At 55.8% G+C, this 57671-nt stretch carries 25 protein-coding genes (1 of these 25 running past the window's edge); 8 read left to right on the top strand and 17 right to left on the bottom strand.

All coding sequences use genetic code 11. The annotated features are described in order from the left end of the window. The 16 genes from RE6C_RS27025 to RE6C_RS26950 form a co-directional block, all read right to left on the bottom strand. On the bottom strand, positions 1-661 hold the 5' portion of the coding sequence (locus tag RE6C_RS27025) for a tetratricopeptide repeat protein (protein ID WP_236618558.1). 320 nt of this gene lie to the left of the window's left edge; the window shows 661 of its 981 coding nt (coding positions 1-661); its start codon is at positions 659-661; the stop codon falls past the left edge of the window. A gap of 61 nt (positions 662-722) precedes the next feature. Then, positions 723-3977, bottom strand: a complete 3255-nt coding sequence (locus RE6C_RS27020) for an efflux RND transporter permease subunit (RefSeq protein ID WP_008661818.1) — start codon at positions 3975-3977, stop codon at positions 723-725. Beyond that, on the bottom strand, positions 3974-5632 hold the full coding sequence (locus RE6C_RS27015; RefSeq protein WP_039963597.1) for an efflux RND transporter periplasmic adaptor subunit: 1659 nt from the start codon (positions 5630-5632) through the stop codon (positions 3974-3976). Before RE6C_RS27015 ends, RE6C_RS27020 begins: the two co-directional genes overlap by 4 nt. Positions 5633-5904: 272 nt before the next feature. Beyond that, positions 5905-7215: a glycosyl hydrolase family 28-related protein gene (locus RE6C_RS27010; protein WP_008661814.1), complete on the bottom strand. Its 1311-nt coding sequence runs from the start codon at positions 7213-7215 to the stop codon at positions 5905-5907. 38 nt (positions 7216-7253) lie between these two features. Next, on the bottom strand, positions 7254-7994 hold the full coding sequence (locus RE6C_RS27005; protein WP_039963587.1) for a YebC/PmpR family DNA-binding transcriptional regulator: 741 nt from the start codon (positions 7992-7994) through the stop codon (positions 7254-7256). A gap of 84 nt (positions 7995-8078) precedes the next feature. Then, a complete protein-coding gene (locus RE6C_RS27000; protein ID WP_008661812.1) occupies positions 8079-9377 on the bottom strand; it encodes a hypothetical protein in 1299 nt (432 codons plus the stop codon). Positions 9378-9390: 13 nt separating this feature from the next. Next, on the bottom strand, positions 9391-9804 hold the full coding sequence (rbfA, locus tag RE6C_RS26995; protein ID WP_008661811.1) for a 30S ribosome-binding factor RbfA: 414 nt from the start codon (positions 9802-9804) through the stop codon (positions 9391-9393). A gap of 152 nt (positions 9805-9956) precedes the next feature. Further along, the gene (infB, locus tag RE6C_RS26990; RefSeq protein WP_008661810.1) at positions 9957-13073 is read right to left on the bottom strand and encodes a translation initiation factor IF-2; all 3117 of its coding nucleotides are present in this window, start codon (positions 13071-13073) and stop codon (positions 9957-9959) included. A 261-nt stretch (positions 13074-13334) separates the two neighbouring features. Beyond that, the gene (gene nusA / locus RE6C_RS26985) at positions 13335-14822 is read right to left on the bottom strand and encodes a transcription termination factor NusA (RefSeq protein ID WP_008661808.1); all 1488 of its coding nucleotides are present in this window, start codon (positions 14820-14822) and stop codon (positions 13335-13337) included. Between the two features lie 127 nt (positions 14823-14949). After that, a complete protein-coding gene (locus tag RE6C_RS26980; RefSeq protein WP_008661807.1) occupies positions 14950-16440 on the bottom strand; it encodes a hypothetical protein in 1491 nt (496 codons plus the stop codon). Then, entirely contained in the window at positions 16437-18050 is a 1614-nt protein-coding gene (locus RE6C_RS26975; protein ID WP_008661806.1) for a type IV pilus biogenesis protein PilM, read from the bottom strand. The genes RE6C_RS26980 and RE6C_RS26975 overlap by 4 nt, the downstream gene beginning before the upstream one ends. Positions 18051-18065: 15 nt before the next feature. Next, on the bottom strand, positions 18066-19871 hold the full coding sequence (locus RE6C_RS26970) for a type II secretion system minor pseudopilin (RefSeq protein ID WP_039963585.1): 1806 nt from the start codon (positions 19869-19871) through the stop codon (positions 18066-18068). After that, entirely contained in the window at positions 19855-20898 is a 1044-nt protein-coding gene (locus tag RE6C_RS26965) for a prepilin-type N-terminal cleavage/methylation domain-containing protein (RefSeq protein WP_039963583.1), read from the bottom strand. Before RE6C_RS26965 ends, RE6C_RS26970 begins: the two co-directional genes overlap by 17 nt. 40 nt (positions 20899-20938) lie before the next feature. Further along, positions 20939-21442 carry a type II secretion system protein gene (locus RE6C_RS26960; protein ID WP_037198762.1) on the bottom strand — a complete coding sequence of 168 codons (504 nt, stop codon included), beginning with the start codon at positions 21440-21442 and terminating at the stop codon, positions 20939-20941. An 11-nt stretch (positions 21443-21453) separates the two neighbouring features. Beyond that, positions 21454-22185: a prepilin-type N-terminal cleavage/methylation domain-containing protein gene (locus RE6C_RS26955; RefSeq protein ID WP_008661803.1), complete on the bottom strand. Its 732-nt coding sequence runs from the start codon at positions 22183-22185 to the stop codon at positions 21454-21456. A 5-nt stretch (positions 22186-22190) separates the two neighbouring features. Then, positions 22191-22667 carry a type II secretion system protein GspG gene (locus RE6C_RS26950; RefSeq protein WP_037198759.1) on the bottom strand — a complete coding sequence of 159 codons (477 nt, stop codon included), beginning with the start codon at positions 22665-22667 and terminating at the stop codon, positions 22191-22193. Between the two features lie 722 nt (positions 22668-23389). On the opposite strand from RE6C_RS26950, the gene RE6C_RS26940 reads away from it, so the two are divergent. The 4 genes from RE6C_RS26940 to RE6C_RS26925 all read left to right on the top strand — a co-directional run bounded on the left by RE6C_RS26940 (position 23390) and on the right by RE6C_RS26925 (position 51220). Further along, a complete protein-coding gene (locus RE6C_RS26940) occupies positions 23390-46444 on the top strand; it encodes a tandem-95 repeat protein (protein ID WP_008661800.1) in 23055 nt (7684 codons plus the stop codon). Between the two features lie 69 nt (positions 46445-46513). Next, entirely contained in the window at positions 46514-47281 is a 768-nt protein-coding gene (locus RE6C_RS26935) for a PIG-L family deacetylase (protein ID WP_039963594.1), read from the top strand. A gap of 152 nt (positions 47282-47433) precedes the next feature. After that, positions 47434-49473: a methionine--tRNA ligase gene (metG, locus tag RE6C_RS26930; protein WP_008661798.1), complete on the top strand. Its 2040-nt coding sequence runs from the start codon at positions 47434-47436 to the stop codon at positions 49471-49473. 187 nt (positions 49474-49660) lie between these two features. Next, the gene (locus tag RE6C_RS26925; protein ID WP_173401838.1) at positions 49661-51220 is read left to right on the top strand and encodes a glycosyltransferase family protein; all 1560 of its coding nucleotides are present in this window, start codon (positions 49661-49663) and stop codon (positions 51218-51220) included. A 5-nt stretch (positions 51221-51225) separates the two neighbouring features. On the opposite strand, the gene RE6C_RS26920 is transcribed toward RE6C_RS26925, so the two are convergent. Continuing rightward, positions 51226-52398 carry a hypothetical protein gene (locus RE6C_RS26920; protein WP_008661796.1) on the bottom strand — a complete coding sequence of 391 codons (1173 nt, stop codon included), beginning with the start codon at positions 52396-52398 and terminating at the stop codon, positions 51226-51228. A 352-nt stretch (positions 52399-52750) separates the two neighbouring features. Between RE6C_RS26920 and RE6C_RS26915 the strand changes: the two genes are divergently transcribed. The 4 genes from RE6C_RS26915 to trpA all read left to right on the top strand — a co-directional run. Beyond that, positions 52751-54730: a hypothetical protein gene (locus RE6C_RS26915; protein WP_008661795.1), complete on the top strand. Its 1980-nt coding sequence runs from the start codon at positions 52751-52753 to the stop codon at positions 54728-54730. Between the two features lie 342 nt (positions 54731-55072). Then, a complete protein-coding gene (locus RE6C_RS26910) occupies positions 55073-56386 on the top strand; it encodes an outer membrane protein assembly factor BamB family protein (protein ID WP_008661793.1) in 1314 nt (437 codons plus the stop codon). 117 nt (positions 56387-56503) lie between these two features. Continuing rightward, complete coding sequence (locus RE6C_RS26905; protein WP_008661790.1) at positions 56504-56992, top strand: hypothetical protein; 489 nt, start codon at positions 56504-56506, stop codon at positions 56990-56992. Between the two features lie 63 nt (positions 56993-57055). After that, positions 57056-57671 (top strand): tryptophan synthase subunit alpha (gene trpA, locus RE6C_RS26900; RefSeq protein ID WP_008661789.1); only part of this gene is annotated, 616 nt, incomplete at its 3' end.

Below are 57671 nucleotides of genomic sequence, written 5' to 3'. Positions count from 1 at the left end.
ACTCAGCGACTTGGAGCATCTCCTTGGCATAGGTTGCTGCCGCGTCGATGTCCCCGGCTTCGAAGGCAACCTTGGCCAAACTTTGCAGTAGAAACTCTTGCTCCATTGGCCCCGAGAGTCGATAAGCGGATTGGAACTCGCCAAACGATTTGATTGCAAGGTCCTTCCGTTCGGGCCCCTCGGAAAGCGAGATCATTCCCAAGGAATACAATTGGCCCACAGCGGAAGACCACTCGGGATCATTTGGAGCCAATCGTTTGCCTCTCTGCAACAACGTTGTTGACAAATCACGATCGTGAAGCAAAGAGTAACGTGCAGCATGGCGAAGAACCGCTGGACTTTCAGGCAAATCATCCGTTGCCTTGATCCAAGCCTTCTTCGCTGCATCATAAGCATCCGGTTGCAAGATTCGGTCGATTGTGACAAAGGGCGTCCCCATGATCTCGGCCTCCGGTGCATTCTCAATCAACCACCGCACGTGTCGCTGATGCGTTTCCTCTGCACCAGGCTGCTCACGCCGGCAGAGAAAGTAATACCCTAATAGCTTGGTTCGAGAATCAATGTCCGCCGGTTGGTCAGCCACCTTCTTTTCGAGCTCAGCGACCTCTTCCGGTGTCAATCGCCGACCCTGCATTGCCAATTTTTGAACATCCGACGCCATCCCCACCACTCCCATCTCACTCACAAGAAATCTGTTTGCGGCTTACCTGATCTGCTGCATCCTACTGAGGCGGGGAAAGCTTCGCGACAACTAGATACATCACCGGGGCCAGAATCAATACGACGAGGGTGCTGAGTGCAAGCCCGAAGGTGAGGCTGGTCGCCATCGGTGAGACCACTTGGGCTTCCTTGGATCGCTCCAGCAGGATCGGCATCATTCCGGCGCATGTGGTCACCGACGTCAGCAAAACGGCTCGAAAGCGACGTCGTCCGCCGTCGATGATCGCTTCGTGAAGCGGCAAGCCATCGGCCACACGACGATTGATAAAGTCAACCAGCACAATCGAGTCGTTCACAACCACTCCAGCGAGTGCCACAATTCCAAAGATGCTGAATAACGTCAGATCGATGTTCATCACGATGTGACCCAAGATGGCTCCGATGAAACCAAACGGAATGATCGAAAGGATTAGAATCGCTTGCCAACTCGAATTGAACTGGATTGTCAGCAACAGGAACATCGCACCCAAAACGAACACAAACCCCACCACCAAACTATTGACCGTCTCATCGGTCTGCTCCTGTTGTCCGCCCCACTGCAACTGAACTCCAGGAAACTCCTTTCGGAATTCTGAAACGAAGTTCGCTTTGAGATCGGACACGACGTTGAACGCATTGCCGCGAGTTTCGTCGACATCGGCCACCACTGAAATACTACGCATTTGGTTGACCCGACTGATCTCGGAGTATCCCCGTTGCACATCGACTTTGACAATTTCGCTGAGTGGCCTCTCCATACGATCCGTGCCTCGAACGCGAATGTCGTTGAAGCTGACCAATGTGTTGCGATCCTCACGAGGGTAGCGAACTCGCAGGGGCACTTCGTGGCGTCCCCGCTGCAATCGCATGACCTCTTCACCGTAGTACGATGCTCGGACGGTCCCCGCTACATCGGCCAGTGAAACGCCCATCGCTTTCGCATCGTCGCGAACCTTGATGCGGTATTCCCATTTGCCTTGGCGTGTGTCCGTTGCAATATCAGAGACATAGGGGTACTCACCCAGCTTTGCCTTGCATCGCTCGATCGCGGCGTCCAGCATCGCCAGGTTCTCACCGGTCGCCATCAACCTCAGCTCGATGGGCAGAGATGCAGGTCCACGGGGCGTCGCGCCAAAAGCAACGGCTTCGGCTCCAGGAAATCGCCCCGATTCCTCTCGCCACATTTGCACGATTTCATCACTCGATACCGTTCGTTCACCAATGTCATTGAGTTGGATGAACAAACCGCCAACGTGTCCGGCAATGCTGCTGCCTACCTCGTCGCCCGATGAACCGACGGTTCTTTGAACCGCTTGCACAAACCCACCAGGGTCAGCCGTCATCTTTTCGTCGATCGACCGCTGATTGACTTTCCAGATCGCTTCTTCCAAACGCTTTGTCGCCGCATTGGTGACATTCACCGGCGTTCCGTCAGGGTAAGTCACCTGCACAGTGATGAAACCAAAGTCAATCTTCGGCAGCAATAGAAACGGAACCATTCCCGACCGAACGACTCCCACCGACAAAATCAACAGACCAGCAAGCGTCGACAGGACAATAGCAGGGTTCCTAAGCGACCACCCCAAGATCGGTGTGTAGATCCGATCAATGCATTTGGTCAAAAGCTTCGACATCCCCGCGTTTGCTTTTTGAAGCAACCACGCCAATGGACGCAAAGGCATCAACAAGTACGTCACCACATCCAAGAATCGACTGCGTTTGTGTGACAGGTGCGACGGCAGGATGGTCAAACTTTCGAACATCGAGATGATCAACATCGCCCCGACACACATCGGTAAAACGACGGTCAATCGTTTGATTCGGCCTTCCATGTACATGATCGGCGCGAACGCAATCACCGTCGTTAGAATCGCGGTGATCACGGACGGCATCACCTCATACGCCCCGTCGATGGCAGCTTGGTGATAGCTCTTTCCCATTTCGCGATGCGCATAGATGTTCTCGCCAACCACGATCGCGTCGTCGACAACAATCCCCAGCGCGATCAAAAACGCGAACATGGAAGTCATGTTGAGTGTATGTCCGCCGAAGTGCATGTAGATGCATGCGCCCAACAACGAAATGGGAATGCCGAGCATCACCCACCACGCCAATCGCATTTCCAGGAACAAAGCCAGGACGATAAACACAAGAACCAAGCCCATCCAAGCGTTCTTGCTCAGCAGATTGAGTCGATTTTTGACGCTGGTCGAGCGATCGCGCATCGCAATCAATGAGTAGCCGTTTGGCAGTGCATCACTGCCATCCGCAACGAACTGCCGAACTTCTTCCGCAACCTGAATCAGGTCATCGGCACTGGTCGTTTCAATTGAAACCAATACAGCAGGATGACCATTGACTTCGTTGATGCTTCCTTCGACCGAGAACTCATCACGAACGCGACCGAGATCTCCAACAGTCAACACAGCGCCACCTGGCTGGCTCACCAGCGGAATTTCTTCGATCCCGGCCCCAACCGAACTCTTGTCACTCCCGCGAAGCAGCACCTCCTGCGATCGGCCGCGAAGGGTTCCGCCGGGAAGTTCCACGTTGTTTGCACGTACGATCTGAGCAACGCTCTGCAATGACAAGTTATATTTGCGAAGCGTGTCTTCAGGGATCTCGATGTCAATTTGATAGTCGGGTGTTCCGACCAAATCCGCAACGGACACCGCCGGCAACGCGAGAATCTCTTCGCGAATTTGTTCCGCGACGCGGCGAAGAGCAATCGCCGCTTCCGCTTTGGCTTCCGCGTGATCGAACGGAGGCCCGCGTGTCACATCGCTAGAACTCGATTCATCCTCGCCGGCGACATCCGAGAACTCAGGCACCTTTGGCCCCATCACCGCCACTCGAATCGCGGTCACAAACTTCGTGTTCATCCGGATGTCAGGCTTTTCGGCCAGCTCGGGAAAGCTGGGAATTTGTCCGATCAACGTGGTGACTTCCGTTAGCACACGCTGGGCATCGGCTTGATTCGCATCCGGATCCAGTTCCAGGGTGACCGTCCCCATGCCTTCGCGTGCCAAAGACGTCATCTCATCGACGCCATCGACGGTGCGAACCGCTTCTTCAATCTTTTCCAGAATGCCTTCTTCAATTTCGTCAGGGCTGGCACCGGGATATTCGACCGATATCGACAGCACATACAGCTCAAAGTCAGGCCAAAAATCTCGACGCAACTGCGACAGGCTGAACGCCCCCAACAACAGCACACCAACCATCACAACGTTCATCGCCTGCCAGTTTTTGACAGACCAAGCAATCAGAGCTTTCATCCGTCAGCCCGCAAGCTTGAGTTCGTTTGATTGGAATTCGACGTCGCATCGCCAATCGCCGGCGAAGCAGATTGCCCTGTTTTGTCTGGTCCCGCTTCTGCATTGGATGGCGTTTGCGCGCCCACAGGCATTCCTTCGATCGGATCGCTGATGGGCGAGACGATGATTCGAGTCGATGCCAAAGTGCACAGATGATCAAGTTCAGGTTGAACTTGAACGACGACGTCATCACCAGCCCGACTGACAATCGTGATGGGTACGATACGTAGCTTTCCATCAACGTTTAGCCAAAGCCGGTTGCCGGGTCGAACTGCCGACTCAGCCACACGAAAGAGGAGCTGATTAGGTTGAGTTTCGATCGAAACGTCAACAAACATCCCGCGGGTCAATTGCCGACTCGAACTTCCTTCCAAGGATGACTCAGGGGACTCCACCCGGAAGAGACATGGATAAGTCCGGGTATTAACATCGATGCCGACTCCATCGAGGCGTTCGAAGACCGCTGACCATTGATGGGATTCCGTTCCAAAAACACTGGAGATCGTCGCCGACACCGCCGAATTGATACGGTCGGCATCAGAGACCGCCGTTCCCGCCTGATCAGGATCGCTCGCAGCCAAGGTCGACAAAACGGATCGACTATTCCAAATCCAGAACATCTGATCCGCGGTAAGACTCGCCCGAACCTCGACGGCTGACGTATCTTCGATCGTAATAAACGGAGTCCCCGTTGGCAGGAACGATTGCTCCTCGACTTCGGATGACACAACGCGCCCGTCGATTGGCGATTGGATCTCGCAGCGGGACAGATCCAACCTGGCCCGCTCTAATAACACTTGCGTCAGCGATCGTTTCTCCGTTACCAACTGCAACTGAGCAGTCAGTTCACGCCGACGGTTTTCGAGTTCCACCAAGGCTGAGTCTGCAGCCAACTCAGCACGGCGAGCGGTGTCTACTTCGGAAGCGGATGCGGCCCGCTGGGCAACGAGCGAGTTGATTCGTTCGCGTTCTTGGCGAGCGATCTCGAGTTGCTTCTGGGCCAAAGACTGCAACTCCACAGTGTTCTCAATGCCAACCTGGACGGAGTTTTCTTCAGCAGCTTCTTGTTGAGCCAAAGCTTGCAAACGCTTCACTTCCAACTCGTACTCAGTCGAATCGAGTCGGATCAGCACCTGACCTTTTTTGACCTTTCGACCGGCACGAACGTTCTCAGACAACTCGACCACTCGGCCGGCAACTTCAGCAGCCAATCGCAGCTCACGCAATGGAACGACCACTCCATTGACATCGATCACCACGGGTCCACTATGAAAACGAAGGTCGTCGGTGCTGACAATCGTGACGGGAGACTTGGGCGGCTTGCTGCGCAGCGGCCGCTGACGTTCACCTAAGAATGTGTAGCCGTAGATTGCCGCAGCAAATAAACCCACTGAAACAATCAGGTTAATGGTGAAGTGGAGCGGCGACGATTCATTTGTAACCCCACTCGCCAAACGAGAAAGATCGGAAGTCATCCCAGACTCGCTGCCGTTTAAAGGCATCTTTTCGCTTGCCTCTAACTCAGAAGCAGGAGCCGAACTCGGCTCAAGGTCAGTCGATTGACGCGATCCAGATGCAGCTGACTGAAGAGATGGGACGTCGGGTATTTGAGTCATACGATCTGCGGGAAAGACGGGTGGATCATGGTCGCTAATCAGCTGGAAGCCGGATCGATCGATCGGAAATAGCTTTGACGTCCTGGAAATCTGGAACGCTCTTCTGTCAAAGACAACCGCGCAGCAAACACCGCAGTCACATACGTCCATTAAAACCCGCAGACGCATTTCATGTTCCGCGAAAAAATCAGTTTAGGCGAGATTTGCGACGAAACCCGCTTCATTCATTCATCGCGGGCCGCCAGCATCAACTGATCTCAACGTCCGTCCGATCAATCCTGAACGCTGGTTTTGCCAGGGCCATCCAACATCAGATATTTTGCAACCCGTGCTTTAATGGATTGCTCCAAAGATCGAACTCGATCCTGGTCAACATCGCGTCGGTACTCGTTGTCACGCTCGACATTGCCGACGTCGGGCCGAATCGCTTTGAATTCGCGACCGTGTTGGCTCGAGACAACGTTTTCGACGACGGTGTTCCCATCCGTCGAAACCTTCAGCGCGATGAAGCGATCACCGCGCTGAGAGCGAGTGTCATAGATCAGGTTTCGTAAGAGTTGGTTGTGATCCGCGATCGATGGCGTCGGCGAGGAACTGGCGACCGCGTCCACGACATAAATGGACTGCTCTCCCGCGTCCACGATCACGTTCGATTCCAAACGATTGGCGGACGATTGGATCAGCACACCCTGCTTGGTCGAACCGAGGACAACGTTGTCCCGGATGACATTGTTTTCCGAGGATGACAAAACAAAGATCCCACGACCGTGGTTCTCGATGAAATTGTGCTCCACCAGGTTGTTCATCGCATCATTCGGCAGGCGAACCGCCGCGTACCCGGATTCCAACAAACTCTCCGCAGTGATCTCATTCCAAGCCACATAACAATCGCGATGACGACTTAGATTGATGCTTCCGTTTTCGATCGACTCGAATCGGTTGTGGACGATCCGAATGCGATCGCAGTTGTCGCTGGCGTAGCCCGATTTACCAAGATTGTCTCGGAACAAGTTGCCTTCCAACGAGATGTCCGAACAACCTTCGAGCCGGACGATTCCGCCCGCAAACTCAACATGATAAAAGTGCAGGTTACTGACATCATACATCGCCACGGTGCGGTATCGATTGCGTAGCGTCAGTCCTGCGACGAAGGCGTTGTTTTCGTCGATCCGCCGCGCATTCAGCAGATATGAGCGTAGCCTGCGGCCTTCCAAGATCGTTTTGCCGAATCCATCACCAATGAGGTTGACGCCCGAACGCAACTGGATTGGCCGAGAGAACCGGTACGTTCCGGAGGGAATATAAACCGTGTCGATGCCGGGTGAATTCGCGACGTGCGAGATCGCCTTCCCCAACGCAACGGACTGGTCTGAATCGGAGCCCGCACTCAAACCGAAATTGGTGGCGTTGATGGAACGAGACTTCTCAAGAACGTGATCACCGACGATCCACGTGCTGGATGATCGCTCACTCGGTCCGAGGGCTTCTACTTTCGGAACCGGTGGATCATCCGATCGAGCATCCTCGACCGGAAGCAAACCAAGCGTCAACACCATGCCGAAGAAGAGAATGCGATCTCGCATGGTGGACGCCTACAAAGAAAGCGATGAACACAGACGTTCTATTCCGAAACCGACTCGGACGGGAAGTTTGCGTTCGTGCTGACGGTTTGAATGTCGTCGTGGTCATCCAAGGCTTCGAGCAACGCCAACACCTTGCCCGAAACACTTTCGTCCAGATCCACGTTGGTGGAAGCGATCTGGGTCACTTCGCTGACCTCGGTTTCCATTTTCGCTTCGTCAAAGGCGACTTCCAAATCGCTGAACGCTTCGGGACTGCAAGTCACTTGGACTTTGCCGTCCTCATCGACCTCGACGTCATCCGCTCCGTTCTCGAGAGCGAGTTCGGTGACCTTTTCTTCGTCCGCACCTTCACCGAAGACAAAGATGCCTTTGCGTTCGAACAAGTAAGAGACACAACCGGTTTTCCCCAGTTCTCCACCGAATTTGCCAAACATGGTTCGCAACTCGGGTGCGGTTCGGTTTCGGTTGTCGGTCATGGCCAAGCACATCACCGCGACTCCGCCGGGCCCGTAGCCCTCGTAGAGGACCTCTTCAACGGCGTCGCCTTCCAGCTCGCCAGTGCCACGCTTGATCGCACGCTCGATGTTGTCCTTGGGCATCGAAACCGCTTTGGCGTCATCAATCGCTTTTCGCAATCGGATGTTCAGCGAAGGATCACCTCCGCCCATCTTTGCAGAAACGATGATCGCCTTGCTGAGCTTGCTCCACATCTTGCCCCGCTGAGCGTCAACACGCCCTTTGCGGTGCTGGATGTTCGCCCATTTACTGTGACCTGCCATGAGTGTTGTCCTTCCGGTTTGGATCAATCGTTGTTCACTGGAGTGCGATCGCGTCCATCGGATTCGGACCGATCCTCACTGAGATCAGCGGGGTTTCCGCTTGGTCAATTTACGGTTGGTGGCTTTCTTTCCAGCAGTGGAACTTGTCGACTCGGACGAAGCAGACTTGCCGGAGGTCGTTGACTTCCTTTTAGCCGACTTCTTCGGAGCTGAATCTTTCGCACTGCTGCTTGGCTTGGCATTGCTGCCGGACTTCTTCGCAGGAGCCTTCTTGGTTGTCGAAGTCTTGGACGATTTCTTTCCGGCGGACTTGGTCGTTTCAGACGACTTGGACGCCGTCTTCGAAGCCGACGTCTTACTGGACTTCTTCGCGGTGCCAGATGTCGAGCTTTTGGCAGAACTGGAGGACTTGTCCGTTGTCGCCTTTTTCTTGGTCGACTTGGCACTGGCAGCAGCCTTGGCTTCTGCCTTCTTCGCTTCGGCAGCCAAACGGGCCTGCGATTCAGCGGCTTGTTCAGCAGCCGACTTTTGCTGCACCGAAGACTTGGTCACGCGGCTGCCTTTCTTGGCGCTTCGCTTGACCAAGACGGCCGACTTCGCTTCCGCTTCTTCAGCAGCTTCCGCTTCGGCTTCTTGTTTGGCGGCTTCGCGTTCTTCTTTCTTACGAGCCTTCACTCGTTTGATCGCTTCTTCTTTGCTGGTCAACCATTCGTCGAGCTCTTTCGAACTGCCTTTGGCAACCGATTCGAGGAAAGTCCGAGCGGTCTTGTCCTTCGGATCCATCAACAATGCCACGGCTGGTTGATGCATCAAAGCTGCGAACTCAACGCCTTTGCTCTTCGGCACGGCTCGTTCAAGTCCTGGAACGCGACCATCGGACGCTTCCGCTTGGCTAGCGATACCGGTGACCAACATCACCACCATGGCGGAGTAATCGATTGGGATCGAGTGACCACCGAGTCCATGCTGAATGATGTAGCTGAGAACGAAGGGAGTCATCGATGACATGCCTTCAAACTTCGCCACGGCTTTGCCGAGGTTTTCTTTTTTAAGGTGATCCAAATCAAAGCTGTAAAACTCTTCAAAGATCGCTTGAAGAATGGACTTCAAACGTTGAGCGGCTTTATTCGGATCTGGAAGACTCGACAGAACGGCGGCCAACTCAGTCACCGTGGTGACGCGGACTTCGTTCCAATCGAAATAGTCTTGCTCCAACTTCGCGAGGCCTTCGTCGGCCAAATCAGCGGGGCAATCTTCGAGCAGGCAGGCATACAGCGCGTGTTCGAGGAGAGGACGCGACGGGGTGGCGGGGGCCACGTCGTAGTGTTTTTTCAAAGCTGTTTGCAGCTTTGTAATCAGTTTCGCGCGGTTAGTGGCTGACATCTAAATGCGGTAATCAATCGTTTGAGTGGGGAGTGGCGTCTTCGCCAGAATCATTTTGGTCACGATCGTCGGTCGCGCCTTCTTTTTCTTGCTGAATCCGGGCAAGAATCTCGCTCACCGTCATCGCGTTCTCTTGGCCGCGATCGACCTCGAACCGCAACTTGGGCGTGTAGCGGGTATCCATTCGGTTGGCAATTTTGCTCTGCAGGAACCCAGCTGAGTTTTGCAGTCCACGCAGCGACAGGTTCTTCTGGGACTCGTCGCCCATCACGCTGACCTTGACCTTGGCCTCGCGCATATCGGGTGAAACCTCGACCCCAATGACCGTGACGTCACGAACACGTGGGTCACGGACTTCGGTCACGATCGCATTCGCGACCACTTCGCGGATCGCTTCGGCGGCTTTGAGCAAACGTCGGCTGGACAAAAGACAAACTTCAACAGAGAGGAGCGAGCAAACGCATCAGAAAAAACGTCACGCGGGCAATGATGCCCGCATCGACCGCTGGACTGAACTCATTCCGTGATGGTCGCTGACGACACATCGATGCCATGTGCCGTCAGTTTCCGACTCGAAGATCAATCGAGTTTTCGAGCGACTTCTTCAATCTTGTAAGCTTCCAATACATCGTCTTGCTTGATGTCGTTGAAGCCTTGAAGACGGATACCGCACTCCATGCCGCGAGGCACTTCCTTGACGTCTTCCTTGATCCGACGAAGCGTGTCGAGCTGGTAATCGCCGATCGTTCGCCCGTCTCGGTTGACTCGAATGCGGCAGTTTCGCTGAATCGAGCCCTGTGCGACGTAGCAACCCGCGATCGTGCCAACTCGGCTGATCGAAAAGACTTGCTTGACCAACGCACGGCCGAGTTCGACAACGCGTTCTTCTGGTTTCAAGCGTCCTTCGATCAACGCACGGATGTCATCAGTCAACTTGTAGATGACGTCGTAGCGACGGATCTCAACACCGCGTTCTTCGGCCAGTGATCGAGCTTTATCATCGGGGATCACGTTGAAGCCCAAGATGACCGCGTCGGAAGCACTTGCCAGAGTCGCATCGGCGAGCGAGATGCCACCCACACTACGTTGCAGAACTCGAATCTCCACTTCGGGATGATCGAACTTGCTCAGTTCTTTGTCGATCGCTTCCAGCGAACCACGAGCGTCGGCTCGAATGATCAAGTTCAGCTTCACGGTGTCAGCCGATTCACCAAGCTTGCCGTCTTCCAGCATCTCTTGGAACGAGTCGAAGCTGACCTTGGTCGTGATACCCGACAGGCTCTGACGACTCGATTCGCCTTCACGAGCACTCGCGATTTCGCGTGCTTGTGAAATGTCCTTGAGGACGTGGAATCGATCACCCGCACCAGGAGGCGTATCGAGCCCCATCAAACTGACAGGAGTACTCGGCCCTGCTTCCGTGATCGGTTTGCCAGTCAATGTGTCTTGCATTGCACGCACCCGACCGTGAGCCGGACCGCAAACCAAAATGTCGCCGACCCGAAGTGTACCGTTCTGAACGATCAGTTTCGCAACCACACCGCGGTCGCCCTGTTGTTCCGATTCCAAGCAAACGCCCAACGCCGATCGATTCGGGTTGGCCGAGTACTCGTTCAGTTCAGCGATCGTTAGCAACGTGTCCAACAACTCGTCCATCCCGATGCCTTGGGTGGCACTGGTTCGAACGATTTCAACATCGCCGCCCCATTCGCTGGGCGTGAGTTGGTGTTCGGTCAGTTGTGTCATGACGCGGTTTGGATCAACCCCTTCGAGGTCAATCTTGTTCATCGCAACAACAATTGGCACTTCAGCCGCTTTCGCGTGACTGATGGCTTCTTCGGTTTGCGGCATGATCCCGTCATCGGCAGCCACAACCAAAACTGCAATGTCGGTCACGTTCGCACCGCGGGCACGCATCTCGGTAAACGCTTCGTGACCAGGGGTGTCAACGAACGTTACGGCGCGACCGTCTTTCTCGATCTTGTACGCACGGATGTGCTGGGTGATCCCGCCAGCTTCGCCTTTCACGACGTTAATGCCAACCAAGTGATCCAGCAGGCTGGTTTTTCCGTGGTCAACGTGGCCAAGGAAGGTCACAACCGGAGGTCGCGCGACCAATGTATCCGGGGCGTCAGCCGTTTCTTCGATCTCAGTGATCAACTCTTGTTCGAGCGACTCAGCGGCCTTCAACTCGATATCAAGATCGTGTTCGGTCGCAAGCAACTCGGCGGTTTCAAAATCGATATCCGCGTTGATGTTGACCATCATGCCCATGCCCATCAGGGTTCGCATCACGTCAGCGACGCTCAGCCCCGATGCCTCGCAGAAATTGCGAACGGAACATGGCAATTCGACCTGCACCTTGTCTTTTCGAGGTGCGGCAGTGTTGACACCCTTGCGACGGATACGAGGACGCGAACGTCGGTAGTGATGACGATCTCCGCCATCGGATCCGATGATCCGACGACCACCACCGCCGCGTTGCCTCTCAGCACGAGCACTGGCCATACCCGCCAAGCCCTTCTTCTTCGGCTTTTCGTCTTCGTCGATAATGCGTTTGCCACGCCCGGCCAGTCCGACTGTACCTTCGGCGGTCTTCTTGCTGCGTTGTTTCTTATCCGCTTCGTCCTGTTCGAGACGAGCAAGGGGAGCTTTCATGCCCTGCTTGTGGCCTTCGATGACATCGCGGGTCAGTTTGATATCTGGTTTTTGGGCTGCCGGTCCGGAACTGCCGGTCGGAGCCGCAGGCTTGGCTGGAGCACTCGGCAGTTGCGCCAAATTGACTTTAATGCGAGGTTCGCGTTTCTTCGACTTCCCAGCGTCGCCGGTCTTGCCAGCTTCTTCGGGACGATTTCGCGAACGATCCAAGGACCGCATTTTTCCGCCCGCGGACGCGGAGTCACGGCGAACGGCAGACAAAGGCGTTCCGGGAGTGTTGGGAACGACACGGCCAGAGGAATTGTTGCCCATCCGTCCCGCGATTCGGCTTGCCAATCCACCGCCCTTGTTGGACGAACCATCGTCGTCGGATGACGCGACTGGTGCCGATTCACGCTTGGGTGATTCAGGAGCCTTGCGTCCACCGCCGTCCGATTTGGGACCGGGGACGTTCTGAGCAGATGCGGCCGATTCGGGCTTGGTCGATTGACCATCCGTTTTGGCGCCCATGCCGATCCCGCGACCGCTAGGCGACGCCATACCGGTTCCGACCCCACCAGTCTTTGGCAGGCGGACTTCTGGTTTCGGCGAACCGTCTGCTGCCGTTGACTCAGGAGCTTTCGCTTCTGGGGCAGGCGCCAACTTAGGCGTTCGCACAATCGGTGCAGGCTTGCCAACTGGGCGGCCGCCATCACGAATGGGCTGCGCCGGTGCGTTGGGATTGTCGGTGGCCTCCGCGGGTTTGGCAGAGCGACCAACATTGATCGCCGATGGCTTTCGACCGATCGCTCCGCTCAAATCACGAACGGGTGCGACGGGCGCCGTGGGCGTATCCTTGGTTGGAGGGGCAGCTTTTGGCTTTGGTTCAGATTTCGCAGCGGAACCGGCGAGATGACCTCGCACTTGCTGGGCCTCTTCGTCTGAGAGACTGGCCAGCGCGGAACCTTTGCCCGTGATACCGGCTTTTTTTACCGCATCAACGAGTTCTTTGCTGTCGAGATTCAGTTCTTTGGCGAGCGCGTAAATGCGTACTGGCACTGGGTCGGGGTCCTGTCAAATTCGATAGGTGAAGTCCGCTCGCAATTCCTTGCGGCTGCGGCTTCGTGGTTTCGTTCATCAAAATCGCATAAAAAGACCTCCATCGTTGCTACCACCAGTTGGTGACAAAGCACCAGACTCGCTGAAAACAACGGGGAATTTCATAGCGTTCAAATTGTCCCAAGGACGATTGCAAAGACCAACTTTGCTTCTGTCCCACGTTAGGATAGCGTACGTGGGCCGTTTTTGAAAACGGCTCACTCAACCTTCCTGCTTGTTACCATCAGCCTCAGTCGATTCAACCGCTTCGGCGACCGGCTCAGGCTCTTCGGATTCAGTCTGCCCCTCTTCCGCCACTGGCTCGCCAACTTCATCAGCGGGGTCGGCGGGGGCCTCTGCGGTGGAGGTAACCTCCGGTGTTTCGGTTGCAACTTCAGCCGCAGACTGATCGCCTTCGGCTGCTTCTGCATTCTCCGCTTCCGCGGTTGCTTCTTCCGTGCTCGCTTCGGCAGCTGGCGTATCAGCCTTTGCCGGAGCAGGAGCGTTTTGGTCGGTTCGCTCTTGGTCTCGTCGAACGCGGCGTTCTTCTGCGGCGGCTTGTTCAGCTTCTTCCGCTTTGGCTTCCGCCGTTTCGACAATCCGATCGACATCCGCTTCGCTCAGGCCGCTCATTTCCATGAACAGGTCAGGCTCGATCACGGACAAGTCGTCATATGACAAATAGCCTTGCTCGACCAACGCCTGAGCGATCTCTTCGGTGATGCCCGGAATCTGACTGAATCCACCCACCGCTCGCTCGATTTGTTCTTCAAGCTCGGCGTTGGTCATGATTTCAATGTCCCAGCCGCAAAGCTTGCTGGCCAATCGAACGTTTTGACCACGACGACCAATCGCGAGCGAAAGCTGGTCTTCTTGAACCAAAACAATCGCACGACCGATCATGTCGCACAACAGAACTTGATCAACTTCGGCAGGTTGCAGAGCGTTGGGGATCAACACTTCAGGGTCGCTGTCATAGCGGACCACATCGATATGCTCACCAGCCAACTCTTCGCGAACGGCTTTGATCCGACTGCCGCGATAACCAACGCAAACACTGATCGGATCGATTTGCTGGTCTTCGCTGCTGACGGCAACCTTGCTTCGGTAGCCAGGTTCACGAGAGATCGACTTGATGGCAATCACGCCGTCGTTCAGCTCAGGGATTTCTTGCTCAAACAAGCGTTGTACGAATTGTGGCCGCGTACGAGACAACACGACGCGAACGCGGTTGCCACCGGATGGCCGGACTTCAAATACGATCGCACGGACGCGTTCGTTCGCATGAAGACTTTCACCAGGAATTTGTTCACTGCGTGGCAAGATGGCTTCGACATTGCCCAAGTTGACCGTTGCAACGCCGCCGTCGGCACGCCCAATCATTCCGCTGACGATATCACCGATCTGATCGCGGTATTCCAACATCAAGGCGTCGCGTTCTGCTTCGCGGACCTTCTGGATGATGACCTGCTTCGCCGTTTGAGCTCCGATGCGACCAATTTGATCGTCGCCGAGAGGTTCGCCAGCCAAGGTCGCGGCGATCGCTCCGTTGTCACGACTGATCGAAACAATCACATCCGATTCTTCGCCATACTGCTTCTTTGCCGCGCTTTGTAGAGCCGACTCGATCGCCTGGAACAGCAGTTCTGGATCGATATTTTTATCGCGATGCAGCGAATCGACGTATCGCAAAATGTCTTGCGGATTCATGGCGAAGAGAAGGCTAAAGACGAAAAGATAAAAAAACAGCCCGGACCGAATCGGCCCGGGCGAACGATTTCCCTGGTGATGAGCCGAGACTATCGCTCGGCGGTTGAATTGTCAATCCGAACTGGGGTCAATCCAGCTGCGATTGTGGGGTTGGCTCCTCGGATGGCGTTTCCGTTTGCTCCGACGATGAAGCAGGGGCTTCGGTCGCAGTTTCCTCCGCCGCCTCGGGTTCGTCCTTGGCAGCTGCTTCATCGACAGACTGCGGCGATGATCCTTCGCCAGCTTCCATCACGGCCTCATTGGAATCCGACTCGCCGTCCTCGTCAGCGGCGGGCGTTTCGCCGGACTCTTCACTGCCATCTTCCGCCGCGGCGTCAGTTTCCTTGGGTTGCTCCGGAGATTCCAAGGCCACCGCTTCGGACAACTTACCCGATGGTCGCAGCTCGTATTCTTTGCCGCCAATTTCCAACAACACCAATCGAGCCGAAACCGATTTAACGCTTCCTTTCATCGATCCGATCTCAAACGAATCTCCGACTTGCAGCTTCAGAGTTTCACCGCGAGTCCGAACGTTCATCCATGCCGTCCAGTCGTCGCGGCCCTGAACCAACGCGGTCAGATAAGTCTGCGTCGCGTCGTCGAACTTAGGTGGCAATGGGTCGGGTTCTTTTGGCGGCGGAGGGTTCTCAAGCTTGACGACCAATGTCTTTTCGATCTGACGACGCGGATAACCGGTGTCCGTCATTCGAACGACAACCTGCAACGGTTCTTTGTCAGACGCAGCCGATGCGTCACCTGATTCTTCACCGTCTTCAGGATCCGCAGGCGGGTTGAACGTGAACGTTCCCGAGTCGGCTTTGAAGCTGGCCCACTCAGGCAACTCACCTTCCAACTCATAAGTCACTTCGGTGCCTTCGGGATCATCCACCTTCAAGCGGACATCCGTCTTTTCACCTTTGACGGCAACCAATGTTGCATCACCGGCATATACAGGCGGCTGGTTGGGTGGCTGGAAGAAATTGCGATTCAAGATCGCCTGGCGTGTTTCGTCGAGCGACTTGGCAACTCGCCAAGATTCGCGTTCCGGAATCTTCGCGTCGATCGCTGCGTTGTTGAGCGAGATCGCATCGATGGTCATCTCAACATTCAGATCACCCGTTCGCGACGGACCAAAGTTCAGTTCGCGAATTCGATGCAGGTAATCGCGAGCGTAAAAGTCATGCAACAGCCCGACCAACCCATCCAAGGATGTCTTGCCGGAAACGCGAAAGCCGTAACGGTAGTAAAGATCGCCAACCGGCGCGTCGCTGACGGGGTCAACGCCTGCGTCTCTCAACCCGGCTTCGCGGACCGTCCCCAACAACCACGATTGATAGGTGCTCTGAGCCCGCTCTGGGTTGCTGGGCAATGAACGCACCATGTACTCGCCCATTTGACGATCGGCATACGCACCGGCCAATAACTTCTCGTTCAGCGTGTTTGCTTCGTTCTGCAAACCTGCCAAGCGGTTGTCACGAAACTTGATCGCATCTCGGTAGCGATTGAATCCCCACTGGAACGCAATGACCACAAACAGGCCGCCAACGGCCATCGCTAAAAAGCGTTCACGTTGAGTCATGACTGCACCTCCGGTTGAACGTTCACGTTGAGGCTCGCCGACTTCGAAGCTTCTTGGGTTTCCTGGTCAGGCGGAGTTGCATCGGGATCCGGGGTGGATTCGCCGCCCGCACCTGCTTCGGTCGCGGATTCTTCTTCCGCGGCTTTAGCAATCCGCTCGTAACGATCCGCACGAACGCTTTCGGTTTCCACCGAGACGGTTTCGCGAATTTGCCAACGGTAAGCATCTTCGGTGTCAACTTGGCTGGCTCCGTCGCCGACGACGCGGTGCGATTCATCCCGCAGCGACGACTCCATTTCGTCGATCACATCAGGTGATGTTACCAATCCAGAAACGACCATCCGTCCACCACCCTGGCGTGAATCCGCCTGAGCGGAAACCTGCTTCAAAATCAACTGATCCGATGGAGGCAGTGCTTCGGCCAGACGTTCGATTTCCTCCAGCCAGTTCACGTCGGCATCCAAAAATTGATCCAGTCTCTCAGTTCGCTGAACACTCGCGTCGGCGACTTTGACCTGGTCTCGCATCGTCGCATTCGCGGCTTCCAAACGTTCAATCTCCGAGTCGCGAGAACTGAGTTGGCTCCAGAACAACCATCCCAGTCCCAAGACGATCGCCGCGGGGATACCAATCATCGCGGCCATCTTGCCACGGTTGGTGCTCGGCGGAATGTACTGACGTGGATTCGCGAAATCGATCAAGCGATCCGCGTAAGCTTCATCGGCGACCAACAGACCAACCAACGGTGCCAGGCGGCCGACGGTCTCACCGACCGAAGGTTCCACCGAAGAATCGCAGTCGACAATCTGCAGTGGGTTGATCAACCGTTTCTCGGAAGGCGTGTCCTGGCCTTGGTCCAATCGATCGGCGAGTTGATCCAGCTCTTCACGATGGCGATCGGGCGTTCCCCAAATCGCAATGTCGCAAGGCGAACCCGATGCCCCGCAAGCAATCATGCTGCGGCGAAGCTCACCCGCCAAAGCGTTGACCCGCGCCGGTGATTGCGAAGGCAATCGGACCGACCGCACAAATGAAACATCTCGACCACGGAACAAAACGATTTCCGCTTCGTCACCGACCAAGTCAATCAATGCCAACGTCGACCGAGTCGAATCGTTGGTCTTGTCTCTCAGAATGATTTGATACAGCGCCGCCGCAGCGATGGGACGAAGTGCGATCCGACCGACGGTCATTCCGGCTTCGCTGATCGACTTTCGGATCGGATCGAGCCTGTTCGCACCGGTCGCCGAGACGATCGCCCGCACGCCCTTTTCGGTTCGGCTGGTCGGCAGATAATCCACCGTGGCACTGTCGCCAGCGGACGCAAACGTTCGCACTGCTTGAAACCGGATCATGTCCGGCAATTCCTCGTCCGGAACAGGCGGGAATTCCATCTGACGAAGCTCGGCTGAATCGCGTCCAACCGCGACCAAGCACTCCGATTTTTCCAAACCGTGCTCTTGGATCCATTTGCGCAACGTGGATCCCACGCCGGCGGTTTGAATCGGCAAAATCGCGGCATCAACGATTCGCGTTTGCTTGCCGGAAACCTCTCCGACCACAATCCGAATCTGCTGTTCGTCCCAATCGACGGCTACTTTTTTAGTCATGGTGCAATAGTTTACTCAGTTGTTGTCCGGAACCACGATGTTTCCGCCCAGGACCGACAGATCGAACCCGCGACCCAAATGCGTCAGGTCTCGGTAGTGAACCACACGCGGATTCGGTGTGGACGCGTCAATGATGGCTTCGCCTCGCGCAGCCAAACCGGAGCCCGAATCGAACCCGATGACTTGAGCTCGAAAGACGTCGCCGCGAGCGGTCACCAACGGCAACAACGCTCGCATTTGATCCACGGTGACTAAACCCTCCGTGAGCGGCCAAGTTTCGTGATTGCGATCAGAAGTTGTACCACCCACGTCCTGAGAACGTGCTTCGAGGATCGCCGACATGGTGTCCTCATCGACCAACGGAACGCCCATCAACAATTCCGCCGGACACTCGTTTAGGTTGATTCGGCCTGGCAAAACGTCGCCGTCTTGGGTCGTCAGTTGATCCATCAGGAACGGCAGGAACTCGGCCAACAAAGTGGGCTCGCCAATCAAAGGCGATGTGTACGTGAACGTTTCGCCGTTTCTTTCCAACGAGACTTTCGCGTCGATCAGATCGAGAACCTGATTGAATTCGACGGCGGCTCCTCCAGTCAGATCGAAATCGTCCAAAGCTTCGACGGACCACGGCAACACGGTCCCTTCTGATTCAGAATTTGCGTTATCAGCATCCTGAGCTTCGATTCCCTGGGCGGCCAACGCTTCGGCACTCGCACCGCTGACCACCGAGTCGGCGAGAGACGACTCTCCCGAAATTCGATAGGCGACTATGAACGACGCGAATACTTCGTCACCGATCGCAGTCATCAGCTCTTCGTAGAGGACTTCGAGATCATCGCCGTTGATATTGACCCGGAATTCACCATCCATCGTCTTGTTGGCTTCGGCGCCGTGGACCGTCAAGTAACTGGCCCAACCAAGAACCCCAGGTGTCTCGATGCTAGCGGCATATCGCTGCTGCTCGTCGGGATCCAACACGCCGTTGCGATTGCTGTCCGCCCCAAATAACAATTGAGGTGTGACGCCGCGAACGAGCAGCAGTTCCTCCACCGTTTGCACTGGCCCATTTGCCGCTGCGTAAGGTGTCGCGAGCGATGTGTAGTACTCGTCTTCGCAACCGTTTTCGCGTGGCTCGGTGTCTTCATCGAGCCAATCCAAAATCGCATCTGCGATCGTGACATCCATGCCCGGCAAAGTCATCAACAACGTCACGGCGATGTTTTCGCTCGACAAATCAGAATCCTCCGACGCGGTCGCATCACCCAAGATGCCACCCGCATCGACACTGCCACCGGACAGTCCCGTCAGCATGTTGATGGCATCGGAGTTTTCTTCTAACACGGTCAGAGCGTTGATATTCAAACGAGCCGATTCGTTCTGCAATCCATAACGAATGCCCCCCAGCGTGCCCATCTCGGTCAGGCCGGGTGCAAGCACAGTGAAGTTGCTGGTCGGGTTGCCCTGCGATCCATCGGTGATCGGCACCCCCTGAAACATACTCGGGTTGTTGAAAACGCCACCGGCGTCTTCTCGCATCGAAGCGGGTTGAGCCAACACCAAACGGACCGCTTCGATCCCCGAATCGACCGTTGCTCGTGCCTGAACCAAATCGCCCGTCAAGTAAGCGGTTTCGTCCGCTGCGATCATCAAGTCGGTGAACGAGTAAACCGCCATGGTCGCGACCGCGATCACGATCAAAACCAGCACCAGAAAGAACCCGCGGCGACGAGCGTTTCGCGCGGCCGGTTTGATGCACGAATCATGCGTTGGACGTTCCAAGGACTCACCCAACTTTCGCGATGATTTATTCTGCGACGACATCGGGTGCCTCCGCGGTGCTGGCGGCTTCTTGCTCTTCAAGCAAAGCTTCTCCGTCTTCGGGGAATGACATCGGAAGACGAATCACGTGAGTGAAAACGCGACCTTCTGTTAAACCAATTGTGGTGGAACCAGCAGACTCGCCAAATGCCGCACCCGGCGACGCGGGCGGAGCCAACTGCAAACGAACACGAATCGCCAGCGGCAAATACCCGGTTTCGTCGGTGCTGTACTGCGGCAACCAGTTCACACCGTCGTAGTATTCAAACGCAATCGCGACAACTTCGGGAGCGATCACTTCACCGGTTTGATCCAAACGGGACGATCCACCGGTCAACATCGCCTGCATGCTGATGGCTCGATCCAACTGACGTCGAACCAGACCACCACCCGTCGAAGCCGCGTTCGTGGTTGCGTTCTCATCCGTTGCCGCCAACTTTTGCATCTCGTCTTGAATTCCAAACGAGCCCGCGACCTGAACAAAATAAGTGACTGTTTTAATGTCGCTGGGACGGTCCAATAGATCGACGCCGGAGCTGATCGCCAAATCAGGATCAATCGCGGTTTGCTCCAAACTGGGCAAGCGGCTGACATCGATCTGCAACTGAGTTTCATTGCCGATCAAACCAGGCGACTGCAGAACAACTCCGGACGTTATCCCCATGTCCGATTCCAAAGTCGGATCACCATTGAGCGTGTCGGGATCATCCGGCGGCAATTCGTCATCACCTTCGCCCGCGGATGCGCCACCGCCGGTCAACCCGAGACTTTCAAGCGGAGCCGCCGCCGCGGACAACACATCCGACAAGGCGTCGGTGGAAACCGGGCGAGTGACCAGCGTCATCCGTAAATCATCTTCGATCAGTTGCAGCAAAGCCGACGCGAGTTGAGCTTCACGAAACTGTTGTTCCGCATTGTCCATTTCGCGAGCGTAGAAATTGATCGCACCACTGATCAGCCCCATCAACACTACGCTGAGCGCGAGCGTCAAAAGCATTTCCAGCAAGGTGAAACCGGCACGTGGAATCACGACCGACTTTCCGTCCGCGAACGAGTTGTTCGGGCGGCGACTATTGGATCGATGCAGATTCAGCACTGGCTTCCTCCTCTCGCAAAGCGGCTTCTTCTTCCGCCAACTCTTTCAGTCCCAACAATGGATCGATCATCCAGCGAGTCAGCGAATAAGTGGCGAGCGCCGGACCGCCATCGGGATCCAAAGCTTCCACGCTCACACGAACGGCCAACATGCCTTCCATCGGAGCGGGCACAACATCGATCTGCGCCTGGAACATAGTCGTCGCGTCGGTGTCCATCGCCTCCACTGGCATCGCCGGGGAAGCCGCGGGCGTCATCCCGGTGGAAGCCGAAACCAACAACTCCGACATCTTGCTGGATGCAATCAACCGAGCCTGGCTGAGGTCGCGAGCTTCCCGTGCCGCGTCCGTTCCCGTCCCAGCGATCTGGGCAAGGATGCCGAGCGAAACGCCAAGGATCGCAAGCGACAACATCATTTCGAGTAGCGAAAATCCGCGTCGCGGTGTGCTGCTCGATCGGCAAGGTAAACCGCTGACCATTCGATTTGCGTTCAAGGTGACACCTCGACGCTGGTATCCCCGGTCAAACCACGCAGCAACACCGCGCCCGATCCAGCCTCAAGATGACTGAGCGTGATTCTGGCGTTGCTCGTCTGGCCAGTCGGGTAGAAATAGATGGGTGGGAAATCCGAAGACGCGGTCAGCACGACTTCGCCATTCGTTTCGGGAACCGTGGCGGTCGTTGATTCGGTCGCGTTGATCAGCAACGTCGCCGCTTCCGCACTGCTCTGTCCACCAACTGGCGAAGTCAACACGGTAGTGATCGTCACGCCTTCGGGCATTTGAATGATTCTCGCGTCGGCCTCGACCGGTGTCACCGCGGATGCATCGAGTGCCTGCGAAGCACCGGACAGCAACGCCGACTGCGAACCAGATTGATCGATCGCCTGAGTTCCATCCGCAGCGGAACCAAGCGGCGAAACGATCCAAGCATTCGATTGACTCGCTCCGGATGCGTCGACAAAGTTTGCCTCCGTTGGACGTAGCACCATCACTCGACCGTCTCGCATCGCACGAACTCGCAACCGAGTCATCTCAGCGGCGAGTTGATCCGTCCCGCGAACCAACCGTCGATCGGACAACAACGCACCGGCCGTCGGGATGATCACCGCCGCGATGGCAGCAAACACAGCCATCGCGAGCAACAGTTCCAACAAGGTGAAGGCGGTTCGCGACGCGAACCTGGTGCGCAAATGGCTGTCAGCGCGAGACGAATGCGTCATGGCAATCAGCCTGACACGATGATGTCATCATCCGTGTTGACTTGACCGTCGATTCCGCCGCTGCGAATCTCGAACGTGTTTCCGTTCACGCTGTAGGTCAATGCGTTGCCCCAGGCATCCAGAGGAATTTCTGTGATGATCGGAGCAACCCACTTGGCTTTCTTGGCCGAGTCGCTGGGTCCATCGCGGAGTTGCTCCAGCGTTTCTGGCAACGAGTTCATCCGGATTTGGTACATCTGGATGTTGCTCTTCAGCGAGTTGAGCTGGGTTGTCGTCGCGTTGGCGTTCGCCTCGGCTTGGGCACCGGTGATGTTGACCAACACGATCCCGCCAATCACGACCAGGATCGAGAGCACCAGCAACAGTTCCAACAACGTGAAGCCGGCGCGAGCAGCGGTGCTGCGACGAGAGCGAGGGGAAGTCGATGTCGCGGTTTGGCGACGGGCTCGGTGAGCCACACAGTGGTGATCAGTGAGCATCATGAGTCGAAACATTCTGCAAAGGTGGGATGGGTAGGAAGGGCTCCCGCCGGATTGACCGGTTGGCACATTGGCCGCCCGAGGGCGAAAGCATTCTTCCAAGCGTACATTGAAATGAACCCCAAGCCAGCCCCGAAGTTTCGTGGATCGGGTCAGGTTGAACGATTTGCGACCGATGGCTTTCCCCAGCCTCACGCGACAACCGGGCTTGAAACTTTTGCCAGCCACCAAAATTTAGAAAGTGGCTGGTTCAACGAACGACGCCTTCGCGGCGATCCAACGTGGCTCATTCGCAAGCAAAGTTTTGCTTTTCAGCGAGCTCGGGGCGCGGATTCAATCCGAAGCCGGCCACGTGAAAAACGGTGCGTCGGCATCCCACCAATCCGGGTCAGGGAACATCCCCTGATCTGCCCCGTGATGGAACGGCACCGAGCGTTGGATTCTATTTGGGCAGCCCGACGAGTCCTTTTGGGGGCTCTCGGTCGTTTGGTTTGCAACGGTTGAAGCGACAAATTGATCGAATTTCTGAGCAGTTTCTCGCCGCCAAGTTGACAATCCAATTATCTTCAGACGTCCGGCAGGCCCCCACTGCGCTCCGATTTCGACCACAATCGGTGCGTGAGAACCTGTCTAGAACGACATTTTCAAGCTTTTCATCTGATTATTTCGATTCGCTTCGCTGTCACGGTGACCGTGGCTGGATCCCTTCATTCTTTGAGTTTCTCATGACGCTTCGACGCTTTCATTCTTTGTTGGGCACCGCTGCTTCAGACGCTTCCTCGGTATCCGATCGAGGAACCAAGGGGCAACGTTCCGGTAAATCCCGCCGCACCCGGAGTGATCGACGAAGCAAATGGCAGACCGCTGACCGCCGACTGAACCACGAAACGCTCGAAAAACGAGAACTCCTCGCCGCGGAGTTGGGACTGATCGCTCATCCGGTATTCGCTCCTGGCACACCGAGTGAAACCATTGAGCAGTGGCATGAGGAACACGGCGACAATCATGCCGCGATCACATCTGGCACAAAACTGCCTGGTTTTCAGTTTGGCCCTCAGCTTCAACCCATCCTTTTCAATCCAACGGACCCGTTGCGTTGGCGGACGTCAGCGTTAAATCCCAGTGGCGCACCCAATTTAGGCGATCCGATCACGCTGACATGGAGCATCGTTCCTGACGGAACGCCGATGCTGGACCCAAACACGGGCAACACCACCGGCACCAGCAATTTGGTCGGATTCCTCGATAGCGTTTATGGCAGCGGAGCGACCAATGAGATCACGGAAAAACCATGGTTCGGGATTTTCTCCAATGTCTACGACGTGTGGTCGGTAGGGACAGGCTTGAGCTTCGTCTACGAGGACGATGATGACATGGCACCTTGGGCCGCCGACGCTAGCATTGGCGAAGCGGACGTGCGTGCCGACCTGCGAATCGCGGGGGCCGCGATCGACGGTGACTACAACGTCTTGGCCGCCAACTACCCACCCTATGGATTCGGTTCCATTGGCTTAGACGGCGACATGATCATCGACACGACGGACCGTTACTATTCGGACACGGCGAATTCGGCGTTCGATCTCAATATTGAATTGACCAACATTCTGAGTCACGAGATTGGTCATGGGTTGGGGTTGGGCCATGTGATGCCGACCAACGGCACCAAATTGATGGAGCCATTCATTAGCGCGAACTACTACGGTCCGCAAGAAGATGATGTCTTCAATATCAACATGTTGTACGGCGACGCGATGGAGCCAAACGACACGATGGCAAATGCAGTCAATCTCGGGGTCCTCGACCTCGCTGCCCAAACCATCACCGATGTGTCGATCGATAGTCCGAATACGGATGTGGATGTCTTTGCGTTTTCACTCAGCCACCCCACCGAAATTGATCTGATCGTGACGCCTGTTGGGTCTGCCTATTTCGAGGGCGAACAAGGCGGTGCCGCCCCGGTTGAAGTGGATCGCCAGCGTCAACAGGACTTGCAATTTCGATTGCTAGATGGAAGCGGAAATCAGATCTCGTTGTCCAACGACAACACATTGGGCAACGCGGAATTCCGCGCAAAAGTACAGTTGGCGGAAGGATCTTACTTTGTCGAGGTTTCCGCCTTCTCAGGAACAGACTCGCAAGCTTATCGCATGTCGGTAGGCAATTCCGCTCGCGTTATCGTTGGCCCCACCTTGCTGGCGATCCGTCCTGATGACTCGGGGCTCCTGCAAGACGGCGATACGCTTGAAGCTGCGCCGAATGAATTCAATCTCTTTTTCAATGGTGGCGCTGATCTCGACGAAGCAACGATCAGCAGCGACACCGTGAAGTTGATCCGCGCCGGCGAGGATGGGATTTTTGGTCCCAATCCGGACAACTTGGACGCTAGCGGCAATCCAATCGACGATGACATCCAAGTTGAATTGGGTTACGTCGGCCTGCTCGAATCAGGAAGCATCGAAGCCAGCAATCTTCAGCAAATCGTGATGCGACCGGCCAGCAATGCGGCCCACAATGCGTTCGATCCATCGTTTGGCTTTCCTGACGATCTGTACAAAATTGTGCTCATCGGCGAGGGCAACTCACCTTTGCAAAGTCGTGCCGGAGTACCGTTCGATGGCGGCAACAACTTCGAAACGACCTTCCGCCTCAACCGTGGAGCCCAGGTTGTCGCCGTTGTGCCTCAGCCAGTTGTTCGGGCCAACGCGACGCAAGCGAATCCCGAAGGCACGCTTTCACAGCAATCGGACACGATCGTCATTCACTTTGACGGACAGCTTCTGGACATTGGCGATGCCGAAAACCCCGCTTTCTATCGGCTGATCGATACCCGCGCGACTGCGGACAAGACCGATGATCAGCTCGCACCGTTGCAGCCCAATTTGGCGACCTACGACGTTGCCGAAGGCACGGTCACACTTCAATTTTCGGGACCGATCCCCGAGGGTAACTATCGGTTGGACATTGGCGAAGCGGGCACGCCAGTTGGTGGTTCTCCCACCGTTCCGAGTACCTCACTCACCAACAACGACAACAACTCGACTCTGCTCACCGCCAGCGATCTGACTGGAACGCCAGCGAGTCCCGTGACGTTGGATGCGACCGGTGTTCGCATTGCTTCACAAATCCAAGTTCAATCGGTCCCGCTCGCTCAACGCGTTGGTGGAGCCGACGAGCCGGGGCACCGAGAAATCCAGCGGGAACCCCATGTTCGAAACGACGAAGGAACGAATCTGATCGCTCCGTCATCGATCGAGATTGTTCGCTATTACTTCCCGGACACTCTTGGGACTGATGCCAACGGCCAGGACTACATCAACCTGATTACCGAAAAAGAAAAGGAAATTGTCCGCACTCTGTTCGATATCTTCGCCGGCTTGTCGGGATACGAATTTGTAGAAACATCGGAAACAGTGCCCGGACTCGATGAGCTGATGATCGGCAAAGGGGATTTCAGAGCCGTCTCACCCAGCCTGGGACCGAACGATGGTGTCGCCGGGTTGGCGAATAGCACATTCGCAATCCTGAATGGCACCTTGTTTAATCAATCAAATCGTTTCTTTGGTGACGGTTTCACAGAGACGATGATGCATGAAATTGCACACTCACTGGGGCTCGGCCACTCTTATGACATCCCTTCTCTTCAAGGAGCTCCGTTGCCAAATGACGTGCTGCCTGGAGATCATGATATTGTTCACTTGCAACGCGTTTCTCCACCTAACGCGACTGACATCGACCTCTACAAGTTCGCAGTTGCGGAAGGAGGACGTTTCACGGCAGAGACTTTCGCCGAACGCCTTTCGACGCCAAGCGGCCTAAGCACTGTCTTGACCTTGTTTGGCATCAACGACGATGGATCGATGGACATCATCGCCCGAAACGATCGCTACTTCGGCAACGACTCATTCCTTGACGTCGACCTCGAAGCGGGCACCTATCTGATCGGTGTCAGCAGCACTGACAACGAAGACTACAACCCTTTGGTTCCTGACTCTGGTTTTGGTGGCACGACAGATGGTCAATATGAACTGGAATTGAAATTTGCTGGTGAGTCCGCGTCTGTCCTCCGCGATGTTGATGGAACTCCTATTGACGGCGACCGAGATGGAACCCCGGGCGGCGTCTTCTCGTTCTACTTCCAAGCCAGCGACGTAAGCACCACCGTTTTCGTCGACCGTTTGAACGATCCTAACGCAGCTGCGCTGGATGGCGACGGGACGTTGGGCAATGCGTTTGACAACATTGGGCAAGCGTTGCAACGTGCCGGTGAACGCATTGTGTTCCCGACCGTAGGTCTGGATGCACTCGATGCGAGTGACACCTTTGAAATCATTCGCACAGTCAATGGAACCCCCGAAACAGAAAGCTTTCACTTTGGGGCCGGCGGCATCACCTTGGCCACCAGTGGCTCGCCAGAAGACGCTGCTGTAGCGACCGCTTCTGCTATCAATGCTGTGTTGCCAGGAAGTGCCAATGTGGTTGGTCGAACCGTCGAACTGACCGGGATTGAACGATTGGATCTGTCTGGCTCAGACACATTACTGAACACACCGAACTTGGTTCGGATTATCGGCAACGACGCCGATGGCGATCCATCCACCACCGCCGACATCAAACCGTATCTGATCGGTACTGCGACAAGTGGCGCGTCGCTTCGCGATGGTGCTGAATTTCGCGTTCCGCAAGGCGTCACCGCGATGATTGACGCGGGAGCGCTGCTCAAGATGCGGAAGTCGAACTTGGATGTCGGATCGTCTTCCATCGATATCGATCGTTCCGCAGCTGCGCTTCAGGTACTGGGAACACCCGATGTTCCAGTTTGGCTGCGTTCGTACTTTGACAGCACTTTCGGTGGCAATTCGACGGGTTCATCGGCGGTCAATCCGCCCAGCGCGGGCGACTTCGGCGGGATCGTACTTCGCGACGATTCCGACTTGGAATCCTCGGGCATGTTCCTCAACTACATCTCACACACTGACATTCGACACGGTGGTGGCAAGGTCTTCGTCGATTCCGCCGAAGATTCATTCAGCCCAATTCACGTGATCGATTCCCGACCATCGATCGCGTTCAACCGAATCACCGATAGCAACAGCGCCGCGGTTTCGGCCAGCCCTGACAGTTTTGATGAGTCCGGTGGACGCATCGGGCCCGAAATTGTCGGTAACTATTTGGCGAACAATACCATCAACGGTTTGTTCATTCGGATTGAGACTCAAGATGGTCAAGTCGTTACTAAATTGACCACACCGGGTCGATTCAACGACACGGACATCGCGCACGTCTTGACTGAGAATTTGGTGATCGCCGGAAACGTTGGCGGTCGCTACCTAGACAAGACCACCGGCGAATTATCAGGCCGCGCGTCGGGACGCCTGCTTGTCGATCCGGGCATCGTCATCAAGTCGGCAGGCGCTCGCATTGAAGCGGAAGCGGGTGGCTCAGCCATCATCGCCGAAGGCACCAAAAACCGCCCCGTCATCTTCACCTCCATCAATGATGATCGATACGGTAGCAGCGGAGTTTATGACACGACCAACACACCTGGGTCGGCCGGACTACCTGGCGACTGGGGCGGTTTCTACTTCGGCTTCACGAGCTCGGGTAGTATCGACAATGCCATCATTTCTTATGGTGGTGGCGACTCATCGATCGAAGGTGGATCCGCAAATTTCAATGTGATTGAAATTCACCAAGCTGAAGTGCGGATCACCAATTCATTGATCAGTGACAATGCGAATGGAAACGCGAGCGGCGTGCGCAACGGGCGCGGTGCAAACGCGTCCGCCACGATCTACGTTCGCGGCGCACAACCCATCATTGTCGGCAATGAGATTGTCGACAACGAAGGACCCGCGATCAACATCAATGCCAACTCGCTCCAGTTCACCAACACTCCTGACTATGGTCGCAGCACTGGTCGGTTGGAGGTTTTCTCAGAATTTGACGACAATGTTGGACCGTTGGTCCGATTAAATCAATTCGAGAACAACGGCATCAACGGCATGCTCGTTCGGGGCGAAGTGCTGACGACGGAATCCATTTGGGACGACACCGACATTGTTCATGTCCTCCAGAATGAAATCGTGGTCGGCAATCATCATTCCAATAGCGGTCTGACGCTTCGCAGCAGCGGAAGTGAATCCCTGGTGGTGAAGCTACAGGGCAACAACGCTGGGTTCACCGCAACTGGGTCTCCCGCCGAAATCGTCGACCGAATTGGTGGTACCGTCACCGTGTCGGGTTCCCCTGGGTTCCCAGTGATCTTGACCAGTCTTCAAGACGACTCGGTGGGTGCCGGATTCACACCGACAGGCGCTTTTTTGTTCGACACCGGAAACGATGGTCAAACCGGCGGTCAGAAAGGGGATTGGCGTGGGTTGAGTTTTGACGAATTCAGCAACGACCGAAACGTTGCTGTTGTCCGAGAACGCGAAACGCCGTTGACGGCGGGGAAAGACGAGAACTCCTTCCCGGGTGTCGCCCAGTTTGTGGGCACCTTGGCTCCCGACCAAAAGAGCGGCGACGAAAACCGAAGACTCGGCTTTGAGGTCCAAGGGTTCATCAGCCCCGATTCGCCCGAGGACCTGGATGTCTACAGTTTTGAAGGAACGGCGGGAACACCGGTCTGGCTGGACATCGATCGAACGGACTCTTCGCTTGACACCGTTATCGAAGTGCTCAATGCCAACGGGACCGTGGTGGCTCGATCGATGAGCTCGTTCGATCCGAATGAAGCGGGTTCGTTGAATAACTTGCCGCTGATTCAGAATCCACTGCTCGGTGGCGATTTCAACTCCGAGAATTACCGCGACGCAGGGATGCATCTTGTTTTACCCGGCACACTGGGAACGCTGGGGCGTTACTTCATCCGCGTCCGTTCACTGGGATCAACACCAACATCGCTCAACGGGACGAGCAGTGGCCAGTACCACATGCAAATCCGTTTGCAGCAAGTGGATGAATACCCTGGTAGCACGGTCCAGTATGCCGACATTCGCTATGCGAATCGCGGCATTGATGTCAGTGGATTGCCAGCTCGCAGTCATATTTTGGGTGAGGCAGGTGAGGTCACAGGAGCCGCCAATAATACATTTGCCCAGGCACAACCACTTCAAAGTTTGCTCGAGAGTGACCTGGCAGCAATCTCTATTTCCGGCAACCTGGGCGAGGAACTGGGAGTCAATAACCGCGATCTCGATGTCGATTGGTATCGTTTTGATGCGACTCAGACAGGTGTTCAGGTCATCGGCGGTGTAAACGATGCAGCCGGAACCATGGCGGTCGTGTTTGATATGGACTATGCCGATAAGGCCAACCGAGCCGATACGACTCTTGCCGTCTACGATGAAAGTGGCCAGCTGATCTTCGTTGGACGCGAGTCCAACATCGAGGACGATCAGCCCGACACCATTGATTCCGATCCCGACATCGATGATCTTTCGCGAGGATCGCTCGGCACCAAAGATCCTTACATTGGCCCGGTTCATTTGGTCACGGGAGGCCAGTACTACATCGCAGTGATGGGCAACGGCGTCACGCCAAGTGCTCTGATGGGCCAGTATGACAATTTGGGAACGTTTGACGCCAACGGTGCGTTCCAACCCGGAGCAACAGCCGACAATCGTTACGTGCGGCTGGAACCAGTCAACTCAGTTGATCGTGTTGTCGAAGATCGGATCGGATTCTCCGGTTACAACACAATCCCACTGGATCCGTTTTTTCCAAATGGATTGCCGATCCAGCCCCAATCATCGATCTTCAACATTGACTCTTCAGCCAACTTACAACAACACCTGCCCGCGTTCTCGCTTGAAAATGTGCCTTTGTACATCGCGACCGAACGCCCGGTCGCCAACGCCGACGACCAACTGTATCTCGCCGATCCTTTTAACGGAGGCACGTACACACGCCCCGTTTCACAAAATAGTTGGTCACCAGCGAACGATGACATCCAGGACATCACGATTCGCAGTGACGGCCGGATGTTCGGTTATCAACGAGCCGACAACTTGGGCAACTCGGTCGGCCGATTGGTCGAGATCGATCCTGCCACCGGGACACTCACCGCGGTATCGGACGACAACATTCCTGGTGAAGCTCCCCCGATCAACGCCAGCGATCTGAATGTTAACCTGACAACGAATGCGAATCGCGGAACAGTCAACGACCCTCGTTTAGCTGAATTTACGAACTCCAGCGATGTCGATGCATTGGCGTTTGAACGAACCGGAGCCGCCACGGCGACTCCCACCTACGATGTCTACTATGTCGTTCGTGAATCGGAAAATTCGTCGAAGTTGTATCGAGGAAATGAGGGCGGCAGCGCCGCGCCGGTGGCTGCCAACGGTGGCAACCCCAACCAAGCAGCAAACCGTAAATATGGTGTGATGGGGAACATCAATCTCGCGGGCGTCACGCCTCAGGTTGACACATTTTCAATCTCCAACAACGCCAACCCAGCTGCACGGACGGACATTCGTTTCCAATCCAACCAACCCGGTTTGGCCGGCGCATTCACGCTGAACATCGTGAATGCTGGAAATGACACGGCCGCTGTCGTGACCAATGCCAACATCAACACACGCTCCATTACTCTACGTCTTGGAAACAACAACGGCGGAGGCCCAAATGCCAATGCGATCGTGAACGCAATCAACACCCACCCCGTCGCTCGTCAGATAGTCACAGCCGCAATCTATGGCGGCAATGCCAACGGTAATCGCGATGGAAATGGTGGAACCGTCGCTAACAACCGATCGACTCCATTCAGTACGCCGGCGAGCGGCGTTGCGTTGGCCGGGCGCGTCACCGGCATTGCTTTCGATGACCCGATTGCACAACAAAATCTGTTCGGGGTGACAAACGCCGGTGAAATTATTCTGATCGATGAAAACAGTGGTATTGCGCAGATACTCAATGTTGTACCCGGGGCTGAGTTCAGCGCGCTGGCGCTTGGCCCTCAGAGCGTCGAAAATGGTGCTTACGCGGACTTGATGTTCGCCACCACGACAGGCGGACAGTTGTACGCTTTCAACTCAGCTGGAGTGCTGCAGAATATTTTTGCCGACAATTCAGGCAACCCAACGGCCCTGTTCGCTCAATTGAATGACATTGCGCCGGCCCGAGGCGACGCCCCCGTCGGATTGGCATTCAGTCCCTTGGACTTGAATCTCTGGCACCCAACAACACGTCGCGCAGGCGATGTCGGTCACGGTATCAATGAGGCCCCGGACGGGTCACGCGAGCCGGGTCAGATTGATGTGGAGTATCTCGATTCATTGACACCAGACGGAACCCGAAACTTCCGACAGAACAACGGTGGTGCAAGCTTCTACTTTGGATTGGAAGATTGGATTCCAAACAACCAGTTCAACAATACAACTCAAGGGTACATCACCTATGACGGCGTAAACGCTCAGTATGGACTATCTGAAGAATTACATCGTGACTTGGCATCCAACCCAAACTTGGTCAACACTTACGCCCTTGCCGGTGGTGCTCAAGGTCAATTAGTCTCGAACTCTTTCGATTTGGCTGGTTCGGTCGCGGAAGATCGTCCTACGCTCTACGTCAACTACTTTTTGGAGACGGAAAATCATCCGGGTGAAACCACGGCGAATGGTCAGGATCCGTTCCGCGACGCTGCCCGTGTATTCGTGTTGCGGCCCTCGACGGGAGAGTGGGAACTGGTTGCAACCAACAACTCCGCGCTCAGTGCGAATGACCCATCACAGAACCCAGATGGAGAGCTTCCCGGATTCATTTCGCATTTGTCCGACGCAGGTTTGAACAGCACCACCCAGCGTGCTGAAAATCATCAAATAGTTCAAGAACTTTTCGACAACACGGGTTCGTGGCGTCAAGCAAGAATTGATTTGTCGTCTTTCGCCGGGGAAACGGGACTGCAACTTCGATTTGATTTCAGTACAGCAGGACGTATCGTCGGCGATGGCATTCCGTCCGCTTTCGGTGAAATCTCTTCGAACTCTCGCTCCAATGCGACACAGAATAATTTCTTCGAAGGTTTCTATATCGACGACATTATCGTCGGTTACGCCGAACGAGGCGAAATGGTCACCGTTCCCGCCCAAATTCCTTCCGTCGAAGGTGCTCTGCAAGGCGGGACGCGGGCCATCAATATTGATTCCGGAACCTTCACGCTGCTGAACGATCCTCGCTATAGCAATCGCGATCCGAATCGCAACCCAGAGATTCTATCGGGACCTTATCAAGTCGAAATTCGACGCGTCGATGAATATGCATCTTTAGCAGATGCCAACATTATTCCGGACTTTGATGGGACGTTCCAACCGTTTGACACCAATGTTCGACACATCTTGTCGGAAGACGGCGTCACGATGTTCGGCGGCACCACCGGTTTGCTCGCTGACCAAAACCGAGAGCGTCAGCAGGGCATGTTCATCATTGATTCCAACTTCATCTCCGATTCGAATGATGTTGGGATCAATGTCCAGCCAGGCACCGCGGAAGAAACTGGCGTGCCTCACCAAGGATCCTTGATCAACTTCCCGCAATTGAACTCGCCTCGTTTGGTTCCCGGCGTGGTGATTCAGAACAACGTCGTGTCCGGTGATTCGGCCATCCGTTTCGCGGGCGAGACGAGCACCGAAGCTGGACGATCCGTGCCATTCGGGCGAATCGTCAACAACACGCTGGTTGGCTTTGGGGACGGACTCGGGATTGATGTGGTCGGGCAAGCAGCACCGACGATCATCAACAATATTCTTTCGGAATTTGGAACCGCAATTGATGTTGAGGGTTTCAATGCCGTCAATACTGTAGTTCGAAAGAACTACTTCCAAGGCAATGCATCCAACGGCACCACCGGTACCAATCCGGAACTGGCTGGGCCAAACGCCCCCTTGTTCATTGATCGTTCCACTCGCAACTATTACCTCGAATCCGGTTCGGCGGCGATCGACAATTCGCAGGAGACGCTGCCCGATCGTCTCGCCTATGTCACGTTCAAGACGGAACTGGGAATCGCTCGATCGAACATTGACGCGCCGCAGCGAGATGTCTTTGGTCAACTGCGTGTCGACTCCGGTCAATCTGGTGGCGGCAGTGGAGCTGATCCATTCATCGATCAGGGAGCAATCGACCGAGCAGATACGGACGCACCTTATGCCGTTCTGTTGAAACCGATTGATGATGACAATGCCGGGCTGGATAAAGATCCCAATCCAACCGTCGTCTCGCTTGATGATCCCATCCTGGATGTTTTTTCAATCCTGATTGGGGATGGCCGAGACGAGAACTCGCCATTCGAAGGCACGGGCATCAATCCTGCGACGGTCGATCGTGATTCAATCTTGGTGCGACGCAATAACATCGAACTTGTCGAAGGTGTGGACTACCGGCTTGGTTTCAACGATTCAACCGGTGAGTTGCGTTTAACGCCACTAACCACACTTTGGCAGCCAAGTGGTGTTTACGAAATTTTCTTGGACAACCAACGGATTGCCGACCGCGCCGGAAATTTCCTTCGTCCGAACCAACAAAATGGTGAGACCAAGTTCACGATCATTCTTCCGACTGTCAACTTGGACTACGGCGACGCGATCGACGGCTTCGGCACGACTTTGGGCTCCAACGGAGCCCGTCATGCAATCATCGACGATGGTTTCATTCGCTTGGGCTCGATCATTGATGCGGAACGAGATGCCGCCACTGCCGGATCACCAAACGCGGCCGACGACGATCGACTCCCAGTCGTGATCACGACGAGTTCCTTGGCGTTTGCAGCACCGGTAGACAACGCTGGTGTCAGCACCATGGAAGTGGTTCAGATGCCGATGCTCGGCGACACGTTAACGATTGATATCGGCAGTCCACGCGGACCGGTGACGTTTGAATTTGTCACCGTTGGACGTTCCGCTGAGCCAGGCAATGTGTCGGTGATCTTTGACGATTCGGTCTTGACCGACGCGGTTGAAATCATGAACCAGCTCAACGGATTCACCGCAGACGTTCACAATGCCATCGCGTCAGTGTTCGAAGACTTTGGTCAAGCGTTTGATGTCGAGTTTTCGTTGGGCGACACGCTGGTTCCGATGCAACCCTCACTGTCGCTGACCAACTTCGATGATGAGGATGGGGTCGGCATTGGATCTCCCAATACGCAACGAGTCATCACTGCGACGCCTTCCAATCCATCTTCCTTGGTCGTGGCAGCGTCACCGGCCAACCCGGCGACGATCGAAGTCCAATCGCTGCCTTCTAACGGTGATCAGATCGTCATTGATCTTGGCACCTTGGCTGGTTCGAAGACCTTCGAATTCTTGCAAATAGATCCGCTAGCAACAGAGCCGCAGTCTTCGACCTCTGGCACCATCGCGGTTCGCTACGAAGCCTCGGATTCGATCGATGACATCGCGGCTCGTTTGGCAGCACGCATTGACCAAACGCTTGCGGGTTACGGCACCAGTCTTTTGGTCAGTTTTGCCGGCAATCTGGTCAGCCTGGAGAACCAGACGACCTCGCAGACCGTGTTTGTCGATTCCCTGATAGATCCAAGCATCGGTTCGATTGGCGTCTTGGGATACCTGAACCCCAACAATTCCAATGGAGCGTCGATCCTGATCAACGCTCCCAACGGTGGTTTCTTGGACGCATGGATTGATTGGGACCAGAATCAACTTTTCGATCCTCGCGACTCCTCTGAAGACGGTGGCGAACAGATCTTCCGAAGCGTTCCGCTCAGCGCTGGCGATAACATTCTCAACATCGTCACTCCCACCACCGCGTCGAGCGGCATGGCCTGGGCACGGTTCCGCATCTCGCCCGAAGGCGGTTTGGCCTCCGACGGTTTGGCTGTGGGCGGTGAGGTTGAGGACTATCAAGTCGAAATCATTCCGGCACCAATCCCGACACCGCAAGATGACCTCTACCAACTACTTGAGGATCAATCACTTCTAACTGCGGAAATGGGACTGTCGTCTGTCTTGTTCGGTCCAACCGCAGCGGCAGACGATCTGCTGACTCCATTTGCGCCAACGACGGTGGTCTTGGTCGATGGACCCGAACACGCTGAGAATTTTTCCATTGACCCTCTCACAGGGCACTTCCAATACGTTCCCAAAGCCGACTTCGCTGGCATTGACACGTTCACCTATCGCTTGGCCGACCAAGCGACCTTATTGGCAAACCCTGTCTTCGACGTGAACGGGAATCCGATTGGCGTCGCGACAGTGTCCATCAACGTGCAACCCGTCAACGATGTGCCTTCTGTCGAGAACCTGACATTGCTCGCGTTGGAAGACACGACGCGAACCTTCACGGCGGAACAACTCAAAGCCAGCGCATTTGGCGACGGAAATCGCGAGTTCACATTGACACTCCCTGATGGCTCGACTCAGTCGGCACCATGGGACGAATCGATCCAAACGTTCAATGTCATCTCGCTGCAGACCACTGTGGCAGGAGTTGTCACCGATATCGACTGGACCACACCAATCCCCGCCGATGGTTTCAAAACTCCACGGGGCCGAATCATTCCAACCTGGGAAGCGGCAACTGGGTTCTTAGAAACCATCGAGTACTTGGCCGACACGGACTTGAACCAAGACAACGCGAATGGCAATTCGCTGTTGCGTGATGAGTTCCAGTTCACAATCGAAGACGATGGCGTGCTGGTCAATCCTGGCGCGGACCTGGTCGATCCAACGGACGATACCTTGTTCACGGGTGCCAAACTCACCGCCCAGGCGACTGCGGAGATTGACGTCAAACCGAAGAACGATGCACCGATCGCCGCCGACGACGTCATTAGCGAGAAGAATCCAATCTGGAACGCGTTCTTCATTGGCCCCGACCCGATGAACCCAATCGCGTCGGTGCCTGTTCCCACGGAAGACCAAACTCTGGTCATCCCTCAGGCCTACCTGATCGCGAACGACAAAGAAGCTCGTGACTCGGCAGCTGACGAGAATGACAACACCAATGACTCGGGATTGACTGTCACGGCTGTCAGCGCCACCAGCAATTTGGGTGGAACAGTTTCGATCGATATTGACGGAAACATTGTCTACACACCGGCTCGCAATACCTACGGCGAAGACTCCTTCACCTACACGGTGACAGACGGAGGTATCACATTTGATTTAGGCCCCGAGGGGACGCCTGGATCGATGAACGAAGTCGACGACTTCCTCACTCACACCGCGACCGTTCGGATCCTGATCAAACCGGTCAACGATACTCCTCAAGCTGAAAACCTCTCACTTGACTTGCTTGAGTACGAAGAGTTCGTCAACGGAACCGGTGATCCCAATCCGGTTGCCAAATCGGATGGTAATGGCCTCAGAAATTTCACGAAAGACGACCTGCTGCGACTCGGTGCCCCCGGGTCGGCCCTGGAAGTCACCCCGCCCGGTGATTTCCCCGCCTTGTTCGACGAAGATGCACAAGACCTGCGCGTCATCCAAATTGGCTTGCCGGGTGGCACGGGCGGTTCGATCGATGCCCGCACGCTCACGTACGACACCGTCACAGGTTTGGCACCGGTCCAAACTTTGGCCACCGCGCGTGGCAGTCTTTCGCTAACGTTCTCTTTGGTTCCTGACCCCGCCAACCCGGGCATGTTCTTGGCCGGCAGTGGCGAGTTTGTCAGTGGTTCCTACGAACCCAACGTGGACTACAACGAAGAATCACCGTTCGACGCCACGGACCTGTTCACCTACTTCGTGGAAGACTTCTCTGAGATCCCAGTTCCTGGAGCGGGCAACTTCCCAGGCGAGTCACTCGACAGCGTTGGTCACGGCAGCCTGACTAGCGCCGCCGCCACTGTCACGGTCACAACTCACGCGACCAATGACACGCCTGAGTTCCCAGTCTTCGATACGGTGACCTTCGCCGAAGACATCAACGACGCTGGCGATGCCTTCAACACCGTCTTCTATGACATCTACGGGGAAGCCGTCATCGCGTCGGCTGATCCTGCGGTCCACAACCTCCCGCAAGCCATCTTCGTCAGCCGCGATACCGCAGAAGACGAGCGTGGAAACAACAGCGGAGCGGCGCCGACGCAGTCGCTGACCTACAGCTACAACACGCTGTATGAACCGGCCGGCATGTTTGAATCCGCACCAGTGCTCGACGAGTATGGGGTGTTGACGCTAACACCACGTGCCGATGCCTATGGCTATGCCCTGTACGAAGTCACGATGACAGACAACGGGCAGTCCTACGATCCAGCCACTGGCATGTTGGTCGACGACTTCCGTAGCGTGACTCGCACGTTGACCGTGCACATCACGCCGATCAACGATGCTCCTGTTACCGAAGATCGAGCACTGGAAGTCATGGAGGTCGAGGAATTCTCGTCGCCGGATGACATGCCGACCGGCGCGGTCGCTTCCATCGACTTGACTCCGGATCAGTTCCTGGGTGGCACCACCGAGAATCCAGAACTGGCCGAGCAAAGTGACTTCACGGATGACATCGACGCGGTCGATGAATTCGATGAAGAAGAGCAAAGCCTGCGAGTTGTGAAGTTCACCGTCACATTGGCCAACGGTTCCACCGCAGACGTCGACGCCGAAAACAACAACGGCGTCGAACTGACGCTGGCAACGGGGCGCATCACGTTCAACTTCGATGACATCGCGGACGGCGGTGCCTACACCGGCGGTACTTACTTCCCGAACGTGGATTACAACGAGGAAAGCCCGTTCGCGCCGAACGAACAGTTTACCTACGTCGTCGAAGACTTCGGTGTGACCACCATCCCAGGTTCGATGGATGTCACCGGAACCACCGAGCAAGTCGACTACACCAACGATGGTGGGTCGCCACCGCAGGGACTGAACAATCGATCGACACCTCGCACGATGACGCTGACCACGCGGGCTCAGAACGATGTGCCCGAGTTCCCCGTGTTTGGTGAAGTGACCTTCGCCGAAGACATCAACGATGCGGGCGACGCGTTCAACACGGTGTTCTACGACATCTACGGGGAAGCCGTGATCGCGTCGGCCGACCCTGCCGTTCACAACCTGCCACAAGCGATCCACGTCAGTCGCGTGACGGCGGAAGACGAACGTGGAAATGACAGCGGTGCTCTACCGACTCAATCATTGAGTTTCAGTTTCACCACGCTCTACGAACCGGCCGGTATGTTCGAAACAACACCGACTCTCGACGAGTACGGTGTGCTGACTCTGACCCCGCGTGCCGACGCTTATGGTTACGCGGTGTTCGTTGTCACCCTGACGGACGACGGTGGCAGCTACAACCTGCCCAATGACCCACGTAGCATCGATCGCACATTGACCGTGCACATCACACCGGTCAACGATGCTCCTGTGACGGTTGACCGAGCACTCGAGGTTGACGAGGTCGAAGAGTTTGCTTCGCCAGACGACTCGCCAACCGGTGACGTCGCGTCGATTGACCTGACACCCGAACAGTTCCTTGGTGGTTCCACTGAGAATCCGGAATTTGCCGAACAAAGCGACTTCACCGATGACATCGACGCGGTCGACGAATTCGATGAAGAGGAACAGAGCCTGCGAGTGGTCGAGTTCACCGTCACGTTGGCCGATGGTTCCACCGCGGTCGTCGATGCCGAGAACAACAACGGAGTCGAACTGACTCTGGCCACTGGCCGCATCACGTTCAACTTCGATGACATCGCAGACGGCGGTGCCTACACCGGTGGTGTTTACTATCCGAACGTGGACTACAACGAGGAAAGCCCGTTCGCACCGAACGAGCAATTCACTTACGTCGTCGAAGACTTCGGAACGACATCGATCCCAGGATCGCAATTCATCAATGGTGGTGCTGCCGACGAAGTCGACTACACCAACGATGGCGCGATGCCTCCTGTGGGACTGAACAATCGTTCGACACCTCGCACGATGACGCTCACCACGCGGGCGCAAAACGATGCACCCGAGTTCCCAGTCTTCAACACGGTGACCTTCGCCGAGGACATCAATGACGCGGGCGACACGTTCAACACGGTCATTTACGACATCTACGGTGAATCGATTATCGCGTCGGCCGACCCGGCCGTTCACAACTTGCCGCAAGCCATCTTCGTCAGCCGTGACACCGCGGAAGACGAACGCGGTAACGCCGGTGGTGCACCAGCAACCCAGTCGCTGACTTACACCTACAACCCGTTGTATGTTCCGGCGGGCATGTTCGAATCCGATCCGGTTCTCGACGAGTACGGTGTGTTGACGCTGACGCCTCGTGCCGATGCGTATGGCTACGCGGTCTACACGGTCACGATGACAGACGACGGGCAGTCTTACGATCCAAACACCGGCATGTTGGTGGACGACTTCCGCAGCATCACGCGTACACTGACCGTGCACATCACGCCGGTCAACGATGCTCCTGTCACGGTTGACCGTGCTCTGGAAGTGGTCGAAGCCGAAGAATTCGCCAACGAAACCGGCCTCCCAACCGGCGATGTGGCGTCCATCAACCTGACCCCCGAGCAATTCCTGGGTGGTTCCGCCGAGAATTCGGAACTGGCAGAACAAAGCGACTTCACCGATGACCTTGACGCCGTCGATGAATTCGATGAAGAAGAACAAAGCCTGCGAGTGGTCGAGTTCACCGTCACGCTGGCCGATGGTTCCACCGTCGTCGTCGACGCTGAAAACAACAATGGCGTCGAACTGACGCTGGCGACCGGACGCGTTACGTTCAACTTCGATGACATCTCGATCGGCGGTGCTTACACCGGCGGGGTCTATTACCCGAATGTTGATTACAACGAAGAAGCACCGTTCGCTGCCAACGAACAGTTCACTTACGTCGTCGAAGACTTCGGAACGACTTCGATCCCAGGGTCGCAATTCGTCAACAGTGGTGCTGCTGACGAAGTCGACTACACCAACGACGGTGCGATGCCACCTGTTGGTCTGAACAATCGTTCGACACCTCGCACGATGACGCTCACCACACGGGCGAAGAACGACGCTCCTGAGTTCCCAGTGTTCGACACGGTGACCTTCGCCGAGGACATCAACGACACGGGCGATTCGTTCAACACCGTCTTCTACGATGTGTACGCAGGCAACGTGGTCGCCAACTACGACCCTGCCGACCCAATGCGTCCGCAAGCGATCTTTGTCAGTCGTGACACAGCGTTCGACGAACGTGGTGATGGGCTTGGTTTTGCACCCACGCAATCGTTGACTTACACGTTCACGTCCCTGGCCAGTTCCTCGCCAGCCGGCATGTTCGAAACATTGCCGACGATGGATGACTTCGGCGTATTGACCCTGACCCCGCGAGCCGATGTTTACGGTTGGGCGGTCTTCGAGGTCACCGCAACCGACGATGGATCCGACTACGACGCTGCCGCGGGATTGATCAGTTCACCTCGCAGCATCACTCGCACGTTGACCATCAACATCACACCGGTCAACGACGCCCCAGTGAGTGTCGATCGAGATCTGGAAGTCACCGAAGTCGAAGAATTCTCGTCGCCGAATGACCTTCCAACCGGTGCGGTCGCTCGCCTGCCGTTGTCGCCAGCGGACTTCCTGGGCGGTACGCCGGAGAATCCGACGCTTGCCAAAGCCAGCGACTTCTCCGACGACACGGTCACCTTTGAAGAGTTTGACGAAGACGAGCAAGGCCTTCGCGTCGTCGAGTTCACGGTCACGCTCGCCAATGGCTCGCCGCAAACCGTCAACGCGGGCAACTACGTCAATGGAACACTGATCGACTTGTTCAGCGGCACGATCTGGTTCGAATTCGATGCAACGACGGGTGAGTTCGTCACTGGTGAGTATCTCCCCAACGTCGATGTCAACGATCAGTTGCCGTTTGAACCAACGGAAGTCTTCCAGTACATCGTCGAGGACTTCGGTCCGACATCGATTCCTGGCAGCGACCGTCCAGATCCGGATGCCATCGGATCCATCGACTACACCACCGTGGGCGGAGTCGGCTCGAACAACCGTTCACAGCCTCGCGACATGACGCTGACCGTCCGCGCGGTCAACGATGTGCCAGACTTCCCCGAGTTCGACACGGTCACTTTCGCGGAAGACATCAATGACGCGGGCGGAGCCTTCAACACCGTCTTCTATGACATCTACGGTGGGCAAGTCATCGGCAGCAACAACCCGTTGGTGCACGGTTTGCCACAAGCAATCCACCCCGGACGCGATACCGCTTTGGATGAACGCTCGGTTCAAGAATTGAGCTACAGTGTCAGCGTGATTTCATCACCGGCGGGCATGTTCGCCAGCGATCCGATCTTGGACCGATTTGGGGTGCTGCAATTGCAACCCAATGCGGATGCTTATGGTTACGCGGTGTTCGCGCTGACGATGACTGACGATGGGCAATCCTACATCTCCGGTTCGATGCAAGATGACCCACGCAGCATCACACGGACGCTGACGGTCAACATCACTCCGGTCAACGATCAACCGGTCGCTTACGATCGCGAATTGACAGTCAACGAAGTGGAAGAGTTCTTCCCGATCACAGGTCAACCAACCGGCAGAGTTGCCGTTCTCGACCTGACTCCAGAGACGTTCTTGGAAGGCAATCCAAGTGACGCTCAGACAGCAGACTTTGCCGATGGCGTCGTCACGACGAACGAGTTTGACGAAGACGAACAAGACCTCCGGGTCGTTCAGTTCACCGTCACCAATTCCAGCGGCACACCGACAGTCGTCAGCCGAGACAACCTGAACGGCGTAGAGATTCCTCTCGCAACTGGCACGGTCACGTTCAACTTCGACGCCTCGGGCACGTTCGTCAGTGGCCAATACTTGCCAAACGTTGACTACAACCAAGAAGACCCGTTCTTGGACTTCGAGCGATTCAGTTACATCGTCGAAGACTTTGGTGAAACTTCGATCCCAGGCTCTGACTACGTCAACGGTCAGATGGCACCGCCGGTCGCTGGATTCCAACAAGCGGATTACACGACTGTTGGTGGTGTTGGATCGAACAACCGTTCGGAATCACGTCGTGTGACGATCCGAACCATCCAGGTCAACGATGCTCCTCGAGTTGAGTTCCGTGAAACGGTCGACATTCGCGAACGCGACGACAACCGTGGGACAAGCCTCACGGACTGGGCGACACGACGCGACCCGGCCGAAACCACTGCGTTGGACGAATTTGACCGACAAGACGTCTTCTTCACGTTCAAGCAGTACGTCAGCCAAAGCGTGCCTGACTTGTTCCGACCTGGCTTCACCCCTGAAGTATCTGACGACGGAACGTTGACGGTTTACCCATCGCCAGACGCGGTCGGCACGGGCGTATTCGTGATCACCGCAACAGACCGTGTTTCGGACACTGATCCGTTCACGCCGAAGTCAACGGAAATGACAGTCACGGTCAACGTTCGTCCAGTCAACGATCAACCTCGTTTGTCTGACATCGCACCAACAGGTCAGACTGGATCCATCGACGACGCCTACGAGATCACCTCAGACGGCACGCTGATTGTGACAATGAAGGAAGACAACACGGCCAACGATGGAACCACCGGAACGCCGTACTCGATTCCGCTTCGATCCGCCGGCCCAGGTGCACGCCCAGGACTGTTGGACATCTACACCCCGGGCCCAGCCAACGAATCGGACGGCACCTTGGGTGGAAACCAAAAGGTCGAGTTGGTGCCATTCACCACGCTGCCGACGACTCTCGGTGGTTCGGTGACATACGTCCCCGAAAATGGTTCGACACCGGCGTCGCTGGAGTACACACCGCCGACGAATGTCAACTCGTTGAACAACCTGCCCGACTCGTTCACCTACCAGGTGATTGACGATGGCACGAATTTCAACATTCGTGACCAAGTCCTGGACACGTCACCGCTGACACGCACAGGCCGCATTCAGTTTGTTCTGAATCCGGTCAACGACCGTCCGGTGTTCGACATCGCACAAACGGTGATCAATGTCAGCGAAGACGCGAACATGTTTGTCCGCAATGACTTTGCGTTCAACGTGTTCGGTGGCCCCACGCCAACGGCCAACGACGAGTTCAGCTTGACCGCTGCCCAAACGGTGTCGTTCAATCGCATCGAACCGGTCAATGTGTCAACAACTCAAGCGGCTCAAGCTTTCACGACGCTTCCAACGATCGTGCCTGCCGGCCACTTGACCTTCCAAGCCGCTCCAGGCGTGTTTGGCGAATTCGTGTTTGACATCTATGGCCAAGACAACGGTCAAGGACCGAACTTTGGACGTGGGGATTTGAATGAGTCATTGGCTCAACGAATCACCATCAATGTGCTCGCGGTCAACGACGCACCGATCCCTGCCAATGGAACGGGTGACACGGTCACAATCGCGACTCGCGAAGACAACACGTTGGCCATCCCAGTCGACGGTGTGATCAACGGTTCGTTGCTCGGCAACTTTATCGCTGGCCCTGATTCGCCAGTGGATGGATTGCCAGACGAAAACGATTCGCAAACCTTGTCCGCGGTCAACGTTCCGTTGCAAACCGCAATGGGCGGCACATTGACTCCTTCGCCAAACGGCGTGGGAGCAACGTCCTACGTCTACACGCCACCATTGAACTTTGTCGGCACCGACCAGTTCGTTTACGAAGTCAGTGACGGCGACGCATCGCGGACCACATCGGCAACCATCTCGCTGGTGGTGACTCCGGTCAACGACGCTCCGATCATCTCGCCTTTGGCACCGATCGTCGTGGAAGAAAGTGCCGGCACGGTTACCCTTCCGGATTGGCTCGGCACCGTCTTGGTTGGACCTCCCGGAACGGGATCCGGCGGACGTGCGGTGGATGAATTTGACGGCACCGGAACCACGGCACCTCAGACCATCACCGAGTACCGATTCTCCTATGTCAGTGGCGACACCGACTTGCTCGCCACGTCGGCTGGCAATCCAGCCGGGTTGCAGATCCTGTCGGACGGTTCGCTGCAGTTCACAACCTCGGACGAAAACAGCGGATCCGCCACCTACCAATTGGTGGCTGTCGACAGTGGCCCCAATAACCCGGCCAACGGTGACGTTTGGGAAAGCGCACCGGTTCAGTTCACGCTAACCATTGCCGACGTGAACGATCTGCCAACCTTCACGGCTGGCCCCGCTGTCACGGTCCTGGAAGACAGTGGAACGTATTCGCAACCATGGGCGACGGATATTTCCGCCGGACCTGGAAACGAAGGCAATCAAACCGTCGCGTTCCTGGTTCAAGTTCCAGCAGAGGATCAAGATCTCTTCTCGGTGCTGCCATCGATCGACGAAAATGGAGTGCTGACCTTCAGCGTGGCTCCTGATGCGGCGGGCAGCACTAACGTCACGGTGACGTTGCAAGACTTCGAAAATGGTGTCTTCGCTGGCAGTTCCCAGCCCGTCACTTTGTCAATCACGATCACTGATCAACCCGACCTTCCAGTTGCTGTCGATGACTCGTTCACGACCACGGAAGACGCGGTGTTGTTCTTCACGATCGAGGATTTGCTCGCCAACGATAGCGACCCTGACCTGAGCGACATCCTCAGCTTTGTGGAATTGCAAACCACAACCGCGTTGGGTGCCATCGTCAATGTCAATCAAACAACCGGCGAAATCTCGTACACACCAATGGGTTCGGACACGATTCAGTCGCTCCGTCCAGGTGAAACGGCAACGGACACGTTCCAGTACGGATTGCAAGACGACAGTGGCGTGACCAGCGTCGTGACCGCGAATGTCACGTTGACCATTCAAGGTCGCAACGACGCACCGGTTGCTGTCGACGACCGCGTGTTCATCGAATCAGTCGGCACAACCGTGCTGGACCAGATGCGAGATCCATTGTTCAACGATTCGGACATCGACGGAACGCTGGACCGCACTTCACTGACAATTGTGGTCGAACCTCAATTCGGAACGCTGTCCGACGACAACGGTGTGCTGACCTATCTGCCTGGCCCTGATTTCGCTGGCGTGGACACGTTCACCTACACCATCGCCGATGACTTGGGCCAAGCCAGTGCTCAGGCAACGGTTGAACTCCAGGGACGTCCAACCGCTTCGGACATCACCGCGGGAACATCCGTCGGACGAACCGGTGCGATTGACATCTCAGACAGTTTCAACACAGCGTTTGATTTGGACCTGACGTCAATTTTGATCACGACCCAGCCCACCAACGGGACGGCAGAAGTGATCGACGGAAAAATCATGTACACGCCGGACACTGACTACGTCGGACCGGACTTCCTGATCTTCACCGTCGCTGACATCAACGGAAACCGAAGTGCACCGACTCGCATGAACCTGAACACGGTGATGAGTCGACTGCAAAACCCTGTCAACTTCTCCGACGTCAACCGAAACGGCGAAGTCACCGCACTGGATGCTCTGTTGATCATCAACCGACTGAACGAAGTGAGCGGTAGTTCCAGCGGTGAAAACATCCCGGTCACCGATGCGGACTTCGGCATCGGCACCAACAATGGTGTGAACGAACAGTTCTACTACGACCAAAGTGGTGATGGATTCATCTCTTCGCTGGATGCACTGCGGGTGATCAACGAGATCAACGCTCAAAGCCAGTCCGGATTCGGTGAACCGACCGAAGTTCTGGCGAGCGACTTCAGCACATCGGCCGGTTTGGATGCATCCACTTCGTCGGCTGCTGAGTCCGTTGACTCAGGACCATCGAAAATGGTTGGATCCTCAGCGACCAACGCGGAAGTGGACCTGATTGACTTGATCGCGAATGAGCAAACCAAACGCGATGGCGAAGAGTCCGATTCTTTGGAATCGAACTTGGATGCCGCCGTGCGAGAATTGTTCTAAGCCGCTTTGATTGACTCGGGCATCGTTGGGACCTGTCTCGACGATGCCCGCGGCTTTAAGCTGGTTCGCATGAACGAAGCCATTCCTGAACCGAGCGATCTCCTTCTTCCCGATGATCCGGCGCAGTCACTTGACGTGATTGCGGTCGGGGCTCATCCAGACGATGTTGAATCCGCTTGTGGTGGGACGCTCGCCAAGATGGCCCGTCAGGGCTATCGCGTTGGCATCGTCGATTTAACCGACGGAGAACCGACGCCTCATTGCCCCGACGTCGAAACTCGAATGGCGGAGTCGGTCCAGGCCGCCAAATGTCTTGGGGTTCACGCTCGGATTCAACTGAACCTGCCCAATCGCATCTTGATGGACGGTTTCGTTCCAAGGATTGCGCTTGCTCGGCAATTCCGACGATTTCGACCTCGGATCGTGATCGGATTCGGACAAAAAACGCCCATGGCGTCACCGGATCATTGGCAAGCGATGCAGATCACCGATGCGGCCGTGTTCTACAGCCGATTGTGTCGCTGGGACGAACACTTCAACGGCGTCCCGGTTCATGCGGTCGCTCGCCAGCTGTATTTCCGCTTGGCGTTTGAACCAGATGTGATGCCGGGTGAGTCGCACCATTTGATCGTCGATATCGGCGATTGTCTGGAGCAGAAGCTGGCTTCGATCACCGCCTATGACAGTCAATTTGCCCATAAACCCAAGATTGCCGAACGTGTGCGCGCGGCGGCATTGGTCACCGGATCGCAAGCAGGATGTTGGGCTGGAGAAGCGTTTGCTTCAGCTCACCCCTACTCGGTCAGCGATCTGGTCAAGACGGTGATGAATTTGTAGAGGAATTGCCGGGACATGGTCTTCGGCGGCTGGTGCTGTTCGATCCAGCGGTGGTTTGTCACAATCGCGACCTCGGATGGTGAACCCCACGTCGCGAAAATGGGTCGTGGGTAACGCCGAAGCCCTCGCTCCCCACACCGACAACTGCTTTCATGACGCGTCGTCTGCTCGTTACCGCTGCATTGCCCTACGCCAACGGACCGATCCACATTGGTCACTTGGTGGAATACCTGCAAACCGACATTTGGGTTCGGTTTCAGAAATTGCGAGGTAATCGCTGTTTGTACATCTGCGCCGACGACACCCACGGCACCGCGATCATGATCCGCGCCCGCGGAGAAGGCCGTTCCGAAATCGAATTGATCGAAGAAACCAGCGAAGCTCACCAGCGTGATTTCGCGGGCTTTGGAATTGAATTCGACCACTACGGCAGCACCAACAGCGAAGAGAACCGAACGCTTTGCCACCAAATTTGGCAATCACTTCGAGACGCAAATCTGGTCGTCCAGCGAAGTGTGGAGCAACTCTACGACCCGGAAGCCGAGACCTTCCTGGCCGATCGTTTTGTTCGCGGTACGTGTCCCAAATGCGGCACGCCTGACCAAGCGGGCGACAACTGCAATTGCGGACACACCTACAGTCCCACCGAACTGATCGATCCGGTCAGCACGCTCAGCGGTGCGACTCCGGTCATCAAAGAAGCCGAACACCTGTTCGTGGAATTGGAAAAGCTCCACGACTTCCTCTCCGAATGGGTTTCCAACTCGGGTGCTCTTCAACCTGAAACTGCCAACTACTTGAAAGGTCACTTTCTGGCCGAAGAACTTCGCGACTGGGACATCAGTCGACCGGCACCTTACTTCGGATTCGAAATTCCCGACGCACCTGGTAACTATTGGTACGTGTGGTTCGACGCCCCGATCGGCTACATCGCCAGCACGCAGCAGTGGTGCAACGCCAATGGTGAAGACTTGGCCGATTGGTGGAAAAGCGATGACTGCGAAGTCCATCACTTCATCGGCAAAGACATCACTTACTTCCACACGCTGTTTTGGCCGGGCATGCTCAAGACAGCTGGTTTCTCTCTGCCAACCAAAGTTCACATTCACGGATTTCTGAATGTGAATGGCAAGAAGATGTCCAAGAGCGATGGAACGTTCGTCAAAGCGGAAACCTTTCTCAAACACATCGATCCATCCGCACTGCGATACTTCTACGCCACCAAGTTGTCTTCGCGAGTCGAAGACTTGGATCTGGGAGTCGAGGAGTTTGTCGAGAAGGTGAACTCTGATTTGGTCGGCAAAGTCGTCAACCTCGCCAGCCGTGTAGGCAAATTTGCAAGCCGCACGGGATTGGCACCTTCGTATCCCGATGATGGTGGGCTGTTCCAAGCCGCCGCTGCGAAAGGCGACGAAATCGCCGCCGCGTATGAAGAAGGTGAGTTTTCCAAAGCAATGCGATTGATCATGGAATTGGCGGACGCGGCAAACCCGTTTGTCGAACACGCCAAGCCATGGGAAATGAACAAAGATCCGGAACGACAAGATGAACTGCGAGACGTCTGCACGGTCGCATTGAATCTGTTCCGGCAATTGGCCGTTTACCTGGCCCCAGTCCTTCCCGAACTGGCAAATAAATGTGGTGACTTGCTCGGCGAGCCAATCACGTCATGGGAACAAAGCCAAACGCCACTGGTCGACCGTGGCGTCAACAAATTTCAACGTATGATGGACCGTGTTAAAACCGAGGATCTCGAAGCGATGATGGAAGAAAGCAAAGACGAAGCAGCTCAAGAAACCGATGCTGCTGCCACTAACCCGTTCAACGACAGTGATCAACCACTCAAGGATGAGCCACTCGCCGATGAAATCACGATCGATGATTTTATGAAGGTCGACTTGCGCGTCGCTCGAGTGCTTTCCGCGGAACATGTGCCGGAAGCGAACAAGCTTCTGAAACTGACCCTCGGCTTGGGTGGCGACGAAACTCGTCAAGTCTTCGCCGGAATCAAAGCCGCATACGATCCTGAAAAGCTGGTCGGGCGTTTGGTCGTGATGGTCGCCAACCTCAAACCACGAAAAATGCGTTTTGGTTTGAGCGAAGGCATGGTCACCGCAGCCGGCCCCGGCGGCGAAGAAGTCTTCGTGCTTGGCATCGATGACGGCGCATTGCCCGGTCAACGAGTCCACTGACCCCAGTGTGGCATAGGCTTCCAGCCTGTGAAAAAGAGCGTACGAAGCACACGGCTACTCCACTCAACCATCGCCCTTACTCCGAGCGGGTGAGCGAAGCGAGTCGAATGGCCCATCAACGCCGCGCGACCTCCGTCACTGATACGCCTTGCCCTTTTGAGACCGACAGCCAGTGAAAATTTCCGCGATGAAAATTCTCATTGTGCATTGCCATTTCGAACGTGGCGGCGTGACTCAGGTAGTCGAAAACCATGTTCACTGCCTTCAGGGATCCGATGAAATTGACGAGGTCGCTCTGGTCAGCGGACCTCGACAATCGGGGTTGCAAGCAGCAACACGTGAATCGGCGTCCATCTGGAGCGTCGAATCACTGGAATACGATTCGCATCGTGACATGTCGCTGGGCGTTGACGAGCAAGCCCAAAACACCGCTCGCGAACTCGACGAACGGTGCGAACAAGCGGGTTGGTCTCGCCAACAGACCGTCGTTCACTGGCACAACCACAGTCTCGGCAAGAACGCGGCATCACCGTTGGTGATCCAACATCTCGCGGCGATGGGCTACTCGTGCTTGCTGCAGATCCATGACTTTGCCGAGGATCAGCGTCCTCAAAACTGGGCTTATCTGAAACAATCTCATGGTTGCCGGCGAGCAAGCGAACTCGACGCGATCCTTTACCCACACGGTGATCGGCTTTCCTACGCGACGCTAACGACCGGCGATGCGGAAACGCTCGCGCAATTTGGGATTCATCGTTCTCGCGTCGATGTCCTGCCCAACAGCGTGCGCCTTCCAACCGCCGAACTGCCCGAGTTCGAAGTCGCAACGCAAAAAGTTCGGGAGGCATTCGATCTGCCTGCCGACTTTCGCTGGATGTTGTATCCCGTTCGGGGCATTCGACGCAAAAACCTTGGCGAGTTCTTGTTGATGTGCCAATTGGCCGGTCGTCCCACGATCGGTGCGATGACGTTGATGCCAGCCACGCCCATGGAAAAGAAGTCCTACGAAAGGTGGCAAGCCGTTGCTGAGCGATGCGTTGAAAACGTCGTGTTCAACGCCGCACATCATGAGGACATACAATTCGTCGACAATTTGTCGGCCGCCAGCGTTGTCGTGTCTTCCAGTGTGGCCGAAGGATTCGGGATGGTCTTCCTCGAACCGTGGCTGGCGTCTCGCAGCGTCGTTGCTAGAAATCTGCCGGGAGTGACCGGCGACTTCATCAATCACGGGATGCGTTTGGATCATCTCTACGATGCGGTCCAAATTCCCGGATCGCCCGAGTGGCTCGCCGCGGCCAACCGCCAGTTCCAAGATGCAAAGACGAACGCTTGGAAAGATGTTCAGCGCGACGTCGACATCGCGAGATCGCAGTCGACGCCCGACCAATCAAGCGGCGATGCAAACGATTGGATCGACTTCGCTCGATTGACACCTTCGATGCAGATCGAAGTGCTACAGCGTTTCAACACCGACGCCGGATTTGCGCAGGAAGTTCGCGAACGCAACGCGGCATTGTGCGAAGCGTTGGTGACCGAAGCCCGTCCTGCTGTCATCGATCACAACCGAAACATTGTTGCCACCCACTTCGGACCGGAGAACCAAAAGCAGCAATTGCTGAACGCATATCGAAAGGCGATCAGCAACGAAAGCATTCCGGTTTCCGAAGTCCAAAGCGACCAAACCATGTTGGATTTGGTCGAACATTCGCGGCCGTTTTATCCGTGCCGCGTTGAACAACTGGATTGAACGACTCAGCGACGCGAGTTGCTCGTCCGACCCGCCATTTGTTTGCCCTTGGGTCGAACCAAGAACACTTTGGGATCGTCGACGATGAACGAAGTGCTCCAACGGCGTCCATCATCTGCACTGCAGATGTTGTAGAAGAACGTCCGCATTCGTTCGGCTTCGTAACCGTATGGGAATTGACTGGTGATGTAGTCTTCTTCCGTCAGGTCCTCGACGCCCGGCGAGGCGTAGTAGTGCACCATGCCATCGGGCGTGACGCTGATACCCATCGTCCACCAACCAGTCGTCGTGATCTGTGGTCCGCGGAAGTCGGCTCCGCGTTGGTTGCTGCGAACTCGCAGGTAAGCGTAGTCGTCGGTACGGCTTCGGCTGTCTGCTTTGCTCTCAAACTCGATGAACATTCCGGGCCAGTAAATCTCGTTGCCCATCTCTTTGCGTTTGAGTTTGAGAAACCCAATCTCTTTTTCGATCAATGCCGTTGTTTCGAGAGCCAAACGGAAGCCAAAGTGTGGTCCGCTGCGCTTTTCCCATTCGGCGACTGGTGGCAGGAACACTCGAGTTGTGACGCTGGGCACCTCAGAAACATCGATGCGACGCTTCAGTCGATACTGAACGTTTGCAATGAAGTCATCTTGGTGCATCGTTCCGCTAGCGTTACCTGGGATGCCAGTGAACTTACTGCGCATTAGCAGAGCGCCTTTGCTGCCCGGCAATCCGCCGGCAGGAGTGACGACTCGTTCGACCACGTCCGGGTGGCCGCGTTTGATGCCTTCGTACCAACGGCCGTTGGTGCTTTTCCCCATCGGTGCACGTTGATTTTCATCAATGTCTTCCGTGCTTTTGGGATTGTTCGGCACGTATCGCCACGATTCGTCCTCGAAGTCATCGGCCACGCCGACGAGCTCGGTGCCCGTCCCGGGAACGACCGGTCGTTGTGCGTTGGCGTCTCCACCGCACACACTTACCAAAGCTGCGACTCCTGCGACGAAGGCGGATCGCCAACGTCGTGCCACCGGCTCCTGATTTTCCACCGGCTCCACAGTTCGCAGTGCGAAATGGCCGACCCAACGGTTGGTGTTGCTCTGCATTGCTACTTCCGTCACTTCCGTTCCCAAAGGATTGAAATGGACATGGATCGCGGCCTGAACGACGGTGTCGTGGGCGAAACGATGATCCATGACGGAGGCCCCCCTCCAACCGGAACAATCGGCAAATTTTGACCGCCACTCCAATCCATCCGGTTCAGGCTGGGAAAGTTTTGCGGCGGATCACCCCGATCAATCGGGTCTGCCAAGGACTCCAAACGTCACAATCGTTCCCTTCCTCACAAACCATCTCGGAGAGCGGTGGACTGCTCCAGAACGCCCGATTCCGAGACCGAATTGCTCGAAATTCGCAGGAACGGAACTATGGTTGTTTGTGTCGGAGGGACGCACTCTGCACCATGATTTACCCAAATATTAAGCGTCCCCCCGTGCGAGGCGGGGTCGGTTCTTCGGAGCCGGCCTCGCCTTTTTTCGTGGACCTCGGATGAAAGTGTCGGGCGGGCCGCGAGAAGCCTCTCCAAACGCTCAAATGCTCTCACATTCGGGATTTTCGTTGACGGGAGACGGTGAGTCGGTGAATAATAAGACTCCGCGAAACATTCGTGTTTCGATCCTTTTCGGCCGTGCTCTTCTCACCGAAGGTGTTCCTTTGCGACACGCCACTACGACCTCGTCCTCGTCCAATCCAACTGGCCCCATTGCTGCCGCTGCGCATTTGAATTCAGCGCACTCGGTTCCAGACGCCGGAGGCCAGGTTTCCAATCATCAACGCGCCAAACGAATTTGGATTCTGTGCGTGGTCATGGTGCTGTGTTGGCTGCTCAGCGGAATCGCATCGGCCCAGCAGTACGAGGTGATTGACTCACCTGCGGCGCAACTGACTCCCGAACAAATTGATGGCTACGAGCGTGCGGCAAAAACCTTGGCAACGACTCGAAAGAAGGAGCAACTGACTGGGGAAGTCCTGAAGGGCGCGACGGTTTACATTGAGCATGTCGTCCCCTACCAAATTGTTCGCAAGGAAAACCTAAACAAAATGGGGCCGATGCTGGCTTCGCTTGAGAAGTCACTTACGAATGCGCAACGCATCAACAATCCTGGCAAGACGGAATTGTTGAAAAGGATTTACAAGGGGATGATCAAAGTGGCGACCGGCAACCACATCCCCGCTGCTCGAATCAATGCAATCTTGGTTCTGGGACGGCTTGACAGCAACCCGTACGATGGAGCGACGGGACGTCCGCCTCTGCCATTGGCTGCGGTTGTTGCACCTCTTTTTGACACCCTTGTTGGTCTGTACGAAAACGAAGAGGAGGTCGACGGCGTTCGCGCGGCAGCTTTGCAAGCTTTGCATCGAACTGCAATGTACGGATTCTCATCGATGAAGGATGAACCGAAGGCCAAGCTGACGCAACTGATGACCGATTTGCTCGATGCACCGGCACCGGAAGGTCGCGATCCGAAGGCGCACGCTTACTTGCAGCGTTCGGCGGTCGACATTCTGCATTACCTCAGCACACCTGATGACACTTCACTGGGCAAGCAGTTGATTTCGATCAGCACTGATGAAGAAAAGCCTGACTTGATCGCGCTCTATTCGGCCGCCCAGCTGGGCGACATGACCAATCAACTCAATGGACAGGTCGCCGACACCGACGGCGTTTTAAAAAGCTGGACGCGTCGTGCTTTCGACACGGTGGAATCAGAGCTGGAACGATTGCAGGCACGCGATCGCAACATCACGATGACCGTGAAGCAGCCACCAAATCCAGAAACATTCCTGGGCGTCAAGGAAGAGAAAAAGAAGAAGAAAGACAAGAGTCGTACCACCGGCGGCATGATGGGTGGTGGCATGGACATGGGAATGGATTCAATGATGCAATCGGGCATGGACATGGATATGGGAATGGACATGGACATGGGAATGGGCTCCGACATGATGATGGAAGGAGGCATGGGAATGGGCATGGGTATGGGAATGATGGGCGGCATGCCGGCTGCAAAACCCCAGCCACCAGAAGTGTCGCTGTCTCGCCGAAGAATCACTCACGTCCTGCAACAAATCATGCAAGGTGCAGTCGGATCAGCTGAAGCAGAGGTTCCAAAGACCCCACGAGGTTTGATCGCGGCAGCGTCGGACGAAGACAAAAAAGTTCTGACGTCATGGGTCGATGACATTCGCCCGATCGCAGAGGCGATCAACGACGACCAGCTGGATGACAAAAAGAAGTGGCTGGAGTCGCTGGAAGAGCAACGTGTTGCTCTGGCGAAATTGGCGGGAGTCGAGCTATCGGATGAAGACGAAGACGGCGAGGGTATCGATCGTATGCCAGGCGGATTGCCAGGCTTGGGCGATGGACTCCCCTTTGGTCCGCCAGCAGGTGCTGGCCTGCCCAATGAGGCAGCGGCGGGAGCAGCGGCCGATGCCGGCTTGCCAGTGGGCGGTGGTTTGCCAGTGAACTGATCTTCCACCAACGACTTTGAAACACCCAACGCGAGGTTGATAGCAATTTGCTCATCAACCTCGTGTCGTTTAGGGGCAGGCCGCCGATTGACAGACACGGATTGACAGACAACAGCGTCTGCCAATCATGAAGCCCCTATTCTCCGCGAGACGCGAAGCTTCGCCGAATGTAAACGACCATCTTTTTGATGTCTGATGGCATCCATTCGGTTCGGCTCAACAAATCCGATGCGAGTGTCTCGACGTCCGCACACGGCATTTCATGCGTTGCTCCTCATTCGCACACAGCGTTTCGCGAACATATTCTTCTCACACTCTCTTTTCCGACAATGGATTTGGAACATGTACCGCACCACTGAAGCTTCGAGCGTTGCTCGCACTTGGAAGTTGATATTTACGACGATCACCGGATTGATCGTTGCGGCCTTTAGCTTGTCATTCGCTCCCCAGTGCCGTGCGGAGGAATGGAAACAATGGCGCGGACCAGACGGTGACAACCATGCCGCGACAGATGCGGACGCTCCCGTTCGATGGGACTTGGAACGTGGCGAAAACGTCGTCTGGAAAACGTCGATTCCCGGTCGTGGACATTCAACGCCGATCGTGGTTGGCGAACACATCTTCCTGACCACGGCGGTTGCAGAAGACGAGACTCAACGGCTCATCAAGTGCAATCGATCGGATGGACGCATGGTCGACAATTGGGTGATCCATCGCGGAACCATGCCGGACCGGATTCACTCGAACAATTCATACGCTTCGCCGAGCGCAGCCTCTGACGGACAACATGTCTTCGTGTCGTTTCACACTGATGATGCGATCGTCGTTACCTCACTCAACTTGGACGGCAAACAAAATTGGCAGAAGAAGGTGGCGGACTTTCGTCCCTCGCGTTTTCAATTTGGCTACGGAGCCAGCCCCATTTTGGTGGACGATTTGTTGATCGTCGCAGCGGAGTACGACGGCGCTGACAGTTGCCTCGCTGCTCTCGACACGCACACCGGTCGGATCGTTTGGCGAGTCGAACGGCCATCCAACTTGAATTTCGCGACGCCGATCGCGACCACGATCGGCGGTCAAGACATGGTGCTGATGTCGGGTGCCGACATGATCAACGCTTATGATCCAGTCTCAGGCAAAGAACTGTGGCGCGTTGACACGGCCACCGCAGCGATCTGTGGCACGGTGGTTTGGGACGATCGCCGGGTGATGACCAGCGGCGGCAACCCGGGCTCTGGAACCTGGTGCATTCTCGGTGATGGAAGCTCCAACAACGTCCAGTGGGAAAACAACGTCAAGTGTTACGAACAGTCGTTGCTGACCATTCCCAACTACGTCTTCGCTGTGGCCGACACGGGCGTCGCCTACTGCTGGCGGACGATGGACGGCAAACAAATGTGGCGTTCGCGATTGTTCGGTGGTGGAATCAGTTCGTCGCCCGTGTTGGTGAACAACCGAGTTTACGTGGGGTCCGAAGAAGGAACGATCTTCGTTTTCAAAGCGAGCCCGGACCGTTTTGATCTGATGGCCGAGAACAAAACGGGCGATTCGATTTTCGCGACACCGGTCCCGGTCGATGATCGACTGCTCATCCGAACGGGAGTTGGCAAAGGTGCTCAGCGTCAGGAATATCTGATTGCGGTCGGTCTTCGGTAAACTCGATTGCTTGCCGCGACGACTCTGCCGGGCTGCTCCGCCTGAGCACATCAGCGGACTTTTCCGATCAGGTAATTTTTTCTAAAGAAATCGATTGGAACGGTCGATGGATTGGCTATGCCACATTCCAATCCTCATGACCGCATTGCTCCGATTGGCCGGGGCCAAATCGCACGCTCGCTGACGCGGTGCTTGCTGATTTGTGTGCTCGCCAGCTCGAGCGGTTGCGTGGCGTTGGGAGTTCCCAGTGAACGAATCCACGATCCAGACGATCATGGTGGGTTGCTCGGCGATTGGCGTCGTGGGCGTCCCCACACGGCCGCTCAGCACACACAAAGCCTGATCGAGGACGGAGCCGTCATCGTCCCCACGGACGGACATGGCGTGATGTGCGACAGCACCGGACCAACGCGTCACGAAGCTGTTGGTCAAGTTGGTTCAGGCGTAATCGACGGAGTCATGCCATTGAACCTGGATCCGGTCACCGGTGGCGTGCACGCCGAACCAGAAAAGGCACCCGAGGTGCCTTGGCCGCGGTTCCATCCGGTTCCAACTCGCCCGGTCTTTGGTGGCGGCTTGGTTGCCGATCCGCACGCGGGAATCTAGGCTTGGCGGCAGAATTCGTTGAGACCTGTTCCGTCCGCCCATCCTGACGCCGATCCGCCATCCATGACGCCTCTGCAAAGCCTGTTTGAATCCCTTCGTGGTCAAAACCGCAAAGCCCTGATGCCGTTTTTGACGACTGGCGACCCAAACATCGATACGACGGAAGCGGTCATCGCGGCAGCACGCCAGGCCGGAGCGGACCTTTGCGAAGTCGGCGTTCCCTACAGCGACCCCATTGCGGATGGCCCCGTCATCCAAGCCTCGTACCAACGAGCACTCGTCGCCGGATTCAAACTTCAACACGTTTGGGATTTAGGCCAACGTTTGACCGAAAATTCCGACGTCGACGCGATGCCGCGGGTCACGATGGTCAGCTACTCGATCATCTACCGAATTGGCATGGCCAAGTACGTCGATCAGGCGATGCAAGCCGGCTATTGCGGCGCGATCGTACCTGACCTGTTGGTTGAAGAAGCGGACGAGTTGAGCAAGATCTGCCGCGAAAAGGGTTTTGATCTGATCCAATTGGTTACCCCGACCACGACCCGAGACCGTCAGTGCAGAATCGCGGAATTGTCCAGCGGATTTCTCTACTACGTTTCGGTGACCGGGATCACGGGCGAGCGAACCGCGTTGCCGACCAATTTGGTGGACAACGTTGGGTGGCTGCGAGAGCAAA

It is taken from the genome of Rhodopirellula europaea 6C (genome assembly GCF_000338295.1).
In the GTDB taxonomy this organism is placed as follows: Bacteria; Planctomycetota; Planctomycetia; order Pirellulales; family Pirellulaceae; genus Rhodopirellula; species Rhodopirellula europaea.
Note: the sequence above shows the minus strand (reverse complement) of the source record. Positions and strands in the feature narration are given on the sequence as shown.

What these genes read in the sequence shown, in the direction of transcription:
- RE6C_RS27020 (WP_008661818.1), bottom strand. Translation starts at nt 3,977, where the DNA reads ATGAAAGCTCTGATTGCTTGGTCTGTCAAAAACTGGCAGGCGATGAAC.
- RE6C_RS27015 (WP_039963597.1), bottom strand. Translation starts at nt 5,632, where the DNA reads ATGACTCAAATACCCGACGTCCCATCTCTTCAGTCAGCTGCATCTGGA.
- RE6C_RS27010 (WP_008661814.1), bottom strand. Translation starts at nt 7,215, where the DNA reads ATGCGAGATCGCATTCTCTTCTTCGGCATGGTGTTGACGCTTGGTTTG.
- RE6C_RS26905 (WP_008661790.1), top strand. Translation starts at nt 56,504, where the DNA reads ATGCCACATTCCAATCCTCATGACCGCATTGCTCCGATTGGCCGGGGC.
- nusA (WP_008661808.1), bottom strand. Translation starts at nt 14,822, where the DNA reads ATGAATCCGCAAGACATTTTGCGATACGTCGATTCGCTGCATCGCGAT.
- RE6C_RS26910 (WP_008661793.1), top strand. Translation starts at nt 55,073, where the DNA reads ATGTACCGCACCACTGAAGCTTCGAGCGTTGCTCGCACTTGGAAGTTG.
- RE6C_RS26915 (WP_008661795.1), top strand. Translation starts at nt 52,751, where the DNA reads ATGAAAGTGTCGGGCGGGCCGCGAGAAGCCTCTCCAAACGCTCAAATG.
- RE6C_RS26960 (WP_037198762.1), bottom strand. Translation starts at nt 21,442, where the DNA reads ATGGTCAGCGGTTTACCTTGCCGATCGAGCAGCACACCGCGACGCGGA.
- RE6C_RS26920 (WP_008661796.1), bottom strand. Translation starts at nt 52,398, where the DNA reads ATGGATCATCGTTTCGCCCACGACACCGTCGTTCAGGCCGCGATCCAT.
- RE6C_RS27000 (WP_008661812.1), bottom strand. Translation starts at nt 9,377, where the DNA reads ATGTCAGCCACTAACCGCGCGAAACTGATTACAAAGCTGCAAACAGCT.
- RE6C_RS26950 (WP_037198759.1), bottom strand. Translation starts at nt 22,667, where the DNA reads ATGATGCTCACTGATCACCACTGTGTGGCTCACCGAGCCCGTCGCCAA.
- RE6C_RS26935 (WP_039963594.1), top strand. Translation starts at nt 46,514, where the DNA reads ATGAACGAAGCCATTCCTGAACCGAGCGATCTCCTTCTTCCCGATGAT.
- RE6C_RS27005 (WP_039963587.1), bottom strand. Translation starts at nt 7,994, where the DNA reads ATGGCAGGTCACAGTAAATGGGCGAACATCCAGCACCGCAAAGGGCGT.
- RE6C_RS26940 (WP_008661800.1), top strand. Translation starts at nt 23,390, where the DNA reads ATGACGCTTCGACGCTTTCATTCTTTGTTGGGCACCGCTGCTTCAGAC.
- RE6C_RS26980 (WP_008661807.1), bottom strand. Translation starts at nt 16,440, where the DNA reads ATGACTCAACGTGAACGCTTTTTAGCGATGGCCGTTGGCGGCCTGTTT.
- RE6C_RS26970 (WP_039963585.1), bottom strand. Translation starts at nt 19,871, where the DNA reads ATGTCGTCGCAGAATAAATCATCGCGAAAGTTGGGTGAGTCCTTGGAA.
- RE6C_RS26955 (WP_008661803.1), bottom strand. Translation starts at nt 22,185, where the DNA reads ATGACGCATTCGTCTCGCGCTGACAGCCATTTGCGCACCAGGTTCGCG.
- RE6C_RS26925 (WP_173401838.1), top strand. Translation starts at nt 49,661, where the DNA reads ATGAAAATTCTCATTGTGCATTGCCATTTCGAACGTGGCGGCGTGACT.
- RE6C_RS26975 (WP_008661806.1), bottom strand. Translation starts at nt 18,050, where the DNA reads ATGACTAAAAAAGTAGCCGTCGATTGGGACGAACAGCAGATTCGGATT.
- metG (WP_008661798.1), top strand. Translation starts at nt 47,434, where the DNA reads ATGACGCGTCGTCTGCTCGTTACCGCTGCATTGCCCTACGCCAACGGA.